The sequence below is a fragment of the Pelagibius marinus genome (assembly GCF_014925385.1).
GTDB lineage: Bacteria > Pseudomonadota > Alphaproteobacteria > Kiloniellales > Kiloniellaceae > Pelagibius > Pelagibius marinus.
In genome coordinates, this window is record NZ_JACSDK010000005.1 from 1 (window position 1) to 53,051 (window position 53,051).

Here is a 53,051-nt window from a genome sequence, read left to right on the forward strand (position 1 = left end):
CCCGGCTCCGGCGGCCAGGCGCGCTTCCTCGGCACCCTTGGCCTCCTCAGCGGCCTTGGCCTCGGCGGCCAGCCGTTCCTCTTCGGCGGCCTTGGCTTCGGCGGCCAGGCGCGCTTCCTCGGCGGCCTTCGCCTCTTCGACCGCCTGCTGTTGCGACACCTGCTGTTCCGGCACCTGCTCTTCTGCCGGGGCCGGGCCGGAGGCCGGGGCGACCTCGCCGCTGGCCAGTTCCTCTGCCGGGGCCGGCGCCTCGGCAACCGCCGTGGGCTCGGATTCCGCAGCCTGGGGGACCGCCTCCGCGGCCGGCTTCGCCGGCGCAGGCGACGGCGCCTGGGCCACCGGCGCCTGCGGCGCTTGACCGCTCTGGTGCCAGGCGAAATAGCCGCCGGCCGCGATCACCGCAATGCCCGCGGCCATCGCCGGCACCAGCCAGGTCTTCTTACCCTGCGACGCCGCCGCGGGGCGCGACGCCGGCTCGGCGGCCAGCGACGGCTGCGGCGCTGCGGCGGGCGCCGGCGCCGCCGCCGCGGCGGGCTTCTCCGCTTCGGCGGGTTTTCGCTCCCGGGGCTCCCCTTCCCCCGCCCCGCGCAGCTTCTGGTCCAGACCGACCACGTCGCGCATCGACTGCGGGCGGTCGGCGGGATCCGGTTCCAGCATGGAGCCGAGTTCGGGGCGCAGTTCCTCCGGCACCGAACTGAAGTCCGGAATGCGCTTGCGCGCCTCGATGACCGAAACCAGGGATTCGCTGATCTCGCCCATGTTGAGGGCCTTGCCGGTGGCAGAGGTGGCCAGCACCAGCCCCAGGCTGTAGATGTCCGAACGCGCATCGACCTGGCCGCCGTAGAGGCCGATCTGCTCCGGCGAGGCATAAGCGTAGCGCCCGGCGAAGTCGTCGCCGATGATGGTGGTGGCCGAAGAGTCGGCCAGCTTGGCGATGCCGAAGTCGATGATCTTGGCCTGCGCCAGATCGCCGTTGCCGAGGATGATGTTGTCCGGCGACATGTCGCGGTGGATGACGCCCTTGTCGTGGGCGGCGGCCAGGCCGCGCGCCAGGCGGTCACGCAGATGGCGCACCTCCTCCAGGGTCAGCACCCGGTCCTCGATGAAGGTAGTAAGCGACGGCCCGTCGACGTACTCCATGACCAGGTAGACCCGGCCTTCCTCGTCGCGCAGCACGCCGTCGTAGCCGACGATGGCGTCGTCGCGCACGGTGCGCAGAACCGAAGCCTCGCGGCGGAACAGCTCCATGATCTTGTCGTTGTTGGCCAAGTCCGGCCGGACGATCTTGATGGCGTGTTCGGTGCCGATCTCGGTATGGCGGGTGCGGTAGACCTCGCCCATGCCGCCGCGGGCCAGCAGCGATTCGACCTCGTAGGTGAAGCTGATCAGACTGCCGGGCTCGAAGATGCCGCCCTGACCGTTGTCGCCCGTCGAGCCAGACCCGAACCGGCTGGTCGATCCGCCACGGCTGTTTGGCTCATCACTCATCTTTGCTGTCCTACACGGCGCGGATCGCTTTCCGTCGCCTCGTCAACTCGCGCCTCCCGGGCGCGGGAAATCGCCCCTGGAGCAGTCTTTATCACCTTCGCCCGCCCCCCGGCCAGCGCCACTTGCCACGGCCTGCCGCCAGGGCCGATGGAGCCCCCGGCAACCGACCTGGTCAATGCCCGCCTCCGGCCCGGGGGAACCCGACCAGGACCACGGTCACATTGTCGTTCCCGCCGTGCTCCAGGGCCAGCGAAACCAGCTGATCGACGGCCGCCTGGCCCTGGCCGTTCCCCGGGTCGTTCGTGCTCAGATGGCCGGACAGAACCTCGGCGATCTCCTCGTCGCAGACCTCGGAGGTCAGGCCGTCACTGCACAGCAGCAGGCCCTGGCCCGGTTCGAGGGAGCCGGAGACCTGCTCGGAGTCGGCGGCGGTGCCGTCCGGGCCGCCCAGGACCCGGGTGATGACACTGCGATGGGGATGGTTGCGTGCCTCACTCTCGTCGATCATGCCCGCATCCAGCAGTTCCTGGATCCGGGAGTGATCGCGCGAGACGCGTCGCAGCCCATCCCCCCAGACATAGGCCCGGGCGTCGCCGACCCAGGCAATGGTGTAGTCGCGCCCGTTGAACTGCGCGGCGACCACCGTCGAGCCCATGCCCGGCTTGCCGCGCCCGGAGGCGGCGGCGTCCAGGATAGAGCGGTTCGCCTCGGCAATTGCCTGCGGCAGATCGGCGCCCTGTTCGACGGCGCGGGGGACCACTTCGACGACGATGGCACTGGCCACCTCGCCCGCGGCGGCGCCGCCCATGCCGTCGGCGACGATCCAGAGGCCGAGGTCCTCGCGCGCGGCGAAGCTGTCCTCGTTGTGGCGGCGGACCCGTCCGACATTGCTCTGCAAGCCAAGGGTCGCGGCAGCATTCGAGGCCGCTGCCGAATCGGCATTTTCCTGGCCATTGCCGTTTTGCAGCATCAGCTCCCCGCTTCACTTCTTCGGCCGCGGCGATTCTTTGCGTCGCCGCCGGCGGCCTTCGCCCTTCTCCACATCGCTGCCCGCCGGGCCTGAACCCCGGGAAGCGACACAATCAACACGTCTACGGCAACTTGAAGGCTATGCCGTCTTCCTCTGCAAGCTCCGGCTCGCGACCGAGAAAGATGGTCCCCTTGCCGATGAGCTGCACCATTTCGCGCTTCACAAAGACCACCTCTCCCTCCGCATTGCGGACATAGGTGCCGTTGGTGCTGTGGTCCTTCAGGAAGACCTTGCCGCGAACCGCCTGAATGGTGGCGTGACGCCGCGAGGCGTAGGTGCTCTCGGTCACCAGGTCGCAGATGTCCTGGCGCCCGATCACGAACTCGGGCATCGGCTCTTCCAGGGTGAAGCTCTTGTCGCGATAGCGCAGGTCGAGGCGCAGCACCTCGCTTTCCGCCGACACCAGCGGAGAGCGGATCACGGTGACGTTCTCGTCCTCGGAAATGATCATGTAGACGCCGACCGGCTCCTTCTTGCCCTTCATCGAGGCCTTGTCCAGCCAGCGCGTCGCCGCGCGCAGCGCCGGCGAGAGGCGAACCACCGTGTCCTCGGTAACCAGGATCTCGCCGGCCTTGGCCAGGTCGGTGACGCGGGCGGCAACGTTGACGGTATCGCCGTAGAAGTCGCCGGCGTGCTCGATGACCGGCCCGAAGTGGAACCCGGCATGGATCGAGACCTCGGTGCGCTTCTGCGCGTCTCGCATCAGGGTTGCGGCACGGAAGGCCTCGTCCGGGGTGGCGAAGACGCACATCACCCCGTCGCCGGAGGTCTTCACCGTCCGCCCGCCGGCAAGGCCGGCCTGGGCATCGAGAACCGTCAGGCACTCGGCGGTCAGCCGGTGCGCCGTCTCGTCGCCGTGAACCTCGTACAGCTTGGTGCTGCCGTCGATGTCGGCAAAAAGAACGGCTAGGTTCTGGCTGTCCTTGGCGTCCTTATCAAAGGGGCCTTCGCTCATGGCGTCATTTTCACCGGAAATAGTCCGACCTGCTTGGGGCCGCTGTCCACGTCACTATCTATCAAATCGAACGGGCGCTGTGGACATTTTTTCACGTCCCCGCAAGGCTTTGCCGGAACCTTGGCTCACCTAAAACGGCTACCAGCCGCCTCTTTGCAACCACAAATCAACCTGTTCCAGTCGGTCATGCCCCCAGAACGGCTCGCCATCAACGACGATTAGGGGGGACCCGAAAACGCCTTTGGAGATGGCGGCGTCTACTTCTTTCCTCAGGCGCTCTTTTACCGCCGAGTCGTTGAGTGCGGCGGTGAGTTTTTCGCCATCAACGCCCAGGGAACCGGCCAGCGCCACCACCGAAGCGGCGGAATCGACCGCCCGCCCTTCGGCGAAGGCCTCCCGGTAGAGCGCCTTGGCCAGGGCCACCGCCTTCTCCGGGTCCTGGTCCTGGTCCTGCAACCAATAGAAGGCCCGGCAGGCGGCCACCGACATGAAGGGAAACTTTTCCGGCACCTGAAAGGAAATGCCCAGCAGACGGGCCGAGCGCTCCATGTCGCGCCGCGCGTAGTCGCCCTTCAGCGGGATGTTCAGCAACGGCTGGCTGCCTGTCTGGGGGAAGACCGCGCCCAGCAGGATCGGCCGCCAAGCCACCTCGCGGCCATGCTTGGCGGCCAGGTCCTCGATCTGCTCGGCGGCGAGATAGCCGTAGGGACTGGAGAAGTCGAAATAGAAATCGATGGCAGCGCTCATGCGAATCCGAGCCTCGTTGTCAGGTCAGCTTGAAATGAAAGGCGGACAAATCGGCTGTGCACTATCAACCGCTGCAACCGCCGCCACAACCTCCCCCGTCGCCGCCACCGCCATCACCACCTCCGCCGCCGTCATTGGAGCCGTTACAGGCACCGCCGCCGCAGCCGACCGAGCTGCAACCGCCCCCCAGGGCCGCCGCACTTCGGCTCATCGACTGCCCGGCCTCCAGCCGCGCCATGGACTTGACGTGGCGCGCCTTGAGGTCGGCCGCCGAGGAAGGCAGCTTGACTTTCGACACCTGCGGCAAAGGCCAGAGATCGTCCGGCGGCGCTTCGCCGAAGACCACCTTGTAGTCGATGAGAAACTGCAAATAGCGGGCCCGCCAACCCGCGCCCTGCCGTGTCCGCCCCGGATGGTGATGCAGGAACTTGCCGGCATGCCGTTCGCAGAAATCCTGATAAAGCTGGGTGTGGAGCACGAAGTGGTGCCACAGTTCGTCGACCGGGCCGTACATCCCGTAGTCGCCACGCCCGCTGTGCGCCACCATCATGAGAAAGCGGGCAAGTTCCCGCCACACGCGCCGGGACTCGATCGGCCCCAACCGCTGTTCCGCGTCGAAGCGGTCGAGGACCGGCTGAATCTTGAAATCAACAGCGGCTGTCGCCGCCGACACCACAGTGTCGCGCGCGCCGACGATCTCGTTTTGATTTCCCGAGAACAGGCTCAGCATCGCTCCCTCCAACTGCGGAAAACGAAGCAGAACACACGCAGCGCGTCAATCTCAAGAATACAATTCGCGTTGACCGCTTCTGCTGATCGCCCGCTTCAGTCGGCAGTGATCTGCCGGGCGATGACGAGACGCTGAATGTCGGAGGTGCCTTCGTAGATCTGGCAGACGCGGACATCGCGGTAGATGCGCTCCACCGGGAAGTCGCTCAGATAGCCGTAGCCGCCGTGGATCTGGATGGCGTCGGAACAGACCTTCTCCGCCATCTCGGAAGCCTGAAGCTTGGCCATGGCCGCTTCCTTGAGGCAGGGCCTGCCGGCATCCCGCAGCGCGGCCGCGTGCAGGACCATCAGCTCGGCGCCTTGAATCTGCGTCGCCATGTCGGCGAGGCGGAAGGCGACGGCCTGGTGCTCGAGGATCGGCTTGCCGAAGCTCCGGCGCTCGCGCGCATAGGCCAGCGCCGCTTCGAAGGCGGCGCGCGCCATGCCCACCGACTGCGCTGCGATGCCGATGCGCCCGCCTTCCAGGTTGGAGAGCGCGATCTTGTAACCCTGCCCCTCCTCGCCCAGCAGCAGGTCCGGGGTCAGGCGCAGGTCATCGAAAACGATCTGGCAGGTGTCGGACGAGCGCTGGCCGAGTTTCTTCTCCACCGAGGCGACGCGATAGCCGGGCGTATCCGTCGGCACGATGAAGGCGCTGATGCCGTGCTTGCCCTTGTCGGGGTCGGTCACCGCGAAGACGATGGCGACGTCGCCGTTCTGGCCGGAGGTGATGAACTGCTTCACCCCGTTCAGCACATAGTGATTACCGTCGCGTTCGGCCCGCGTCTTGATCGCGGCGGCGTCGGATCCGGCCTGCGGCTCGGTCAGGCAGAAGGCGCCCAGCATCTCGCCGCGCGCCATGGGCTTCAGGAAGCGCTCCTTCTGTTCCGCCGAGCCGAACTTCTGGACCGGCATGCAGCCGACGGAGTTGTGCACCGACATGATGGTCGAGCAGGCGCCGTCACCCGCCGCCACCTCGATCAAGGACAGCGCATAGGACACGTGGTCCGCGCCGGCGCCGTCGAATTCAGGCGCCACCAGCATGCCGAGGAAACCGAGCTCGCCCATGGCCGCGACGGCTTCCTTGGGAAAGCGCGACTCACGGTCCCACTCCGCCGCCTTGGGCGCCAGCTGTTCCTGCGCAAACTGGCGGGCGGTCTCGCGGATCAGGCTCTGTTCTTCGGTCAGCAGCATGGCTCGGCCCTTCCCCGCTTCAGGCGCAGGGCTCCACCTGGCGCACCAGGGCGCCTCGGTCGATCGGCTGTCCCGCCGCGTCGAAGGGAGCTTTGAAGGTGAAGGCTTCCGACGTCGGCCCCTTGTGGTCCAGGATCGCCAGGCGGCGCATTCCCTCCGCCGCGCTCGGCAGTTCGCCGGCAGGCAGCCACCACAACGCCATGAAGGCGCCGGTCGGCTTCTCGAACCACTGGCGGCGCTGCGCCATGACCTGCAGATGGTCGGAACGGTAGACATAGGCGAAGAGCGCTTCGAGGTCTTCCCAGACCGACATGTTGACGATCAGCTTCGGATCGTCGGAGACCTGGATGTCAGTGGCGTTGCCGCTGTCGCTCTGCAGGCGCCAGACGAAACCCGGGCTGCCGTCGGCAAGGGCGTTGATGTCGTCGAGACGCTCGACGAAGCCCGCGAGCCTGGGGTCGTCCAGCGGCGCCAGCGCCCGCGCCACATTGATCTGCGCCAAATGAAACCGGCTCATCGCGCCGTCTCCTCTTTGTTTGCTTTCTTGCCTCGATGCGATGGCCTTCTACCACGGCAACGCGGTGCCGTCATAGTTGTAGAACTTGCCGTTGTCGGCAGTGGAAAGGCCGGCGATGACCTTCCGCATGCCGGCGACCGCCTCCACCGGCGCGATGTCGGCGCCCTCGCCGCCCATGTCGGTCTGCACCCAGCCGGGGTGGAAGGAGACGACCGTGAAGCCGCGTTCGCCCAGGTCGTTCGACAGCGTCTTGGTGACCATGTTCAGCGCAGCTTTGGAGCTGCGGTAGATGTAGGAGCCGCCGGAACTGTTGTTGCCGATCGAGCCCATGACGCTGGAGATGTTGACGACGGTCTTGCCTTCGCCCTGTTCGAGCAGGCCGACGAAACGTTCCACCATGCGCAGCGGCGCCAGGGTGTTCACCTGCAGGACGTTCAGCCATTCTTCGTAGTCGGTTTCACCGAAACCGGTGCGCGGACCATAGACGCCGGCGTTGTTGATCAGCAGGTCGATCGGCTGCTCCGCCAGCTCGCGCGCCAGGCTGGCCACCTTCAGCCCGTTGGTGACATCCAGCTTGTGGCAGATCACATTGCCATCAAGGGCGCGCAATTTTTTCGATTTTTCGGCGTTGCGCGCGCAGGCGTGGACGCGCCAGCCGTCCGCCGCAAATGTCTTCACAAACTCAAACCCGATGCCGCGGTTGGCGCCGGTAATCAGAACTGTCGGCAATACTTTCTCCCTAACAGGCACCGCCGCCTTGCCGGAGCATCAGCGGCGGCCAAAGAAGAGTCCGAAGTGGCGCGACGGACCCTGGATATCGACCTCAGGCGACAGCGGGCGGCGCCGCGCGCCGCGGCCGGGCGACCAGTTCGCCGCCGCAGTTGGGACAGCGGCGCGCCATCGCCTCGGCGCAGGTTGCGCAGAAGGTACATTCGAAACTGCAGATCCAAGCTTCCCCGTCCAGGGCGAGACCGATCTCGCATCGCTCGCAGGCGGGTTTCATCTGCAAGGCCATCCGCTCTCCCTTGGGCCGTACCTTTGCGGCATAGAGAACATCACTTGACCCGCCGAGACAACACCCCAGGGCGCCTCTCTGCAACAGACTGAAATCTCTACGTAATACGCGACAAGGGCGGGTAGTCGGCGGGGACTCCGCTTGCAGGCTCAATCCCCTGGCCTCCCGGCCGGCGGGAACAATAATGAACCGCAAGTCTTGCGCCGCTACTTTGTTTCGTTGAACAGCTCGCGGCCGATCAGCATGCGGCGGATCTCGCTGGTGCCGGCGCCGATCTCGTACAGCTTCGCGTCGCGCAGCAGGCGCCCGGCGGGGTACTCGTTGATGTAGCCGTTGCCGCCCAGGGTCTGGATGGTTTCCAGCGCCATCCAGGTCGCCTTCTCCGCGGCGTAGAGGATCGCTCCGGCCGCGTCCTTGCGCGTCGTCTCGCCGCGATCACAGGCCTTGGCCACGGCGTAGACGTAGGCCTTGCAGGCGTTCATCGTCGTGTACATGTCGGCGATCTTGCCCTGGATGAGCTGGAACTCGCCGATCGGCTGGCCGAATTGTTTGCGCTCGTGGATATAGGGCACCGCCAGGTCCATGCAGGCCTGCATGATGCCCAGCGGACCGGCGGCCAGCACCAGGCGCTCGTAGTCGAGGCCGGACATCAGCACCTTGATGCCTCTGTTCAACTCACCGAGCAGGTTTTCCTCCGGCACCTCGCAGTCCTCGAAGACCAGCTCGCCGGTGGGCGAGCCGCGCATGCCCAGCTTGTCCAGCTTCTGGGCGACGGAGAATCCCTTGAAGTCCTTCTCGACGATGAAGGCGGTGATGCCGCGCGACCCGGCCTCCGGATCGGTCTTGGCATAGACCACCAGGGTGTCGGCCTCCGTGCAGTTGGTGATCCACATCTTGGAACCGTTCAAGACAAAGCGGTCGCCCTTCTTGTCGGCGCGGGTGCGCATGCCGACCACGTCGGAGCCGGCGCCCGGCTCGCTCATCGCCAGGGCACCGACCTGCTCGCCGGAAATCAGCCCCGGCAGGTAGCGGCGCTTCTGCTCGTCACTGCCGTTGCGGCGGATCTGGTTGACACAGAGATTGGAATGCGCGCCGTAGCTGAGCCCGATGCTGGCCGAGGCGCGGCTCACCTCCTCCATGGCCACGCAGTGTTCCAGATAACCCATGCCGGCGCCGCCGTAGTCCTCCTCCACGGTCAGGCCGTGCAGACCCAGCGCGCCCATCTTCGGCCAGAGCTGGCGCGGGAAAGCATCCGTGCGGTCGATCTCTTCGGCGAGCGGCGCGATCTCCTCCGAGGCGAAGCTCATCACCGAGTCGCGCAGCATGTCGGCGGTCTCGCCCAGGTCGAAGTTCAGACTGGGCATCTGGTTGAGGCTCATGTCCTGACGACTCTCCCTTGGTCTTCCTTTGCGCCGCACTCTAGGCCGCCGGGCGCAGACCTGCCAGAGGCAAAACGCCCCATGTGACCAGCGGTGGAGCGGGAGCATCCGGAGTAGCGCCGTGGCGCAAAGGAAGCAGTCCGTACCCCTGGCCCGCGAAGGAGGCTATACTTGCAGCCGAAAAATCACAGCTGTCTTGCAAGGTGCGGGCGAAGCATCATCGCCCTGGGGAGGGAAAGATGGCCAAACCGCTAGACGAAGACCTTTCTGCAACCGCGACGTCAAGCGATGCCGGCTCCGGCACGAACACGGCTCAGCATCCGCTTCACGGATCGGACGCGCTGGACTGGGCAACGAAGTCCTTTGGCTTCGACCTCAACAGGACGGGCACGCAGCCTGGAGTCGAAGACCTCCAAAAATGGCTGCTCAGCAACGACAAGTCCGTCACCCCGGACGGCGTCTGGGGACCGCAGACGCTACGGGCCATGGAAGAGGCTTACAGCGAAGGTCTCTCCGCCGAGCGAGTCGAGGTAGGGAGCGAAGCCCCGAGCTCCGGCTTCGACAAGGCGCCGCCGGGTTCCTTCGCGCAGCAGGCAAGAGTCGACGAGCCGGAACCGACCCCCACGCCAGCGCCCGCCGATGAAGACGTCTCCGCCCAACCGGTCGCGTTGAGCGACAGCGCCATCGAGGACATCAGCCAGGACCGTCTCGGCTTCCGTCCCTACGTCGAAGCCGTCGCCGAGTTCATTCTCGCCAAGCAGACGCGCCCGCCCCTGGCCGTCGCCATCAACGCGCGCTGGGGCCAGGGCAAGACATCCTTCATGAAACTGCTGGAAAAGCAGCTGAAGAGCGAGGCCGAAGGAACGAAGACACGCATCGGCACAACCTGGTTCAACCCCTGGAAATACAGCGAGCCGGCCCAGGTCTGGGCCGCCTTCGTCGCCAACGTTACCCGCTGCCTGCAGGACAACCTGACGCCCGAGCAAAGCCGGCAGTTCAAGTGGGGTCGCTTCAAGCAGAAATGGCATCGCCACGCGGACCTCGCTTTCGTGCTCCGCCTCCTGGTCGCGGCCGCCTTCCTCATCCTGGTCATCGGCATCGCCTTCACCATGAAGTGGACGGAGTTCACCGCCTGGTCGTCACAAGGCAACTCCTTTCTCAGCGCCGCCTACAAGGCCCTCTCCGCTTCGCTTGCGACCGGCTGGGGCTACCTGCTGATCGGGCCCTTCGCCCTGCTGGCCCTGATCTACGGCTACGTGACCTTCGCCAAGAAGCTGGGGCTGAACCTCTTGGAGTACGTCGAGAAGACAGATTTCAAGGACAAGATCGGCACGCTTTCCCAATTCGAGGACGAAATGCAGCGCCTCGCCAAGGCGGTGCCGGAGGACCTCAAAGTCGTTGTCTTCATCGACGACCTCGACCGCTGCAAGGGCCGCGTGCTCGGCGAGATCATCGAAGCTCTGCAACTCGCGGAAGTCTCGCATACCTGCGTCTTCGTCATGGGCATGGACATGCACATCGTCGCCAATGCCATCGAGACGGAACGCGCCGAACTGGCGCAGTCGGCCGGGAGCGCGGCCCAGATGGAACACAGCGTCGGCTACAAGTTCCTGGAGAAGATCATCCAGGCGCGGCTCACCCTGCCCGCGCACGACAAGGGCCAGATGGAGAATCTCGTTACGGCGGCCATGGCGACGTCCGAGCCTCCGGGGGATCGGGCCTCCGAGAGCACGCCTCCGAGAGAGCAAAGCGGCGGGGATCGCCCGCCCAACCTGGCCGCCCGGGTGCGCAAGGGCCTGGGCATGGATGCACCCGAGGAGCGCGAGCCGCCCAGTGATTCCGAAGTGGTGATCTCAACCGCCAAGCACTACGGCAGCGGTCACTTCAACAATCCACGCCGCCTGAAGCGTTTTATCAACGGCTTTCGTCTGCAGTCCTACCTGACCGAAGCGGTGCGCCCCGGAAAGACCTCGGTGGACCGCCTGGCGCGATTCCTGGTGCTGGCCGAGAAATGGCCCGCGGTCGTCAACTACATGCTGGAACATGAGCTTGGTTCTCTTGGCCTCATGGCGGACGAGGCCGATCTCTCGACGAATTCAATAAAAACCGACATCGCCTCGCTGCCAAAGGAAGACAAGGAGCAGCTTTTCGAGTTGCTCGACGGGCGAAACGGCAAAGACCATCTGACGGCAGACGAGTTGAAGGACCTCGCCGACTGGTACGGCTTCGACTATTACCGCAGTGCCAGGGCCGCCGCCGCGCCGGCCTAGCCCGCCTGGGGCATGTCCGGGCGGCCGGCCAGGCACATCAACGTCTGGGCCATGCGCGCGCAGGTCTTCTCCCGGCCGTCCTTGACCACCAGGACTTCGGCTTCCGTCACCGTCAGGGTGCGCCCCGGCTTCACCACGCGGCCCACGGCGCGCAGCAGCTCGCCATCGGCCGGGGCCAGCAGGTTGATCTTGAATTCCACCGTCAGCACCGAGGCATCGGCGGGGAAAAGGCTGAAGGCCGCGTAGCCGCCGGCGGAGTCGGCGATGGTGCTGGTGACCCCGGCGTGAAAGAAGCCGTGCTGCTGGCAGAGGTCCGCGCGATAGGGCAGCTCGATCTCGGCCTCGCCGGGCTCGACCCGCGTCATGCGGGCGCCGATCAGGCCCATGATCGTCTGGCGGTCGAAGCTGTCGCGGACCCGCCGCGCGAATTCGGGGTCCTGAGCCTGGAAGTCAGGGGCTTGGAAAACCGGCATCTCGGGAGCTCTCTAGCGGAAATAGGAACAAGGGCGCCAGCATATCGCCGCCTCGTGACTTGCACAGCCCCCCTGGAACGCGCCATATTGCCCGGCGTCGGCGGGGGGCGCCCCGCCGGGAATGTCTGCGCCAAGGAAGTGAGCATGTTTGACGCCAAGAATAGCCGGCTGATTCTCGTCGCGACAGTGCTGGCCCTCGCCGGCCTGACGGCGGCCTGCGAGTCCGCCGTCGAGCGCGAGATGCGCCTGGAGCGCGAAGCCCTGAAGGAATCCGGCGAACTGGAAGAGCTGGAAAAGCAGGTCGAGACCGTGAACCCGGACCCCTACGACCCGAAGACCACGGGCACCAAGAACATCGGGCGCTTCAAGAACAACTGATCCGCCCGCCCCGGTCCGCTTGTGGCCCGGCCCTCAATCACAGCAGGAAGACGGTCGCCAGGCCCAAGAAGGCGAAGAAACCGATGATGTCGGTCACCGTGGTCAGCACCACGCTGGAGGCCACGGCGGGATCGACCCCCACCTTTTCCAGCCCCAGCGGCACCAGGGCGCCCGACAGCGCCGCCACCACCAGATTGATCACCATGGCCGCGGCGATAATGAAACCGATCGCGGGGGTGTCGAACCAGGCCCAGGCGACCCCGCCGGCCACCACCGCGAACATCAGCCCATTGGCCAGGCCGACCAGCAGCTCCTTGCCGACGAAACGCAAGGCGTTGCCGGAACTGAGGTCGCGCATGGCGATGGCGCGCACCGCCACCGTCAGGGTCTGGGTGCCGGCATTGCCGCCCATGGAGGCGACGATGGGCATGAGCACCGCCAGGGCGACGATGCGCTGCAGCGTGTCTTCAAAGAGGGCAATGACCACCGAGGCGGCAACGGCCGTGAAGAGGTTGACCAGCAGCCAGGTGAAGCGGGCCTTGGTGGTGTCCAGCACGGCGCTGTAGAGGTCGGTCTCCTGCACGCCGGCCAGTTTCAGCAGGTCTTCCTCGGCCTCTTCGTCGATGATGTGGACCACGTCGTCCACGGTGACCACGCCGACCAGCCGCCCGGCGTCGTCGACGACCGGGGCCGAGACCAGGCCGTACTGGCGGAACAGGTAGGCCACCTCTTCCTGGTCCATTTGGATCGGGATGGTGCGCATGTCCTCGTTCATGATGTCGGTCAGCAGCACCGGGCGCCGGGTGCGCATCGCCCGGCTCAACGGCACGTAGCCGATGGGCTGGTGCTTGGGGTCGACGATGTAGAGGTCGTAGAAGTCGTCAGGCAGGTCCTTGGAGGCGCGCATGTAGTCGATGGTCTCGCCCACCGTCCAGCTTGACGGCACCGCCAGCAGCTCTCGCTGCATGATACGGCCGGCGGAATCTTCAGGGAAGCTGAGGCTCTCCTCCAGCACCACCCGCTCGGCATGCGGCAGGGCGGCCAGGACGCGCTGCTGCGCCTCTTCGTCCAGGTCCTCGATGATGTCGACGGCGTCGTCACTGTTCAGGTCCGACAGCGAGGAGGCGATGTGCTTCGGCTCCAGCGCCTCGACGACTTCCTCGCGCACCGAGTCATCGAGGTAAGTCAGAACCTCCAGGTCGAAGTCGCCACCCAGCGCCTCGATGAGTTGCGGGCGCTCGTCGCGGTCCAGGTTCTCCAGCAGGTCGGCGAGGTCTGCTTCGTGCAGCTCGGCGGTGAGGTCACGGGCCTCCGCCGTCTTGCCCTCTTCCAGGGCCTCGGCCACCGAGCGCACAAGCTCGGGAGAGATGCCGTAGGTCTCCGGCTGCACCTCGGGCAACCAGGCGTCTGCGTCGTCTCGCTCGGGCGGGGTCTGAGACATGGCCTGACGCTTTTCCTTGCTAGCCTTCGGGGCGAGGCCCCTCGGGGATCAGTCTTCGATGGCGCGATCCTGCGCGTCGGCTACGGCGACGGCGCTCATGTTCACGATACCACGGGCGGTAACGGAAGGCGTCAGGATATGCGCCGGCGCCGCCATGCCCAGCAGGATCGGCCCGACCGACAGCCCCTCGCCCAGCGCCTTCACCAGATTGAAGGAAATGTTCGCCGCATCCAGTGTCGGCATGACCAGCAGGTTGGCCGTTCCCTTCAGCTTGGAGTTCGGGAAGATGTTCTCGCGGATCGTCTCGTTCAGCGCCGCGTCGGCGTGCATCTCGCCCTCGACCTCCAGGTCGGGCGCGCGCCGGTGCAGTATGGCCAGGGCCTCGCGCATCTTGCGCGCCGAGGGCGTCAGCGCCGAGCCGAAGTTGGAGTGCGACAGCAGGGCTACCTTCGGCTGCAGGCCGAAGCGCCGCACGTGCCTGGCGGCCAGCAGCGTCATCTCGGCGATCTCGTCGGCGGTCGGGTCCGGCGTCACATAGGTGTCGACGATGAAGAACGAGCCGGTCGGCAGGATCACCAGGCTGATCGCCGAGCAGTCGAGGATGCCCTCCGCCTTGCCGACCACGTCGGTGACGTGGTCGAGATGGCGCTTGTAGCGGCCGGTCGTGCCGCAGATCATCGCGTCGGCGTCGCCCAGGTGCACCGCCAGGGCGGCGATCACGGTGCCGCGCGTGCGCACGATCTCCCGCGCCGCCTCGGGCGCCACGCCGTTGCGCTGCATCAGCTCATGGTAGGTCTGCCAGTAGGTGCGGAAGCGCGGGTCATCCTGCGGATTGATGAGCGGCACATCCTCGCCCGGCCGGATGCGCAGGCCGAGGCGCTCCACCCGTGTCGCCACCACCTCGGGACGGCCCACCAGAATCGGTTTGGCCAGACCTTCGTCGACCACCACCTGAACGGCGCGCAGCACCCTTTCGTCCTCACCCTCGGCGTAGATCACCCGCTTGGGGTCTTCCTTGGCTCGCTGGAACAACGGCTTCATGATCAGGCCGGAGCGGAACACGAAGCGCTGCAGGTCGTTGCGGTAGGCCTCGAAATCCTCAATCGGGCGCGTGGCGACGCCGCTGTCCATGGCCGCCTTGGCGACGGCCGGCGCGATCTCGAGCACCAGGCGCGGATCGAAGGGGCTGGGGATCAGATAGTCCGGACCGAAGCTGCGGCCCTCCCCGCCCATGGCCTTTTGCACCACATCGCTCTGCTCCTTCATCGCCAGGTCGGCGATGGCCTTCAGGCAGGCCAGCTTCATCTCCTCGTTGATCGCCGTGGCGCCGCAGTCCAGCGCGCCGCGGAAGATGTAGGGGAAGCAGAGGACGTTGTTCACCTGGTTGGGGTAGTCGGAGCGGCCGGAGGCGATGATGGCGTCGGCGCGCGCTTCCTTGGCGTCCTCGGGCATGATCTCCGGCACCGGGTTGGCCAGCGCCATGATGATCGGTTGGTCGGACATCGCCTGCACCATCTCCGGCTTCAGCACGCCCGGCGCCGAGAGCCCCAGGAAAACGTCGGCGCCCTCGATCACCTCGGCCAGCTTGCGCTTGTCGGTCGGCTGCGCATAGCGTGCCTTCCAGCGGTCCATCAGCTCCTCGCGGCCCTCGTAGACCACGCCGGCGATGTCGGTGACCCAGATGTTCTCCTGCTTGACGCCGAGGGAGACCAGCAGGTCGAGGCAAGCCAGCGCCGCCGCGCCGGCCCCGGAGGTCACCAGCTTGACGTCGCCGATCTCCTTGCCGACCAGACGCAGGCCGTTGTAGATCGCCGCGCCGACGATGATCGCCGTGCCGTGCTGGTCGTCGTGGAACACCGGGATGTTCATGCGCTCACGCAGCGCGGCCTCGATCTCGAAGCACTCCGGCGCCTTGATGTCTTCCAGGTTGATGCCGCCGAAGGTCGGCTCCAGCGCCGCCACCACCTCGATCAGGTGCTCGGAGCTTTTGGCGTCGAGCTCGATATCGAAGACGTCGACCCCGGCGAATTTCTTGAAGAGGACAGCCTTGCCTTCCATGACCGGCTTGGCGGCCAGGGGGCCGATGGCGCCCAGGCCCAGAACCGCCGTGCCGTTGGTGACCACGGCGACCAGGTTGCCGCGCGCCGTCAGCGTGGAGGCCTCGGCCGGATCGGCCGCGATGGCGTCACAGGCCGCCGCCACGCCGGGCGAATAGGCCAAAGCCAGATCGCGCTGGTTGGCCAACGGCTTGGTGGCGCTGATCTCCAGCTTGCCGGGTTTCGGCAGGCGGTGATACGCCAGGGCGGCCTCGCGAAGATCCTTTGCCATCCCGTCCCTCGTCACTCTTTCTTCTTGTCCCTACCCATAATCCGGCTTCGGCCGGAGAAGCTGCCGATGCCCGGCGGCGCTCAGAAAATGACCCGCACCGTGCCCCAGCGCAAGTGCCTAAGCAAATGAAAGAGATAGCAATCTTCGGTATAGGAGCTATCTTCCCTGGTCATGGAGCCGCACGCAGCCCTTCAGGAAGCCCAGCCCGTCGAATGGCGGATCGAAGCGGGCCTCACCCCCTATCCCGCCGCGGTTGCGGCGATGGAGGCGCGGGTGGCGGCGATCCGCGCCGGCGAGGCGCCGGAACTGGTGTGGCTGGTCGAGCATCCCTCGCTCTATACCGCCGGCACCTCCGCCGACCAGGCGGACCTGCTGCAGCCCGACCGCTTCCCGGTCTACCGCAGCGGGCGCGGCGGCGAGTTCACCTACCACGGCCCCGGCCAGCGGGTCGTCTACGTGATGCTGGACCTGAAGCGCCGCGGCCCCGACGTGCGCCGCTTCGTCCAGGACCTGGAGGAATGGATCATCAGGGCGCTGGCGAGCTTCGCCGTCACAGGGGAGCGGCGCGACGGCCGGGTCGGTATCTGGGTGGAAAGAAAAGATCCGCTGCTGGGCGCCCGCGAGGACAAGATCGCCGCCATCGGCGTGCGCGTGCGGCGCTGGGTCACCTACCACGGCATCGCCATCAACGTGGAGCCGGAGCTGGAGCACTTCAGCGGCATCGTCCCCTGCGGCATCAGCGAGCACGGCGTCACCTCGCTGGTCGACCTGGGCCTGCCGGTCGGTCTGGCCGACCTCGACGCCGCCCTGCGCGCCAGCTTCCCCGGCGTCTTCGGCGCCACCGAGTGGCTGGAGGCTGAAGAAGCGCCAGAGGATCAGCCGGCCAGCGCCAGGACCGCCTGAAGCGTAAAGCCCGCCAGCAGAGACCCGGTCAGGGCCACTGCCAGATACCAGAAGAACACCGACCGGCGCACCAGCGCATGGACGGCCATGGCCGCCGGCAGGCTGGTGACGCCGCCGGCGATGAGGAAGGCCAGGGCGGCGCCCGGGGCCATGCCGAGGTCCATCAGCTCGCCGACCAGCGGAATGGCGGCGAAGCCGTTCAGGTAGGCCGGCACGCCGACGGCGACGGCCAGGGGGATCGCCTGCCAGGACTCGCCGCCCAGCGCGCCGGCGACGACTTCGGCGGGCAGCCAAGCCGACATGAGGCTCTCGATGGCGAAGGCGAGCAGCAGCCACTTGGAGAGGAAGAAGGCCGTCGAACGGGCTTCGCCGGCGAAAGCCTGGCGCCGCTCCGCCTCATGCCAAAAGGCCCAGCGCAGGGGCACGGCCTCGACCTTGGGGCGGCAGCCGCCGCAGCCGCCGACGCCGGCGCGCAGCGGCTGGCCGAACCAGCCGGCGCGCTGCAGGGCCAGGGTCGCCCCGCCGGCCAGCAGGCCGAGGCCGATCGCCGCCAGGGTCTTGGCGAGGGTGAAGGGCAGCCCCAGGGTCGCGGCCATGAGCACGAACTGCTCCGGGTCCATCAGCGGCGAGGCGACGCAGAAGGCCAGCACCGGCGCCAGCGGCACCCCGGCCGCCAGCAGGGCGGCCATGAGCGGCACCACGCCGCAGGAGCAGAAGGGCGAGAGCGCGCCGGCCGCCGCGGCGATCACCAGCGCCGACAGCGGCGCCCGGTCGACCATCCCGGCCACCAGGCTGTCCGCCCCGGCCGCCTTCAGCCAGGCCGCCAGGATCACCGACAGCGCCAGGAAGGGCAGCAGCCGCAGGAAGGCGTCGAGGGTGAAGACCAGGCTGTCGCCCGCCTGGGCGGGCACCGCGAGGGCGAGCCCGGCGAACAGCAGGCCGAGGGTCAGCCAGACGCGATCGACGGATCGCAGGAAACTTCCGGCGGAGGTCGCGGCAGTCGTCAGAACGGTCATCTTCGGGATCTCGCTTGATTCTATTATTCTAGGATTATCGAACTAATGGGTCAAAAAAAGGGGCCGCTACCCGGCGTCACGCTGCGTCTCGGGCTTGCCGGTCAGCATGCAGCACTCCGCGGTCAGGAAGTCGATCAGCCCGTCCATCAGGGCGAAGTCCGGCTTGCAGATGAGCTGGCGCCCCTCGCGCTGCTGCGCCACCAGGCCGGCGTTCACCAGGTGGCCGATGTGGTGCGACAGGGTCGAGGCCGGGATGCCCAGGTGGTCCTGGATCTCCCCCACCGACAGGCCCTCGTGGCCCGCCCGCACCAGCAGGCGGAAGACCTCCAGGCGGGTCGGGTTGCCGAGCTTTTCGAGGCAGCGGGCTGCTTGGTTCAGATTCATGGCGGCAAGCCTACGCCTCCGCGCTCAGATATGCAACGATAATTCTAGGATTGTCGAAATATAGGGCCAACTCGAGATCGTTTTTTGCATCAAGACAATCCATTAAGCCGTTGGTTTCACGCCGAAACCAGGTTCAACAGGCGCGCCGTGCTCGAAGCGGTCGATGGCGGTCACCTGGGCCAGTGGCGGGCCCTCCCAGAGCGCCTGGATCATGTTCTCGACGACCTCGGCCTCGCCCGCCAGCACTGCCTCGACGGTGCCGTCGCGGCGGTTGCGCACCCAGCCGTCGAGGCCCAGCGCCCGCGCCTGCTGCTCGGTCCAGGCGCGGTACCACACGCCCTGGACCCGCCCCGAGACGACGACCCGCACGGTCATGCTCATGCCTTATCTCCGGCCTCCGACGCCCTCTCGCCGGCGGCAGGATAGAGCGCGGAAAAGGCGATGACCACCGCGCGGCGCGCACGCTCCTCCCAGAGGTCGCGGCGCAGCCACTGGTCCTCTACCGTCAACTCCGGGTCGTTGCGGTTCTCATGGCTGAGGCGGTTGCGCAGGGCGCGCAGCCAGCGATAGTCGCGGTCGGCAACGCCCGGCAGGGTCTCCCTCTTGGACCCGCCTTGGGCCTCGGTAACGGCGCAGGCCAGCATCACCGTGGCCGCCCAGGCGCCGGCGCAGAACACCGACTGCAGGTCGATCATCAGGGCGCAGGCCTGCTCGCTGGGGGCCGCGGCGCCGGCGCGGGCATGGCGCGCCTGGGTCTCCTCGAACCAGAGGCGCCGCTCGTCCCAGACCTCCCCGGACGGTCGTTCGAGGTGTTCCATGGTTGGACTTGTAGCAGAGCTCTACCCCCGCCACAGCCACCGTTGTCGTCCCGGGACTTGATCCCGGGACCCATTGACCTAGCCGTTCAAACGGTCGTAGAGGTCTTCCCACTCCGGATTGTCGCGCTTGATCAATTGGATCTTCCAGGCCCGTTGCCACTCTTTCAGGGTCTTCTCGCGCTGGATTGCCTGCTCGATCTCCTCGTGAGCCTCGACAAATACCAGATGTGTGACACGGTATCTCTGAACAAACTTCGAACCGCGCCCCTGCCGATGCTCCCAGACCCGGCGGACAACGTCGTTGGTGACGCCGATGTACAGTGTTCCGTGCTTACGGCTGGCAAGGATATAAACGTAGTAGGCCATTGCCTCACGCCAACGCCATTGGGTCCCGGGGTCAAGCCCCGGGACGACAGTGGAGTACTTATTGAGCCACTGAAAAGCCGACCACACCGACCTTCTAGCAGGCAGACAGGAGCAATTTGCCCAACTTCTTTGAAATCTCCTCTCTGCCCTTCTTCTTCAGAAAGTGGCTGGGAATGTGGAGGAGAAAAGCCTTCCATTTGCCGTCGCGCTGTCGGGTTTCCGAGCGCACATAGTCCAGCAGCACCGTCGCCGACTCCCGGTCAAAGGCCCACAGCACCTTGCCCTTGTAGTCGATCTGAAAGTAGGCCTCGTCTGGCCACTTGAGGGTGTGCATCCTGCGACAGCCGCAGGCGTGACACGTCACAGATCCGGCGCTGAGCCCATGGCTGTGGTGCCAATCTTCCGCCCGGCATCCTTCGGGCAGATCGCTGACCTCGCCCAAGGTAATCCCGCCGAGGCCGTGATAGAACACGGCGCCATGCCAACGACTGCCACTGCTGTCTTCAAAGAGGTGGTATTCGAAGGAGCCGCTTTTCTGGAAATATTCTATGTCCGCTTTCCGCTTAATCCTGGCGACCGCAGCGAACTCGTACTCGGCCGGCGAGCCGCAATTGGGACACCGGATGCTGACCCGATGAGGCATGCGATACCAATCGTAAGCTTCGGTCATCGCTACTCCTCCGGCATGTTGAACGGCCGCTGTTCTGGCCCTTATTCGAACTCCAGGATCGCCTGGTCGACGGCCAGGCTCTCGCCCGGCCCGGCGTGGACCTTCACGACCGTGCCGTCGCGCTCGGCGCGCAGTACGTTCTCCATCTTCATGGCCTCGACCACCGCCAGTTCCTCGCCGGCCTTGACCGCCTGGCCCTCCTCGACCTTCAGCGACATCAGCAGGCCCGGCATGGGCGACAGCAGGAAGCGCGAGAGATCGGGCGGCTCCTTCACCGGCATGCGCTGGGCCAGCTTGGCGGCCAGCGGGGTCAGTACCAGGGCCTCGATGTCCGCCCCGTTATAGCCGAGGCGCAGCGCCGGGCCGCGGCGGTCGACCTGCACCGTGACCGGGCGGCTGTCGATGAAGCAGGGCAGCACGATGTCGCCCAGCTGCGCGCTGGTCTCGATCAGCAGGCCCTTCGCCCCGCCGGTGACGCGGAAGGCGCCATCCTCCGGCGTGACCGTTCGCGGGTGCGCCTCCTGGCCCGCCAGCATGACCACCCAGTCCGCCGGCTTGGTCGGGTCGAAAACCACGCCGCCGTCCATCTGGCCGGAAATCAACGCCGCGCGGGCGGAGCGCTGCTGCTCCAGGATGGCCGCCACTGCGATGAGGATGTCCAGTGTCTCCCCGGTCACCTCGGAGCCTTGGAAGCCGTCGGGGAACTCCTCGGCGATGAAGTTGGTCGACATGTTGCCCTCGCGGAAGCGCGGGTTGGCCATGACCGCGTTCAGGAAGGCGATGTTGTGGTTGATGCCGCGGATGCAGTAGGCGTCGAGCGCCGCCTGCATGGCAGCGATGGCTTTCTCCCGGTCCGGGGCGTGGGTCACCAGCTTGGCGATCATGGGGTCGTAGAACATGGAGATCTCCGAGCCCTCCTCGACGCCGCTGTCGATGCGCACCGTGGCGGAGGCGTCCTCCGGGCTGCCCGGCGTGCGGTAGCGCACCAGGCGGCCGATCGACGGCATGAAGTCGCGCAGGGGGTCCTCGGCGTAGACGCGGGTCTCGACGGCCCAGCCGTCGAGCTTCACGTCCTTCTGCCCGAAGCTCAGCTTCTCGCCGGCGGCGATGCGGATCATCCATTCGATGAGGTCGAGGCCGGTGATCATCTCGGTCACCGGATGCTCGACCTGGATGCGCGTGTTCATCTCCAGGAAGTAGAAGTTCTTGTCCTTGTCGACGATGAACTCCACGGTGCCGGCCGAGACGTAGTCCACAGCCTCGGCCAGGGCGACGGCCTGGGCGCCCATGGCCGCGCGCGTCTCGGCGTCCAGGAAGGGCGACGGCGCCTCCTCCACCACCTTCTGGTGGCGGCGCTGGATCGAGCATTCGCGCTCGTGCAGATAGAGCGTATTGCCGTGGGTGTCGGCCAGCACCTGGATCTCGATGTGGCGCGGCTCCTCGATGAACTTCTCGATGAAGACCCGCTCGTCGCCGAAGCTGGAGCGCGCCTCGTTGCGCGCCGAGCGCAGGCCGTCCTTCACCTCGGCCTCGCTGCGGGCGATCCTCATGCCCTTGCCGCCGCCGCCGGCGGAGGCCTTGATCATCACCGGGTAGCCGATCTCGCCGGCGACTTTCACCGCCTCCGCCTCGTCGTCGATGGCGTCGGGGTGGCCGGGCACGGTGGAGACCTTGGCCTCGGCGGCCAGCTTCTTGGAGGTGATCTTGTCGCCCATGGCGCCGATGGCCTTCACCGGCGGGCCGATGAAGACCAGACCGGCGGCGTCCAGCGCCTCGACGAACCTGGCGTTCTCCGACAGGAAGCCGAAGCCGGGATGGATCGCCTCGGCGCCGGTCTCTTTGGCCGCGGCGATGATCTTGTCCATCACCAGGTAGCTCTCGGCCGCCGCGGCCGGGCCGATGGCCACCGCCTCGTCGGCCTGCTGCACGTGCAGCGCCGCGGCGTCGGCGTCGGAGTAGACCGCCACCGTCTGGATGCCCAGGCGCTTGCAGGTCTTGATGATGCGGCAGGCGATCTCGCCCCGGTTCGCGATGAGGATTTTCTTGAACATCCGTCCCTAAAGCCTTGTTTCTAAGCCTTGTTCGTTTAGGCCACCCCTACCGCTGGCCGGCAAGCACTCACCACACTATCCCCGTCACGCCTTGCGGTCATCGTGTGCCTTCAGGCGGCCGGCGAAGGGCACGTAGCCCGGCAGCCCCGGAAAGCGCTCGATCCAGGCGCGCAGCGCCGGATAGGCGGAGAGATCGAAGCCGCCCTGGTCGGCCACGTGGGTATAGGCGTAAAGCGAGATATCGGCGATCGAGGGCTGTGCGCCCAGCAGCCAGTCCTGACCCGCCAGCGTCTTCTCCATGACCCCAAGGGCGTCGTAGCCCCGCTGCTCGCGCTCGGCCCACTGCGGCTCGCTCTCGCGCGTCTTGTCGGTGTGGCGCGTCCAGTACCGCAGCACGGCGATGTAGGGCTCGTGGCTGTACTGCTCGAAGAACATCCACTGCAGCGCGCGGGCCCGGCCCAGCCGGTCGTCCGGCAGGTAGGGCGTGCCTTCGGCCAGATAGAACATGATGGCATTGGATTCCGGCAGCAGCGTCCCGTCGTCCAATTCCAGGAGGGGAATGCGCCCGTTGGGGTTCTTCGCCAGGAAGGCTTCCTTGCGCGTCTCGCCCTGGATGGCGTTCACCTCGACCAGATCGTAAGGAATGTCCAGAAGCGCCAGCGTCAACAGCACCTTGTAGCCGTTGCCTGAATCGGGATCGTCGTAGAGCTTCAGCATGGGGGCCCCTAGAGCGGCAGGTTGTCGTGCTTCTTCCAGGGGTTCTCCAGCTGCTTGTCGCGCAGCATGTTGAGCGCCTTGCAGACCCGGCGGCGGGTGCCGTGCGGCTTGATCACGTCGTCGATGAAACCGCGCGAGGCGGCGACGAAGGGGTTGGCGAACTTCTGGCGGTACTCCTCGGTGCGCGCGGCGATCTTCTCCGCGTCGCCGATGTCGCCGCGGAAGATGATCTCCACCGCCCCCTTGGGGCCCATGACCGCGATCTCCGCCGTCGGCCAGGCGTAGTTCACGTCGCCTCGCAGGTGCTTGGAGGCCATGACGTCGTAGGCCCCGCCGTAGGCCTTGCGGGTGATCACCGTGACCTTCGGCACCGTCGCCTCGGCGTAGGCGAAGAGCAGCTTGGCGCCGTGCTTGATGATGCCGTTGAACTCCTGCGAGGTCCCCGGCAGGAAGCCCGGCACGTCGACGAAGGTGACGATGGGGATGTTGAAGCAGTCACAGAAGCGCACGAAGCGCGCCGCCTTGATGGAGGAGGCGATGTCCAGGCAGCCGGCCAGGACCATGGGCTGGTTGGCGACGAAGCCGACGGTGTTGCCCTCCATGCGCCCGAAGCCGGTGATGATGTTGCCGGCGTAGGCGGGCTGGATCTCGAAGAAGTCGCCGTCGTCGACCACCTTCTCGATCAGCTCCTTCATGTCGTAGGGCTTGGTGGCGTCGGGCGGCACCAGGGTGTCGAGCGACAGGTCCTCGCGGGTCGCCGGATCGTCGGTCGGCCGCCAGGGCGGCGCCTCGCGGTTGGAGGCCGGCAGGAAGTCGACGAAGCGGCGCAGCTCCAGCAGGGCCTCGACGTCGTTCTCGAAGGCCAGGTCGGCGACGCCGGACTTGGTGGTGTGGGTGATGGCCCCGCCCAGGGCCTCGGCGGTCACCGTCTCGTGGGTCACGGTCTTCACCACGTCCGGGCCGGTCACGAACATGTAGGAGCTGTCCTTGACCATGAAGATGTAGTCGGTCATGGCCGGGGAATAGACCGCGCCGCCGGCGCAGGGACCCATGATCATGGAGATCTGGGGCACGACGCCGGAGGCCAGGACGTTGCGCTGGAACACCTCGGCGTAGCCGGCCAGCGAGGCCACGCCCTCCTGGATGCGGGCGCCGCCTGAGTCGTTGAGGCCGATGACCGGGGCGCCGACCTGGATGGCCTTGTCCATGATCTTGCAGATCTTCTCGGCATGGGCCTCGGAGAGCGAGCCGCCGAAGACGGTGAAGTCCTGGCTGAAGACGAAGACCAGGCGGCCGTTGATGGTGCCGTGGCCGGTGACCACGCCGTCGCCCGAGACCTTCTGCTGCTCCATGCCGAAGTCGATGCAGCGGTGCTCGACGAACATGTCCCACTCCTCGAAGGAGCCCTCGTCGAGCAGGATCTGCAGGCGCTCGCGGGCGGTCAGCTTGCCCTTGGCGTGCTGGGCCTCGATCCGCCGCTGGCCACCCCCGATGGCCGCCTGATCCCGCATTTCCTCAAGTCGTTGGAGGATGTCCTGCATGGCACCGCTTTCCCTGCTTTGTCGCCGCCGGGCTTCAGCCCCGCCCCTGTCGTTGGGCTTGCTGATAGCATGAGCGAACCGGCTATACCAGCGGCCGGGCGGCCTCCGGCGCCTTCAGGGCAACCTTTAGAATTAGCCAGTCGTTAACGGCGTTTCCTTACAAAGGCTCAAGAAATCTCGCAAGATCCGTCAGCGAACTCCCGGTCAAAGCAGGAACAACCGCCCATGCCCGCCGATCCCGCCCGCGCAGCCGCCCCGCAATCCGCCCCCGAAAGCCTTGAAGACGAAGGCATCGCGGCGCAGATCCAGGCCCTGCGCAGCGAGGTCGAGAACGTCGCCGCCATGGCCGGGCAGATCGAGGCCATCGCCAAGCAGACCAACCTGCTGGCCCTCAACGCCACCATCGAGGCCGCCCGGGCCGGTGAAGCCGGCCGCGGCTTCGCGGTGGTGGCCGGCGAGGTCAAGCAACTCGCCGGGCAGACCGCCAAGACCACGGGCGAGATCGGCGAGATCGCCGACAGCCTGACCCACCGCATCGAGCGCCTGGCGGAGCTGACGGAGAAGGGCCTGCCCGCCGCCGCCCCCGAAGCGCCTTCCCGGCCGTCTGCCGACCAGACGGCTGCCGGCCAGCCCGCCGAAACCGGGGGCCCGGCGGAGACCTTCCAGCCGCCGGCCTTGTCCACCAAGGAAATAGAGCTGGTGCAGGAAAGCTTCGCCCTTGTCGATCCCATCGCCGACGACGCCGCCGGCCTGTTCTACAAGCGGTTGTTCGAGATCGACCCCAGCACCCAGGCGTTGTTCAAGGGCGACATGGCCGATCAGGGCCGCAAGCTGATGAGCGTGCTGAAGACCGCCATCGCCGGCCTGGACAGGTTCGAGCAGTTGGTGCCGGTGCTGAAGATCATGGGCCAGCGCCACCTCACCTACGGGGTCGAGTTCAAGCACTACGAGAGCGTCGCCAAGGCCCTGCTGTGGACCCTGAAGGAAGGCCTCAAGGAGGCCTTCACCCCGGAGATGGAGCAGGCCTGGGCCAAGGTCTACAGCGCCCTGGCCGAGGTCATGATGCGGGGCTCGCAGGAGCCGCCGGCGACCCGGGCATTTTCCTGATTTTCAGAGTCTTACCGTAACCGGCTAGCGAATGATCTCAAGTAGCCGGGCGGCGCTTTCCAGGTCCCGGCCCAGGCCCGCGCGGCGCTCCACTGCCTCGGCGTCCTCCCCCCACCGCTCCGCCTGATAGAGCTCGTCGAGCTGTGACAGGGCCACCGCCTCGCTGGCATCGATGCGGCCCTTGGAGAGGGCAAGGCCGATGAGCAGCGAGCCCGCCGCCTTCGCCGCGGCGGCCAGCCCCGTCAGTTCCAGATCGCTGTGCTCCTCCACCGCCAGCTTCAGGGCCGCGAGACTGTCCGGCGACTGGTCCTGCGGAGTGATGCCGCAGGTCTTCTTCAACGGTGCGCGCAGCTCCTCCGCCGCCCAGTCCAGCAGCGGCTGCCAGAGCTGCTGCTGGCGGCGCAGCAGCTCGCCGGTCTCGTCGGTCCAGTAGCACAGCAGGTCATGGCTGCCGTAGTCGGCCAGCTCGGCGACAATCGCGGGACGGTGCGGCGCGACGATGTCGATGGCCGTGCAGACCAGGCTGTTGAGCGCCATCCCCCGGGGGTCCACCTCCTCGCCCTGGCTCTGCCATTCCGCGGCGACCGCCTCGGCGAGGGTCTGGGAGGGCACCACCAGCGGGGCCTTGGCCGGGGTGCGCACCTGCCGCCCGTCCAGTTCCACGGTGTAGCCGCCTTCCGCCGGCGCGGCAGCGGCCTGCTTGTAGAAGCGCTTGATCTTCTGCTGCATGGATTTCTTACCGACCTAGTTGCCGAAGAGACTCTTCAAGCCTTCCTCGATCCCCTCGCCCACATCCTTCAGGGCCTTGCCGGCGTCGTCGATGATGCCGCCCGAGGAGGAGGACGACTGGCCGCTCTCCGGGGCGGTCCCGGCCTCCCCGCCCCGGCCGATGGCCGCCAGGGCCTCGCTGCAGAGGGAGGCCGTGGCGCCGCCGCTCTGGCCGATCAGCGGCCCGGTGCCGATCAGGCCGCCGACGCTGTCGACCGCGCCGCCGACGATATTGCCGCCGCTCTCCGCCACGTCGCCGACGGTGCCCACCGCGCCGGCCACCGCGCCGATCGGGTCGGGCACGAAGCTGGGGTTGTTCAGCGGGCCGGTGACTTTGAACGGGACGGCGAGGCTGGCCAGGCTGGGCTCGCTGGTCTCGGTGTCGAAAGCCAAATTCACCCGCTCGGCATCCAGGTCGATGCCGCCCCGCCCGGCGACCGCGAAGGCGCCGCTGTCCAGCACCAGGGCGCGGCTCCTGGCCTGGCCCTGCGCCACGTCGAAGCGGGTGACGAAGCACTCCAGGCGGGTCTGGTTCGACTGCCCGAACAGCGGCCCTGTGATGTCGCTCAAACCGGCGCTGAGAACACTCAGCATGGCGTTGTCGATGGTGCCGTCTTCCGAGACCGCCTGGACGTAGCCATCCAGGCCTGCGGCGATGGCATGCGGACTGGCGCCGCGGCCCTTCAAATCGACGTCGAGTTCCAGCTTGCCGCCGACGCCCTCGTTGACCTCCGCCCGCTTCAACAGTTCGCCGAAGTCGATGTCGCGCCCGGTGAGGGCCAGCGCCAGGTCCGGCTCCGCCTTGGCCCCGTCGAGGGCGAGGCGGCCGTCCAGGGTGCCGCCGGCCAGCAGTGCCGCCAGCGGTTCCACGGTCAGGGCCCCGCCCTTGAGGACCAGCGTCAGCTTGACCTCGTTGAGTTCCAGGCCCGGCGAGAGGCGCAGCAGCTCCGCGTCCAGCTTCACCTCGGCGTCGAGGGCGCGCAGGCCCTCCAGCGGCAGGGGCGTCTCAGAGAAGATCCGGTCACCCCCGCCTGCCGAGCCGCCGCCCGCCGAGCCGCCACCCGCGCTTCCTGGGGCCGCGCCTTCGCCGCCGCTGAAATCCCCCAGGTCGAGCAGTTTGGAGAGCAGCGCCGCCTTCAGCGCGGGGCGCGCAGCGGCCAAGTCCAGTGTGGCGTTGCCGCCCAGGTCGCTGCCGCCCACCGTCAGCCGCAGTCCATCAAATTCAATGGTTTGATTGGCTGCCTTCACGTCACTGGACAACTTGAAGGGACCCAGCGCCGGCAACTCCGCGCCGACGAAGGGCGACAACCCGGCGAGGCTTTCGCCCTCGGCGGTGACGGCCACCTCGGCGGTCATGTCCCCGGTCAGATCGCCGGCCCGGCCCGTCACCGCCAGCGTCACGCCCCCGGCGGCCAGGGTCATGTCCAGCGGCCCCTCGGCGCCGGAGAGCAGCGCCGGCAGGCCCGGATAGCTGCCCTCCAGGGTGAAGGGGTTGCCGTTGTAGGCGCCCACGAGACGCAGGCTGCGCGCACCGCCGCCGGCGGGCACCGCGCCCACCGCCTCTGTCACCTCCAGGCTCAGGGTCTCGCCGGAGCCGGCCTCCGTCATGGTGAGCTGGCCGCCCTCGATGCGGAAGTCCTGCACGTCGGGCAGGGAAACGGCCCCCGCCTCGCCCGCCGGCTCGGGCGCCTGCTCATCCGGGGCCTCCGCGGCCGCTTCCTCAAACTCCCAGTTGCCGCGGCCCTCGGCATCGGTCTCCAGCAGGATATCCGGCGCCACCGCGACCAGGCGGGTCACCACCACCTCGCCGAACAGCAGGGGCAGCAGCTCGACCTCGATCTCCAGGCGCCTGAAGGTCACCATATCGGGGCGGCTGCCCCAGGGCGCGTTGGCGAAGCGCACGTCCTGCAGGTCGATGGAGGGCACCAGGGAGACCCGCAGCGCCACCGGGCCATCGATCGCCAGGTCGCGGCCCGTGGCGGCCTTGACCTCCGTCCTTGCGAAGTCGGCGACCTGCTGCACATCCAGCGAGGCGATGATGGCGTAGCCCGCAACCAGCACCGCCACGGTGAGGGCCACCAGGGCGGCAAAGATCCGCCGCAGCCTGCCGCGTCGCTTCTTCATACACGTTCTCCGCTCATCCGAACAAGCTGTTGCTCCAGCTCGGAAAAATGATCAATTACACAGTCGGCCCCGGCGCGCAGCAGCTGCTCCGGGGCGTGGTTGCCCCAGCTTACCCCGACTGCGGCGCAACCGGCGGCGCGGGCCATTTCCACGTCGAAGGTCGTGTCGCCGATCATAACGGTTTGACCGGGTTCCGCGCCAACCTCCGCCATGGCCGTCTCCAGCAGGTGCGGGTGCGGCTTGCCGGGACCGTCGTCGGCGGTCTTCAGGTTATGGAAGCGCGGCTCCAGCCGGTGACGCTCCAATACCCGGCGCAGCCCGCGACGGTTCTTGCCGGTGGCGATGCCCAGGAAGACCTCCGGGTGGTCCAGGGCGTCCAGCAGCTCCAGGGTGCCGGGGAACAGCGGTTCCTCGTGCTTCGGATCGTCGAGCAGCGTGAAGAAGGCGCGGCGGTAGCCCTCGACCAGCTGCCAGGCCCGGGCCTCGTCGGGCTCCGGCAGCAGGCTGTTGATGGCCACCTCCAGCTTCAGGCCGATGGTACCGCGAATGGCCGCGGGCTCGGGCACCGGCAGGCCGTCCCCGGCGAAGGCCAGGCCCATGCAGTGGACGACCGTGTGCTGGCTGTCGACCAGGGTGCCGTCGACGTCGAAGACGATGAAGCGGTGGGAAAAAGGCGGTGCCGTCATTGGGCGTTGTCTCTATCACGTCGGGCCCGCATGCTTAAGACGATTCGTACGTCCGGGCCAGCCGTCAGCAGGGAGCCTCCGTCACGATGCCGCCCTATCGCCGTCTCCCCCGTCTCGCCGGGCCCCTGCTGGCCGCCGCCCTCCTCGGCCCCGCCGCCTGCGACCAGGGCCCCTCCACGGTGACCCTCTTTATGCACCCCACCGGGGCCTTCGATTTTCTGGTGGCCGCGACCAAGAACGAGGGCCCGCTCTACCTGGAGATCGACGGCATGCCCTTCGGCGAGAGCGACGGCCTGGAAGACCAGGTGGCCGCGGTCATGAAGCAGGCCGTGCAGAGCCGCGTCCTGCGCCTGACCACCGACCAGACCGCCGCAGAGGACCCCCGCTTTCGCCTGGTGCTGGTCTTCAACCCGGCTGAGGGCGGCGGCGACCTCTTTGCCTTCTGCCGGGAACAGCCCGGCGGCGGTTCCCCGGAGAGCGGCGGCCGCATCAAGCTGCGCGCCGGGTTCTGCCGCGGCGACGACCTGCTGGCCGCCGTGGACGGCTGGGCCGAGGAAGTCGAGGCGCTGGACGATCCGAAGATCGAGCAGCTGATGCGTCAGGTGGCCCGGGACCTCTTCTCGCGCAAGCGCCGCGACGATTGACGGACGGCGGTCGGGCGCCACCTGCGCTATGATGGCCGGCAAAAACAACAAGCGGGAGGGAACATGCCGGACGCCCCGGGCGCCAGCGCCCCGATCGCGGTCGCGCCCGTCGCCGGCGCCATCGGCGCCGAGATCTCCGGTGTCGACCTGTCGGCGGAGCTGTCCGACGACACGGTGGGCGCGATCCGCCAAGCGCTCCTCGACCACCTGGTGGTGTTCTTCCGCGACCAGGAACTGACGCCGCAGCAATTCATGGCCTTCGCGGCGCGCTTTGGCCGGCCGGTGCCCTACCCCTTCGTGAAGGGCCTGGACGAACATCCTGAGATCACGCCGATCCTCAAGCGCGAGGAGGACCGCATCAATTTCGGCGGGCTCTGGCACAGCGACACCGCCTACCTGCGGACCCCTCCCATGGGGACGATCCTCTACGGCATCGAGATCCCGCCCTACGGCGGCGACACCGAGTTCGCCAACCAGTACCTGGCCTACGAGACCCTCTCGGCGCCGCTGCGCCGCTTCCTCGACGGGCTGACAGCGGTGCACGCCTCAGGCAAGGGGGCGGTTCAGAAGACGCGCAGCGGAATGATGGAACAGGCCTCGGCCGGCCTGAAGGGCGACGAGCTGACCGCGCGCCACCCGGCGGTGCGCACCCACCCGGAGACCGGGCGCAAGGCGCTCTATGTGAACGTCGCCCACACCACGCACTTCGAGGGGATGACCGAGGAGGAAAGCCAGCCGATCCTGGACTTCCTGTTCCGCCACCAGGTGAAGGCCGATTTCACCTGCCGCTTCCGCTGGTCCCCGGGCGCCGTGGCGTTCTGGGACAACCGCTGCGCCCAGCACAACCCGATCAACGACTACCACGGCTTCCGCCGGCTGATGCACCGGGTGACGCTGGCCGGCAAGGTGCCCGCCTGACGGCCATTCCGGCCTTCCCGCACTGCCGCACTTTTTTGCCAGCCTCCTCCACGTCCGGCCGAACTAAGGCCGGGCAAGAAGCGGAATAATTTCGGGCAACCCAAATCCACAGGAATAACCATCTGATTCTAAAGAGCACTCCAGAAAGGAGTCATATTCTCTGCACATTTGCCAAATTATTACCAAAATATTATCTAACTCCTAACAACTCCTTTACTTGTAAGTGTGTGACAATTATGGATTTTATTACGTGCTTCCTGAGGATTTAAGGAAATAAAAAGTGAGGACATAGAGACTACTCCCTAGACACGCATTGAAGCTGAATGCTCACCAAAAGGGGTAGGCACTATGTTTTCCAAGCTTTCCATGACCTGCGCTGCGGCGGCGATCGTCATTTCCGCTGCTTGCTCCATCCAAGCCGGGGCTGCCGAGGCAAAGGACTGGCTGCGCACCATGGAGCGCCACGACACCGCGGCGCAGGCTGCCAAGTACACACCCAAGGGCGACAACCCCCAGTGGGACTTCGATCTGAACACGGTGGTCAACGACATGGCCTGGCGCAACCGCACGGCTTCGATGCTGCGCAACCTGCCGCGCCCGGGCGCCTCGCTGCGCAAGGACGCACCGGACCAGGTGGCCGATCGCGAGGAGTCCCCGCGCCTGCAGTTCCGCTTCTGAGCTGACGGGACTACAGCGGCCGCTGGCCCTTGGCCGGCGAGTGGCTGAGTCCTTCGGCATAGGCAAGGAGCGCCTGGAGCGCCCCCTCGCCCTTCGCTTCCGTAAAGCCCAAGGCCTGCCAGGTCTCCGCCATGTGCGGCGGCAAGGGCGCCGTCACCCGCAGCGTGGTGCCGACTTCCGGGTCCGGCAGGGCAAGCTCGTGGGCCACCAGGTGCAGCGTCTTGGCGTTCGCCAGCGCCTCCGGGAAGGCGCCACGGCCGCCATACTTGCCATCGCCGACGATGGGTGTGCCCAGGGCCGCGCAGTGGACGCGCAGCTGGTGGGTGCGCCCGGTCAGCGGCAGCAGCACCAGCCAGCTCACCGTCTCGCCGCTGCGCCTGTCCCGGTGGCTCTCCACCACCTGGAACAGGGTGCGCGCGGATTTGCCTTCGGCCTCGTCCGGGGACACCGCCTCGCCGCGGCGTCCGCCCCCCAGGGCCTGCTTGGCGAGCGGCAGGTCGATGAGGCCGCGGCGCTCGGGCGGCTCTCCGGCGACCAGCGCCCAATAAATCTTCTGGGTGTCCTTGCCGCGGAAGGCCGCGGTCAGGCTGCGCGCGGCCGGCGCGTTGCGGGCCAGCAGCAGAACGCCCGCCGTGTCGCGATCCAGGCGATGCACCAGGCGTGGCCGTTCCACGGCGCCGAAGCGCAAGGCGTCCAGCATGCCGTCCAGGTGGCGGCGCTGGCCGCTGCCGCCCTGCACCGCCAGGCCGGCCGGCTTGTTGATCGCGATGACGTTCTCGTCCCTGTAGAGCACCGCCGCCTGCAGGGCCTCCGCCTCCGCGGCGGAGACCGTCAGGGCCTTGGAATCCGCACCAGGCACCGCCTCGGGCGCCGCCGCGGGCAGTGGCGGCACGCGCACGACCTGGCCGCTCTCCAGGCGCGCCGAGGCCTTGACCCGGCGGCCGTCGACGCGGATCTCGCCCTTGCGCAGCATCTTCTCCAGGCGGCCGTGGGTGACCTGCGGAAAGTGCTGCTTGAACCAGCGGTCCAGGCGTTGACCCTCGGCCGCCGCCTCGACCGGCACCTGCTGAACGCCGCTCACGCTGTTCTCCTCACGTCACGGCCGCGCGGACGAGGCCCAGCGCCAGGAAGAAGGCGCCGACCGAAAGCACCACCGAGGCGACGATATATCCCGCGCACTGCCAGATCGCGCCGCGCTCGTAGAGCAGGACGGTGTCCATGGAAAAAGTCGAGAAGGTGGTGAAGGCGCCCAGAAAGCCAACCGCGAGGAAGGCCCGCAACTCCGGCGAGGGCGACCAGACCAGAGCGCCCAGTTCGATGAGCAGCCCCATGGCGAAGGAGCCCAGGACATTCGCCGTCAGCACGCCCAGGGGAAACCCGTTGCCCGCCCAGTGGGTCACCTGGGCCACCACGAAATGGCGTCCCACGGCCCCCAGCGCGCCCCCGGCGGCGACAGCGGCGATGATCTGAAGCTGCATGCCCTTTGTCCTCTCCCCCGGCCACTCTTGCCGGCCCCCCATTCGCTGGCTGGGGTCCCCTGCCACAATACGGCGGCGCGGCCCCGGCAGGCCGCCTGCCGCATCTAGCTAGCAAAGCGCGGGAGCAGGTGCAAACGGCGGATGCGGCGCTCAGGCGGCCTCGACGGAGCCCGAGGACCCGTTGGACATCCAGGACAGGCAGTTGGCGGTGTCCATCAGGTAGATGCCGATCCGCCCCAGTTCCTGGACCGCCTCTTCGGTGGCGTTGCACAGGGCATCGGGCACCAGGACGATGCGGAAGTCGCGGGCGCTGGCCTCGTAGACCGAGGCGCGGCCGCCGGTGGAGAAGCTGAAGCCGCAGATCACCAGCGTGGTGATCTGCTGATCGCGCAGGCGCTGCTCCAGCCCGGTATTGTGGAAGGCGCCCCAGCGCGGCCGGTAGTGGACGAACTCGTTGGCGCCGATCTCCTGGAAGTCACCGGCGAAGAGCAGTTCCGGGTCCAGGCGCACGTCCCTGGCGGGCTTCAACTCGTCGATCAGCTCGGCGCCCAGCGTACCCGGCATGAAGTACCGCTGGCCCTCTTCCACCGCCTGGCGGCGGCAGGCATCGACGTTGGAGCCGTCGGGCTTGTAGAGGCGGACGGAATGGTAAATGGGCGCCCCGTGGCTGCGGAAGCAATCCACCAGCGCGCCGATGTTCGGCAGCGCCGTGTGGCTTCCGCAGGCCCGCACGGGCGAGCCGGAGGCGACGAAGTCGCGCTGCGCGGAGATGCAGAGGAGAGCTGCTTTACCCTTTTCGGGCACGCAGTAGTTCGCCATTTAGACCCTCGTATACCTGCCAGCCGGCGCTCTTTGGCGACCGGCGATTATTGTATGGGTGACAAATTACGAGCTTTGCGGCCAGGCACAACCGGCAAGGATGAATGGCAGATTCGCACTGCACGCAAAGCTAACCGCCCGCCGGGTCCTTGCCGGCCCGGGCCGCCTGGGATCGCAGCTTTTCCCAGTACTCCAATCGTTTGCGTACATCCCTTTCAAAGCCGCGCTCGACCGGGCGGTAGAAGGATTGGCGCGGCAGTCCCTCGGGAAAATAGTCCTGACCGGAGAAGCCCTCGGGCGTGTCGTGGTCGTAGGCGTAGCCCTTGCCGTAGCCCAGCTCGCTCATCAGCTTGGTCGGCGCGTTGAGGATATGGGCCGGCGGCGCCAGGGAGCCGCTGTCGCGGGCGGCGCGCTGGGCCGCCCCGAAGGCCTTGTAGGCGGCATTCGACTTGGGGGCCGTCGCCAGATAGACCACCGCCTGGGCCAGGGCCAGCTCGCCCTCCGGGCTGCCGATGCGCTCGAAGGCCTGCCAGGCCGCCACCGACTGGGTGAGTGCGACCGGGTCGGCCAGACCAATGTCCTCCACCGCGAAGCGCACCAGGCGCCGGGCGATGTAGTGCGGATCCTCGCCCCCGGCCAGCATGCGCGCGAACCAGTAGAGCGCCGCATCGCAATCGGAGCCGCGCAGTGACTTGTGCAGGGCGCTGATCAGGTTGTAGTGGCTCTCCTGCCCCTTGTCGTAGACCGGCGCGCGCTTCTGCACCACCTGGGCCAGGGCGGCGGTGTCCAGCTTGTCGCCGGCTTTCCAGGTCCCTTCCCCCCCGGGCCCGCTGCCCAGCGCGAAGACCTCCTCGGCCAGGTTCAGCAGGTAGCGCCCGTCGCCGTCGGCCATGGCCATGAGCGCCTGGCGTGCCTCGGGGGTCAACGGCAAGTCGCGGCCCTCCGCCGCCTCCGCCCGGGCCAGCAGTTCGCGCAGGGCCGTCTCGTCCAGGCGCTTCAGCACCATGACCTGGGCGCGCGACAGCAGAGCGGGATTGAGCTCGAAGGAAGGGTTCTCCGTGGTCGCGCCGACCAGCACCACCGTGCCGTCTTCCACGAAGGGCAGGAAGCCGTCCTGCTGGGCGCGGTTAAAGCGGTGGATCTCGTCGACGAACAGCAGGGTGCCGCGCCCGGCCAGGCGGCGCTGCTTGGCTCGCTCGAAGACCTTGCGCAGGTCGGCGACGCCGGAGAAGACCGCCGACAGCGGCTCGAACTCCAGGTCGGTCTCCGCCGCCAGCAGGCGGGCGATGGTGGTCTTGCCGCAGCCCGGCGGCCCCCAGAGGATCAGCGAGGCCAGCCGCCCGGAGCGCACCATGCGCCCGATGGGCCCTTCCGGCGCCAGCAGATGGCCCTGGCCGACGACCTCGTCCAGCGCCTGGGGGCGCAGGCGGTCGGCCAGCGGCCGCGGTGCCTGGCTTTCGAAGAGTCCGGTCATGGCCGCCGCCGCATCCAGGGCCTCAGGAGTTGAACTCGACCCGGCGGACCTTGCCGTCGCGTTTGAAGGTGATCTGCCACTTGCCGCTGATGCGGTCGAGGGCGTTCGCGAGATTGCCGGAGTTCTGATAGCTCTCGCCGTTCAGGGAGAGAATGATATCGCGGGCGCGGAAGCCGACCCGGTCGGCGGGCGTGCCGCGCTGCACCTTGGTGATCACCACCCCGGCCCAGTTGTCCGGCATGTCGAGTTCCTCGGCCAGGGCCGGCGACAGGCTGGCCACGTAGGCCCCGCCAAGGGGGTGATGGCCCAGCAGGCGCACCTCGTTGCGCGGCGGGCTTTCCGGGGGCGGCTCGAGCGGCAGTTCGGCGTTGAGCGTCTGGCCCTGGCGTACCATCTCGACCTCCAGGCTGTCGCCCAGCGCGCCGGTGGCCACGCGGTAGCGCAGCGACTGCAGGTCGTTCACCGGCTGGTCGTTGACGGCGACGATGACGTCGCCCGGGTCGATGCCGGCGCGGTCGGCCGGGCCACCGTCGTAGACGTCGCTGATGACAACGCCGCCCGGCCGCTCCAGGCGCAGCCCCTCGGCCAGGTCCGAGGTCAGGTCCTGGCCGATCAACCCGGTCCAGGCGCGCACCAGGGCGCGGCCGTCGCGGGCGCTGTCGACGACGGTGCGCACCATGTTGGCGGGAATAGCGAAACCGATGCCGACGGAGCCGCCGCTGCGCGAATAGATCGCCGTGTTGATGCCGATCAGGCGGCCGTCCAGAGTCACCAGGGCGCCGCCCGAGTTGCCGGGGTTGATGGCCGCGTCGGTCTGGATGAAAAAGCTGAAATCGGTGATGCCGACCTGGGTGCGCGCCAGGGCCGAGACGATGCCGCTGGTCACCGTCTGGCCGACGCCGAAGGGATTGCCCAGCGCCAGCACCAGGTCGCCGACTTCCACGTCGTCGGAATCGCGCATCTCGATGGTCGGCAGCTTCTCGCCGCCCGGATCGACCCGCAGCACCGCCAGATCGGTCCGCTCGTCGGTCAGCACCAGTTCGGCCTCGAACTCGCGGCGGTCGGTCAGCACCACCTTGATCTCGGTGGCGCCCTTGATGACGTGCTCGTTGGTGACGATGAAGCCCTCTTCGGCAACGATGACGCCGGAGCCCAGCGACGACTGCTCGCGCTTGCGGCGCTTCTGGTCGTCGAGGCCGTCGCCGAAGAAGCGCCGGAAAAAGGGATCGTCCAGCAGGGAGGAAACCGCGCTGCGCTGCTCGACCTGGCGCTTGGCGAAGATGTTCACCACCGCCGGGGCCGCCTTCTTCACCACCGGCGCGAAGGACAGCATGACCTCTTCGCGGCTCTGCGGCACTTCACGCTGCTGTGCGGCGGCGGGCACGACGGTCAGCACGACAGCGACACAGAGCGCCGCCGGAACCGCCCTTGCGGTCCGGCGCAGCTTGACCAGCTTTGCGCGCAGTTCGGTCACCGGTTCTCTTCCCACTTCATACGCCCGTCGGGGCCTGCCCCATATTTGGGTGCGCGGACGGGAGCGTCAAACAAGAAAGGCAGCCCAAAGGGCTGCCTTTCGAAATCGTCCTGCCGTGCCGGCCGGAGAGGAGCAAACTCAGTCCTCGTCCGCTTCCTCGACGGCTTCCTGGCTCGGACCGGAGTCCTGGCCCTTGGCGTCGGGATCGCGGTCGACGAGCTCGATGACCGCCATGGGCGCCATGTCGCCGTAGCGGTAGCCGGCCTTCAGCACGCGGCTGTAGCCGCCGTTACGCTCCTTGTAGCGCTCTGCCAGGTTGTCGAAGAGCTTTGCGGTGATCTCGGTGTCGCGCAGCACGGAGAGCGCCTGACGGCGGGCGTGCAGGTCGCCGCGCTTGCCCAGGGTGATGAGACGATCGACGACGCGCCGCAGATCCTTGGCCTTCGGCAGGGTGGTCTTGATCTGCTCGTGCTTGATCAAGGAAGCCGCCATGTTGGCGAACATCGCTTTGCGGTGGCTGGCCGTCCGGTTGAAACGGCGGCCGTGGAGACCGTGACGCATCTTTCTATCCCTTCATCCCTGGCCTCGCGCACGAGACCGATCCTGTTGCCGTCCGCCAGAGCCGCCCTTCGGGCCGATGATCTGTACAAACGGGGGGAGCCGATTGCTCCAGTACTTTGAATACCCCGACGGGGCCCTTAGTAGGGCTCCTCCAGGCGCTTGGCCAGTTCCTCGATGTTCTCGGGCGGCCAATTCGGAATTTCCATACCCAGGTGCAGCCCCATGGTGGCCAGCACCTCCTTGATCTCGTTCAAGGACTTGCGGCCGAAGTTCGGGGTGCGAAGCATCTCGCCCTCGGTCTTCTGCACCAGATCGCCGATGTAGACGATGTTGTCGTTCTTCAGGCAGTTGGCCGAACGCACGGAGAGCTCCAGTTCGTCCACCTTGCGCAGCAGATTGCGGTTGAACGGCGGCTCGGAAGCGGCCTCTTCCTCGTGGCGCGCCTGCGGCTCCTCGAAGTTGATGAAGAGCTGCAGCTGGTCCTGCAGGATGCGCGCCGCCAGGGCGACCGCGTCCTCCGGCGTCACCGCGCCGTTGGTCTCCAGTTCCATGGTGAGCTTGTCGTAGTCGGTGACCTGACCGACACGGGTGTTCTCCACCTTGTAGGAGACCTTGCGCACCGGCGAGAAGATCGAGTCGACCGGCACCAGGCCGATCGGCGCATCCTCGGGACGGTTCTGGCTGGCGGCCACGTAACCCTTACCGGTGTCGACGGTCAGCTCCATGTCGATGCTGGCGCCGTCGTCCAGGGTGCAGAGCACCAGGTTCGGGTTCATGATCTCGATGTCATGGCCGGTGTCGATCTGTCCGGCCGTGATTTCGCCCGGGCCCTCGGCGCGCAGACGCATCCGCTTGGGTCCCTCGCCGCCCATGCGCAGGGCGATGGCCTTCACGTTCAGCACCACGTCGGTCACGTCCTCGCGGACGCCCGGAATGGAGGAGAACTCGTGCAGGACGCCATCAACCTGGATGGAGGTCACCGCCGCACCCTGCAGCGACGACAGCAGCACGCGACGCAGGGCATTGCCCAGCGTCAGGCCGAATCCGCGTTCCAGCGGCTCGGCGACGACCTTGGCGACGCGATGGGCGTCCGGTCCGGGCTGGATGTCCAGCTTCGTCGGCTTGATCAGTTCGGTCCAGTTCTTTTGCAGCACGCTCGTGCCCTCACGACTTCTAGGCTGTTCCGATTCCACATCCGGCGGCGCGGGGTGTCCCTGCGACGCCAAAAGGCCAGGTGGCGGGCAGCCTCCGCCATGGCCTCTCAACTGCCCGGGAACCAACGCCCCGGGAAGAACCACGTGTTAGACGCGGCGGCGCTTCGGCGGACGGCAGCCGTTGTGCGGGATCGGGGTCACGTCACGGATCGCCGTGATGGTGAAACCGACCGCCTGCAGAGCCCGCAGCGCAGATTCACGGCCCGAACCCGGGCCCTTCACGTTGACTTCAAGCGTACGCATGCCGTGCTCCTGCGCCTTCTTGCCGGCGTCCTCGGCGGCAATCTGAGCTGCATAGGGAGTCGACTTACGCGAACCCTTGAAACCCTGACCACCGGCCGAAGACCAGGAGATGGTGTTCCCCTGCACGTCGGTGATGGTGATCATGGTGTTGTTGAAAGTAGCGTTCACATGCGCGATGCCGGAGCTGATGTTCTTCTTCTCGCGGCGGCGCAGACGCGCTTGAGGTTTGGCCATGGCCTGTTGCCCGTTTCCTGGTGCTTAAATCGTTTCTGGCGTCTTTACCTGGCGGCTTTCTTCTTGCCGGCAATCGGTCGCGCCGGGCCCTTGCGGGTCCGTGCGTTGGTGCTGGTGCGCTGACCGCGCACCGGCAGGCCCTTGCGGTGACGCAGGCCGCGGTAGCAGCCAAGGTCCATCAGGCGCTTGATGTTCATTGCGACTTCGCGGCGCAGGTCGCCCTCAACCACGTAGTCACGGTCGATGGCCTCGCGGATGCGCGCGACCTCGTCGTCGGTCAGCTCGTTGACCCGACGCTCCCGGGGGATACCGACCTGCTGGCAGATACTGGTCGCCTTGGTCCGGCCGATCCCGTGGATGTAGGTCAGAGCAATCTCGACCCGTTTCTGCGTCGGAATGTTGACGCCAGCAATACGTGCCACTTCGCGAACTCCTTAAACGCCGCGGACCCGGGCCTGCGAGAGCCCGAAAGTCATGTCTAGACAAGCAGAAGCGTCCGGTCGCGGGAAGCGCCGGAAACGCTGGATTATATTAACAGAAAGCGGCGAGTCAACCGTCATGCCGCCCCCAGTGCATTTTCGATCTGGGCGGTCACCTGGTCGATCCCGGCCATGCCGTCGACCGCCTTGAGGACGCCCTTGTCGCCGTAGTAGGGCAGGATCGGCGCGGTCTGGGCGTGATAGGCCTCCAGACGGGTGCGCACGGTCTCCTCGTTGTCGTCGGCGCGGCGCTTGAACTCGGTGCCGCCGCAGTTGTCGCAGACCCCGGCCACCTTGGGCTTCTGGAAGGTATCGTGGTAGCCGGCGCCACACTTCGCGCAGGTGTAGCGCCCGGTGATGCGCTCGACCAGGATCTCGTCGTTAACCTTCATCTCGATGACCGAGTTCAGCTTCAGGCCCTTTTCGGCCAGCATCTCGTCCAGCGCCTCGGCCTGGGCCGTGGTCCGCGGAAAGCCGTCCAGGATGAAGCCCTGGGCGCAGTCGGGCTGGTCGATCCGGTCGGAGATCATGGCGATCATCAGGTCGTCCGGCACCAGGTGCCCGGCATCCATCAGCGCTTTGGCCTTCTGGCCCAGCTCGCTGCCCGAGGCCACGGCCTCGCGCAGCATGTCGCCCGTCGAGAGCTGCACCAGGTTATGGCTCTTTTCCAGGCGCTTGGCCTGGGTTCCCTTCCCCGCCCCCGGCGGGCCTAACAGAATCACGTTCATCCACGGCGCCCCTTAAGCTTGGACTTCTTGATGAGCCCTTCGTATTGGTGTGCGAGCAGATGTGCGTGGATCTGCCCGACGGTATCCATCGTCACGGTGACCACGATCAGCAGCGAGGTGCCGCCGAAGTAGAACGGGAGTTCCGGGTACTGGGCGCGCAGGGCCTCCGGCAGCAGCGCCACCGCCGCCAGATAGAGTGCGCCCACGGCGCCCAGGCGGGTCAGGATACGGCGCAGGAACTCGGCCGTGTTCTTGCCGGGGCGGATGCCGGGGACAAAGCCGCCGTGCTTCTTCAGGTTATCGGCCGTGTCGTCGGGATTGAAAACGATGCCGGTGTAGAAGAAGGCGAAAAAGATGATGAGGGCGGCATAGAGCGCCATAAACAGCGGCGTGCCGTGGGCCAGATAGATGCTCACCCAGCTCAGCCAATCCGGCCCGCCGGCGCCGGAGAAGCCGGAGACGGTCGCCGGCAGCAGCAGCAGCGAAGAGGCGAAGATCACCGGGATGACGCCCGAGGGGTTAAGCTTCATCGGCAGGTGCGAGGCCTCGCCGCCGAACATCTTGTTGCCGACCTGGCGCTTCGGGTACTGCACCACGATGCGGCGCTGGGCCCGCTCGATGAAGACGATGAAGGCCACCACGCCGGCGGCGCCGAGCAGCAGCAGGGCGATGAGAATCGGCGAGATCTGCCCAACCCGGCCCAATTCCAGCACCTCGACCAGGGCCAGCGGCAGGTTGGCGACGATGCCGGCGAAAATGATCAGCGAAATGCCGTTGCCGACCCCGCGCTGGGTGATCTGCTCGCCCAGCCACATCAGGAAGACTGTCCCACCGGTCAGGGTGATGACCGTGGTGATGCGGAAGAACAGGCCGGGGTCGATCACCGCCGAGCCCGCCGTGCCCTGGGTGCTCTCCAGCCCCACGGCGATCCCGTAGGACTGGAACATGGCCAGCAGCACGGTGCCGTAGCGGGTGTACTGATTGATCTTCTTGCGGCCCGCCTCGCCCTCTTTCTTCAGCGCTTCCAGGTTCGGCGAGACCGCCGTCAGGAGCTGCATGATGATCGAGGCCGAGATGTACGGCATGATGTTGAGGGCGAAGATCGTCATGCGGCTGAGGGCGCCGCCGGCGAACATGTCGAAAACGCCGATGATGCCGCCCGCCTGCTGCGAGAAGACGTCCTGCAGGATCTGCGGATCCACGCCGGGAATGGGGATCCAGGTGCCGAGCCGATAGATGATCAGGGCGCCGAGCGTGAACCAGAGTCGCTTCTTCAGTTCCGGCGCCTTGCCGAAGGCGCTGAAATTGATGTTGGCGGCGAGTTGCTCGGCGGCAGAAGCCATAGGGATCTATCTCACAGCTGCGGGTTGGCGGATCGCGCCCGTTTATTCGGAAGCGGGCGCGCTTTCACCGGCCGGAGCTTTGACAACCACGGTCACCGAACCACCGGCCTTCTCAACCGCCTCGACCGCGGCCTTGGACGCGCCCGCAACGGTTATATTGATCTTGGCCTTCAACTCGCCCTTTGCAAGGAGGCGAATGCCGTCCGGCGCCGACTTGATGAGGCCGGCTTCCTTCAGCGCCGCCGCATCGACCGGCTTGCCCGCGTCCAGACGGCCGGCGTCGATCGCGCCCTGCAGGCGGCCGGTGTTCACCACCTTGTAGTCCTTGGCGAAGATGTTGTTGAAGCCACGCTTCGGCAGGCGGCGGTGCAGCGGCATCTGGCCGCCCTCGAAGCCCTTGATGGCCACGCCGGAGCGCGCCTTCTGGCCCTTGTGTCCCTGGCCGGAAGTCTTGCCTTTGCCCGAGCCAATGCCGCGGCCGATGCGCTTGCGGCCTTTGGTGGCTCCCTGATTGTCGCTCAACTCATTGAGTTTCATTGCACTTTATCCTTCACCGGAGCGTCGCCCTGGACGCCTTTTCCCGGTCTTTCCCGTGGATGTCCCGGCGGCCTCAGGCCTCGCCCTCGACGCGCACCAGGTGCTTCACCTTGTTGATCATGCCGCGCACCGCGGGCGTGTCTTCCAGCTCGCGCGAGCGGTTCATCTTGTTGAGGCCGAGCCCGACCAGGGTCGCCCGCTGGTCCTTGGTGCGGCCGATCGGGCTGCCGATCTGGGTGACCTTAAGGGTCTTCTTCGCTGCAGACATGGATCGTTACTCCCGCGCCTCGGCGGCCGCGGTGTCGCGCTTGCCGAGGATGTCGGAGACCTTCTTGCCGCGGCGCTGGGCCACCATGCGGGGGCTGGCGCTGCGCCCCAGGGCTTCGAAGGTCGCCCGGATCATGTTGTGGGGGTTGGAGGAGCCGACCGACTTGGCGACCACGTCCTGAACGCCGAGCGCCTCGAAGACGGCGCGCATCGGGCCGCCGGCGATGATGCCGGTACCGGCCTCGGCGGCGCGCAGCAGCACACGGCCGGCGCCGAAGCGGCCCCTGATGTCGTGGTGCAGGGTGCGGCCCTCGCGCAGCGGCACACGGACCATCTGCTTCTTGGCCTGCTCGGTCGCCTTGCGAATCGCCTCAGGCACCTCGCGCGCCTTGCCGTGGCCGTGGCCGACGCGGCCGCGGCCGTCGCCGACGATCACCAGAGCGGCGAAGCCGAAGCGGCGGCCGCCCTTGACCACCTTGGCCACGCGGTTGATGCCGACCAGCTTCTCAATCAGTTCCGGCTCGTCGTTGTCACGCTGCCGGCGATCATCGCGGGACCGCCCTTCGCGGGGAGCTCGTGCCATGGATCTATCTTCCCTTAAAACGTCAAACCGCCTTCACGAGCCGCGTCGGCCAAGGCCTTCACGCGCCCATGAAAGAGGTAACCACCGCGGTCAAAGAGGACTTCCTTGATGCCGGCCGCCACGGCCCGCTCGGCCAGCAGCTTGCCGACCTCGGCCGCCGCCGCCTTGTCCGAGCCGTTCTTCAGCTTCGCCTTCAGCGTGCTGTCGACGCTGGACGCCGCGGCAATGGTGCGGCCCTGGTTGTCGTCGATGACCTGGGCATAGATGTGCTTGCCGGAGCGGAAAACCGACAGACGCGGCCGCCCGCTGCCCTTGCGCGCGAGCGTGCTGCGCACGCGCATCTTGCGCCGATCGTGGAGTTGCTTTGAAGTCTTCATGGCTCTTACTTCTTCTTGCCTTCCTTGCGCAGGATGACCTCGTCCGCGTACTTCACGCCCTTGCCCTTGTAGGGCTCGGGCGGGCGGTAGCTGCGGATCTCAGCGGCAACCTGGCCGACCTTCTGCTTGTCCGCGCCGGAAATAGAAATCGACGTCGGCTTCTCGCACTTGATGGTGATGCCCTCGGGGATCGGATAGGAGACATCGTGGCTGAAGCCGAGCTGCAGGTTCAGCGCCTGGCCCTGAACCGCGGCACGATAGCCGACACCGTTAATCTCCAGCTCCTTGGTGAATCCCTCGGAGACGCCCTGCACCATGTTCTGGATGCGCGAACGGGCCGTGCCCCACATGGCGCGGGCCTTCTTGGTCTCGTTGACCGGCTTCACCCAGACCTTGTTGTCTTCCTGGGTGATCTGCACGTCGTCGGTCGCCTGGAAATCCAGGGTACCCAACTTGCCCTTCGCCGAGACGAGGCCTCCCTTGATGGCGACCTCGACCCCCGCGGGTACCTCGACGGGGTTCTTTCCTACACGCGACATCAGTCAGTTCCTCAACACATCAGCGTCATTAGTAGACGCGGCAGAGCACTTCACCACCCACGTTCGCAGCACGCGCTTCCTGGTCGGACATGACCCCGCGCGGCGTGGACAGGATGCTGATGCCGAGGCCATTGTAGACCCGCGGCAGCTCCTTGATCTTCGAATAGACCCGGCGACCCGGACGCGAAACCCGCGAGATCTCCTGGATCACCGGTGCGCCCTCGTTGTACTTCAGCTCGATCTCGACTTCACTCAGTCCCCGATCGTCCGCTTCAGTACGATAGTCGCGGATGTAACCCTCTCGCTTCAGCACCTCAAGGACATTGGCACGCAGCTTCGAAGCCGGCGCGCGGACCTTCGACTTACCGGTCCGCTGTCCGTTGCGGATACGCGTCAGCATATCACCGAGGGGATCGCTCATAGCCATCGCCCGACTTCCTCCTACCAGCTCGACTTAACCATGCCAGGGATCTGACCGACCGAAGCCAGCTCACGCAGGGTAATGCGCGACAGCTGGAACTTACGGTAGACGCCACGCGGGCGCCCGGTCACCTGGCAGCGGTTGCGCACACGACCCTTCGTCGAATTGCGCGGCAGCTCTGCAAGCTTCAGATAGGCCTGGAAGCGCTCTTCCGGCGGCAGCGTGCGGTCACGCGCAACCTGCTTGAGCGCAGCCCGCTTCGCCGAAAAGCGGTCCACCATCTTCTTGCGGGCCTTGTTCTTCTCTACGGCACTCTTCTTCGCCATTACTTTTTCCTTCCGCCCCTCTTAGGCCCGAAACGGCATGTCGAAACCCTTGAGCAGGGCATGGGCTTCTTTGTCCGTCTTCGCGGTGGTGCAGATGATGATGTCCATGCCGCGGATCTCGTCGACGCTGTCGTAATCGATTTCCGGGAAGACGATCTGCTCCTTCAGGCCCATGGCGTAGTTGCCACGGCCGTCGAAGCTCTTGCCCGACACGCCACGGAAGTCACGCACGCGCGGCAGCGCGATGGTGATCAGGCGGTCGAGAAACTCATACATCCGCTCGCGGCGCAGGGTCACTTTGCAGCCTACCGGCATACCCTCGCGCAGCTTAAAGGTCGCGACCGACTTCTTGGCCTTGGTGACCACCGGCTGCTGGCCGGAGATCAGCGCCATTTCGTTGACGGCGGACTTGATCTTCTTGGAATCCGCCACGGCCTCACCGACACCCATGTTGATGACGATTTTCTCGAGGCGCGGCACTTCCATCGCATTCTTGTAGCCGAACTCTTCCATCATGGAAGCCTTCAACTCAGTATCATAGTGCTCTTTCAAGCGCGGTTTCATATCGCTGACCTTCGCTTAGAGATCGATTGTCTCACCGGAGCGCTTCGCGACCCGGGTCTTCTGTCCGTCCTTGTCGAACTTGTAACCGACGCGGGTCGGCTTGCTCGACTTCGGATCGATGAGGGCCACATTGGAAATGTGGACCGAAGCTTCCTTCTCGACGATGCCGCCAGGCGACATCTGGGAGGGCGCGGTGTGGCGCTTGACCATGTTGACGCCTTGGACCAGGACGCGGTCGTCTTCGCGCAGCACGCGCAGGACCTCGCCTTCCTTGCCCTTGTCGCGGCCGGTGGTCACGACCACCTTGTCGCCCTTCTTGATCTTGAACTTCTTGGCCATCACAGCACCTCAGGGGCCAGAGAGATGATCTTCATGAAATTCTTGGCACGAAGCTCACGCGTCACCGGGCCGAAGATACGGGTGCCGATCGGCTCACCCTGCTTGTTGATCAGCACCGCCGCGTTGTTATCGAAGCGGATGGTGCTGCCGTCGTTGCGGTGAATTTCCTTCGCCGTACGAACGATCACAGCCTGGTGGACGTCGCCCTTCTTCACGCGACCGCGCGGAATGGCTTCTTTCACCGAGACGACGATCACGTCACCGACGCCCGCCGTCTTGCGCTTCGAGCCGCCAAGCACCTTGATGCACTGCACGCGGCGCGCACCCGAATTGTCGGCGACGTCGAGCTGGGTCTGCATCTGGATCATCGGTCCTGCCCTTTCCTAGCTCTGCTAAGCCGCCTGTTCGCCGGTCACCACTTCCCAAGTCTTGGACTTGGAAATGGGACGGCACTCGCGAATCCGCACCGTGTCGCCGACGTGGCAGCTATTGCCCTCGTCGTGGGCACGGTACTTCTTCGACAGCTTGATGAATTTCTTGTAGACCGGGTGCATGACGCGACGCTCGACCAAGACGGTAATCGTCTTGTCGCCCTTATCGCTCACCACCACACCTTGCAAGATCCGACGCGGCATAGCCGTTACTCCTAAGACGCCGCCTGCTGCTTATCGCGCAGGATCGTTTTGATTCGCGCGATATCGCGGCGAACCTGCCGCACGCGCGCCGTATTTTCCAGCTGACCGCTCGCCTGCTGGAAGCGCAGGTTGAACTGCTCCTTCCGCAAGCCGACCAGCGACTCCTTCAACTCGTCAGCGGACTTGGTCCGCAGATCTTCTGCCTTCATGACTTAGTGCTCCTCACCGCCGAGGCGGGTGATGAACTTGGTGTTAACCGGCAGCTTCGCGGCGGCCAGCGTAAAGGCCTCGCGTGCCAGATCCTGGGGAACGCCCTCGAGCTCGAAGAGAACCCGGCCGGGCTTCACCCGCGCGGCCCACCATTCCGGCGAGCCTTTACCCTTACCCTGGCGGACTTCCGCCGGCTTGGAGGAGACCGGGACGTCCGGGAAGACGCGGATCCACAGCTTGCCGACGCGCTTCATGTGGCGCGTGATCGTGCGGCGGGCGGCCTCGATCTGCCGCGCCGAGACGCGGCCCGGGCTGGTCGCCTTCAAACCGTAGGCGCCAAAGTTCAGCTGCGTGCCGCCCTTGGCCTTGCCGTGGATACGGCCCTTGTGGGCCTTCCGGTACTTAGTTCGTTTCGGCTGCAACATAACCGTCGTTCCTCAAAACTTCTCGTCGCCCAAGCGGCCCTAGCGCGCCGCCCCTTACCTCGCGGTTTGGGCTTCCTGCGCCCGCTTGTCCTGCGCCATCGGGTCGTGGGCCAGGATCTCGCCCTTGAAAACCCAGACCTTGACGCCGCAGGCGCCGTAGGTGGTCTTCGCCGTCGCCTCGCCGTAGTCGACGTCGGCGCGCAGCGTGTGCAGGGGCACGCGGCCTTCGCGGTACCACTCGGTCCGCGCGATTTCCGCACCGCCCAGACGGCCGCCGCAGTTGATGCGGATGCCGTTGGCGCCCAGACGCATGGCCGACTGCACGGCCCGCTTCATGGCGCGGCGGAAAGCGACACGGCGCTCAAGCTGGTTGGCGATATTCTCGGCCACCAGCGTGGCGTCGATCTCCGGCTTGCGGATCTCGACGATGTTCAGGTGCACCTCGCTGCCGGTCATGGCCTGCAGCGCCGAGCGCAGCTTCTCGATGTCCGCGCCCTTCTTGCCGATGACGACGCCGGGACGCGCGGTGTGGATCGTGATGCGTGCCTTCTTGGCCGGCCGCTCGATGACGATGCGCGACACGCCCGCCTGCTGCAGACGCTTGCGCAGGTACTTGCGGATGCGCAGGTCCTCGTGCAGCAGGTCCGCGTAGTTGTCGTCCGCGAACCAGCGGGAATCCCAGGTGCGGTTGATGCCCAGCCGAAGGCCGATCGGATTAACTTTTTGACCCATTACGCCGTTTCCTCGCGCTCACGGACCACCACGGTGAGGCGGCTCCAGGGCTTCTCGATTCTTCCAGCGCGGCCGCGCGCCCGTGCGCGGAAACGCTTCATGACAAAGCTCTTGCCGGCAGTCGCCTCGGCCACATAGAGCCGGTCGACGTCGAGCTGATGATTGTTCTCCGCGTTGGCGATGGCCGACTGCAGAGCCTTCTTCACGTCGTTGGCGATGCGGCGCTTCGAAAAGGTCAGCTCCGCCAGGGCCTGCTCGGCGCTCTTGCCGCGGATCGACTGCGCCACCAGGTTCAGCTTCTGCGCGCTGGTGCGCAGGTTGCGGACCACGGCGCGCGCTTCGTTCTCGGCCAGCTGACCGGGATGTTTCGGCTTACCCATGGACTTAGCCCCTCTTGGCCTTCTTATCCGCCGCGTGCCCGAAGAAGGTGCGCGTCGGCGCGAACTCGCCGAACTTGTGGCCCACCATGTTTTCGGTCACCAGGACCGGCAGGAACTTCTTGCCGTTGTACACACCGAACGTCAGACCGACGAACTGCGGCATGATGGTCGAGCGACGGGACCAGGTTTTGATGATCTCGTTGCGACCCGAACCGCGCGATGCCTCTGCCTTTTTCAGCAGATAGCTGTCGACGAACGGACCCTTCCAAACAGAGCGTGACACTGCCTTCGCTCCCTTAGCGCTTCTTGTGACGACGACGCACGATCAGCGCGTTCGTCTTCTTGTTACGACGGGTCTTGGCACCCTTGGTCGGCTTGCCCCAGGGGGTCACCGGGTGACGGCCGCCCGAGGTCCGGCCCTCACCACCACCGTGCGGGTGATCGACCGGGTTCATGGCCACGCCGCGCACCGCCGGCCGCTTGCCGGTCCAGCGCTTGCGGCCCGCCTTGCCCAGCTTGGCGTTGGCCTGGTCCGGATTGGACACCGCGCCGATGGAGGCCATGCACTCGGCCCGCACCATGCGCACTTCGCCGGAGCCGAGGCGCAGCAGGGCGTAGCCGGCGTCGCGCCCGACCAGCTGCACATAAGTGCCCGCCGAGCGCGCGATCTGGCCGCCCTTGCCCGGCTTCATCTCCACGTTGTGGACGATGGTGCCGACCGGAATGGAGGCCAGCGGCATGGCGTTGCCCGGCTTGATGTCCGCCTTCTCGCCGGAGATCACCTGGTCGCCGATCGCCAGGCGCTGCGGCGCCAGGATGTAGCTCTGCTCACCATCCTCGTACTTCACCAGGGCGATGAAGGCGCTGCGGTTCGGATCGTACTCCAGGCGCTCGACCGTGGCCGGCACGTCGAACTTGCGGCGCTTGAAATCGACAATGCGATACAGCCGCTTGTGGCCGCCGCCGCGACGCCGCGCCGTGATGCGGCCGGTGTTGTTGCGGCCGCCCTTCTTGGTCAGGCCCTCGGTCAGCTTCTTGACCGGCGCGCCCTTCCAGAGGTCACCACGGTCCACCAGCACGAGGTTGCGGCGGCCCGGAGTCGTCGGATTGAAATTCTTAAGCGCCATCGCTTAGATCCCCGTGGTCACGTCGATGCTGTGACCTTCGTCCAGAGTCACAAATGCCTTCTTCACGTCGGAGCGCTTGCCCTTCAGGCCGCGGAAACGCTTCACCTTGCCCTTGTTGCGCAGGGTGTTCACCGCCTTGACCTTGACCTTGAAGATCTCCTCGATCGCGGCCTTGATCTCCGGCTTGGTGGCGTCCAGCGGCACCACGAAGGTGATCTGGTTGTGCTCCGAGCCCAGGGTGGACTTTTCCGTCACCACCGGGTGGCGGATCACTTCGTACATCCGCTCCGACGATACCTTGGTCGTCTCATTCTTGAATGCGCGTGCCCGGCTCATTTCAGTCGCGCCTCCAACGCTTCCACCGCGCCCTTGGTCAGCACCAGGGTGTCGCGGCGCAGAATGTCGTACACATTGGCGCCCTGCTGCGGCAGCACGTCGACCAGCGGCAGGTTGCGCGCCGCCTTGGCGAAACCGCCGTCGACCTGGGCGCCGTCGATGATCAGCACCGAGGACCAGCCCAGCGCGGCGAACTTCTTCGCCAGCTCACTGGTCTTGGGCTCCTTCACCGCCGCGTCTTCCAGCACCACCAGCTTGCCTTCGGCAGCCTTGGTGGAGAGCGCGGTCTTGAGGCCCAGTTGGCGAACCTTCTTGGTCAGCTCGTGGCTGTGGTCGCGCACCACCGGGCCGAAGACGGTGCCACCGCCGCGACGCTGGGTGGTGCGAGCCGAGCCCATGCGCGCGTTGCCGGTGCCCTTCTGGCGAAAGAGCTTACGGGTCGAGCCCGCGACTTCACCGCGGGTTTTCACCTTGTGCGTGCCGGCGCGGCGCTTCGCGAGCTGCCACTTCACCACGCGCGCAAGGATGTCCTGACGCGGCGAAAGCCCGAAGACGGAATCGTCGAGATCGATCTCGCCCGCCTTCTTATTGTCGAGTGTCGTAACCGGACACTTCATGGCTACTGATCCTTCTTATCCTCAGCCGGCGCGTCGGCAGACGCCTCGGCCGCCACTTCCGGCGCCTCTTCGGGGGCCGCTTCCGGCTGCTCCGCTTCCGGCTGGCTCTTCAGGCCGGCCGGATAGGGGACTTCCTCGGGACGGCTGCGCTTCACGGCGTCACGCACCATGACCCAGCTGCCCTCGGCGCCCGGCACCGCACCACGCACCAGAATCAGGCCCCGGTCCTCGTCGATCGAGACCACTTCCAGGTTCTGGGTGGTAACCCGACGGTCGCCCATGTGGCCGGCCATCTTCTTACCCTTGAACACGCGGCCCGGGTCCTGGCTGTTACCGGTCGAACCGTGCGAACGGTGCGAAATCGACACGCCGTGGCTGGCACGCAGGCCGCTGAAGTTGTGCCGCTTCATGGCACCGGCGAAACCCTTACCGATCGAAGTGCCGGTCACGTCAACGCGCTGGCCGGCAACGAAATGGGCCGCCGACAGCTCCTGCCCGACCTCGAGCAGCGCGTCGTTGGAGACGCGGAACTCGGCCAGCCGGCGCTTCGGTTCCACCTTCGCCTTGGCGTAGTGGCCGCGCATCGGCTTGGAAACGCGATTCGCCTTGGCCTTGGCCGCACCCAGCTGCACGGCGTCATAGCCGTCCTTCTCAGCGGTGCGGACCGCCACCACCTGGCAATCCTTCATCTGCAGAACGGTGACCGGCACGTTCTCGCCTTCCGGCGTGAAAACGCGGGTCATGCCCATCTTCTGCGCAATCAGACCAGTCCGCATTACCCTAGCCCTTCAGCTTGATCTCGACGTCGACGCCGGCGGCGAGGTCGAGCTTCATCAGCGCGTCCACCGTCTGCGGGGTCGGATCGACGATGTCGAGCAGCCGCTTGTGCGTCCGGATCTCGAACTGCTCGCGGCTCTTCTTGTCGATGTGCGGCGAGCGCAGCACCGTGAACTTCTCGATCCGGGTCGGAAGCGGAATCGGGCCGCGCACCTGCGCACCGGTTCTCTTCGCCGTGCCCACGATCTCCGAGGTCGACTGGTCGAGCACACGGTGATCGAAAGCCTTCAGGCGAATGCGAATATCTTGGCTGTCCATTTTCAGCGCCATCCAAAATTCAACGCCGGCCCGGAATTGGGCCGGCGTTTCTCAAGTTACTTACTTTTCGATACCGGCGACGACGCCCGCGCCGACGGTACGGCCGCCTTCGCGGATGGCGAAGCGCAGGCCCTCGTCCATGGCGATCGGCGCGATCAGCTCGACGCTCATCGTCACGTTGTCGCCCGGCATCACCATCTCCGTGCCTTCCGGCAGCGTCACAACGCCCGTCACGTCCGTCGTGCGGAAGTAGAACTGCGGGCGGTAGTTGGTGAAGAACGGGGTATGACGGCCACCCTCTTCCTTCGTCAGGATGTAGGCTTCCGCCTTGAAGTTCGTGTGCGGGGTGATCGAGCCCGGCTTGGCCAGAACCTGGCCGCGCTCAACGTCCTCACGGCCAACGCCGCGCAGCAGCGCGCCGATGTTGTCGCCCGCCTCGCCCGAGTCCAGCAGCTTGCGGAACATCTCGACGCCCGTGCAGGTCGTCTTCTGCGTGTCGCGGATGCCGACAATCTCGATCTCGTCGCCGACCTTCACGATGCCGCTCTCAACGCGGCCCGTCACAACCGTGCCACGGCCCGAAATCGAGAAAACGTCCTCGATCGGCATCAGGAACGGCTTGTCCTTCGGACGGTCCGGCTGCGGGATGTAGGCGTCAACCTCTTCCATCAGCTTCAGGATCGCCTGCTTGCCGATCTCCTCGTTGGTGCCCTCCAGCGCCGCCAGCGCCGAACCCTTCACAATCGGAATGTCGTCGCCCGGGAAGTCGTAGGACGACAGAAGCTCGCGGATCTCAAGCTCGACAAGCTCCAGCAGCTCCTCGTCGTCGACCTGGTCCACCTTGTTCATGAACACAACGATCGCCGGAACGCCAACCTGGCGCGCCAGCAGAATGTGCTCGCGCGTCTGCGGCATCGGACCGTCAGCCGCCGAAACCACCAGGATCGCACCGTCCATCTGCGCCGCGCCCGTGATCATGTTCTTCACGTAGTCGGCGTGGCCCGGGCAGTCGACGTGCGCGTAGTGACGGTTCGCCGTCTCGTACTCAACGTGCGCCGTCGAAATCGTGATCCCGCGCGCCTTCTCCTCCGGCGCCTTGTCGATCTGGTCGTAAGCCGAGAACGTGGCACCGCCACTCTCCGCCAAAACCTTCGTAATCGCCGCCGTCAGCGTCGTCTTACCGTGGTCAACGTGGCCAATCGTACCTACGTTGCAGTGCGGCTTTGTCCGCTCAAACTTTTCCTTCGCCATCGGTCTTACTTCTCCGTAACTCGGCTTTGACTGCTCGTTCTGGCTTAAACTCGGGCCTAACTCAGGCCAACTTGGAGACCACTTCGTCGGCCACCGCCTGCGGGACCTTCTCGTAGTGGTCGAAAACCATCGTGTACTGGGCGCGGCCCTGACTCATGGAGCGCAGGTTGTTCACGTAGCCGAACATATTGGCCAGCGGCACCATGGCGTTGATCACCTGGGCGTTGCCGCGGCTGTCCATGCCCTGAACCATGCCGCGCCGGCTGTTCAGGTCGCCGATGATGTCGCCCATGTACTCTTCCGGGGTCACCACCTCGACCTTCATCATCGGCTCCAGCAGCACCGGGCCCGACTTCGGCACGCCCTCGCGGAAAGCGGCGCGCGACGCGATTTCGAAGGCCAGGACGCTGGAGTCGACGTCGTGGCTCGCGCCGTCGGTCAGCGTCACCTTGAAGTCGATCATCGGGAAGCCGGCCAGGACGCCCGTCTCCATCGCGGAGTTGAGGCCCTTTTCGACGCCCGGGATGAACTCCCTCGGCACCGCGCCACCGGTGATGGCGTTCTCGAAGACGAAACCCTCGCCCGGCTCCAGCGGCTCGAAGACCAGCTTGATGCGGGCGAACTGACCGGAACCACCGGTCTGCTTCTTATGGGTGTAGTCGATCTCGGACTGGCGGGTGATGGTCTCGCGGTAGGCCACCTGCGGGGCGCCCACGTTGGCGTCGACCTTGAACTCGCGGCGCATGCGATCGACGATGATGTCGAGGTGCAGTTCGCCCATGCCCTTGATGACGGTCTGGCCGCTCTCGGCGTCGGTCGAGACGCGGAAGGAGGGATCCTCCTGGGCCAGACGGCTCAGGGCCACACCC

The 53,051-nt window shown here is 66.5% G+C and carries 66 protein-coding genes and 1 pseudogene (1 of these 67 running past the window's edge); 8 read left to right on the top strand and 59 right to left on the bottom strand.

The features are described 5' to 3' along the window. The 10 genes from H7X47_RS07610 to H7X47_RS07655 all read right to left on the bottom strand — a co-directional run. Positions 1–1,488: serine/threonine-protein kinase (locus H7X47_RS07610; RefSeq protein ID WP_193368062.1), on the bottom strand; the 1,488-nt coding region annotated here is incomplete at its 3' end. 172 nt (positions 1,489–1,660) lie between these two features. Further along, on the bottom strand, positions 1,661–2,386 hold the full coding sequence (locus tag H7X47_RS07615; RefSeq protein WP_227010298.1) for a PP2C family protein-serine/threonine phosphatase: 726 nt from the start codon (positions 2,384–2,386) through the stop codon (positions 1,661–1,663). Positions 2,387–2,579: 193 nt separating this feature from the next. After that, entirely contained in the window at positions 2,580–3,473 is an 894-nt protein-coding gene (locus tag H7X47_RS07620; RefSeq protein WP_193368064.1) for an adenylate/guanylate cyclase domain-containing protein, read from the bottom strand. Between the two features lie 138 nt (positions 3,474–3,611). Continuing rightward, on the bottom strand, positions 3,612–4,220 hold the full coding sequence (locus H7X47_RS07625) for a 2-hydroxychromene-2-carboxylate isomerase (RefSeq protein WP_193368065.1): 609 nt from the start codon (positions 4,218–4,220) through the stop codon (positions 3,612–3,614). Between the two features lie 64 nt (positions 4,221–4,284). Next, entirely contained in the window at positions 4,285–4,950 is a 666-nt protein-coding gene (locus H7X47_RS07630; RefSeq protein ID WP_193368066.1) for a glycine-rich domain-containing protein, read from the bottom strand. A 95-nt stretch (positions 4,951–5,045) separates the two neighbouring features. Then, on the bottom strand, positions 5,046–6,182 hold the full coding sequence (locus H7X47_RS07635) for an acyl-CoA dehydrogenase family protein (RefSeq protein ID WP_193368067.1): 1,137 nt from the start codon (positions 6,180–6,182) through the stop codon (positions 5,046–5,048). A gap of 19 nt (positions 6,183–6,201) precedes the next feature. After that, on the bottom strand, positions 6,202–6,699 hold the full coding sequence (locus tag H7X47_RS07640; RefSeq protein WP_193368068.1) for a DUF3291 domain-containing protein: 498 nt from the start codon (positions 6,697–6,699) through the stop codon (positions 6,202–6,204). Between the two features lie 48 nt (positions 6,700–6,747). Continuing rightward, complete coding sequence (locus tag H7X47_RS07645; RefSeq protein ID WP_193368069.1) at positions 6,748–7,428, bottom strand: SDR family oxidoreductase; 681 nt, start codon at positions 7,426–7,428, stop codon at positions 6,748–6,750. Positions 7,429–7,522: 94 nt separating this feature from the next. After that, positions 7,523–7,714 carry a DUF1272 domain-containing protein gene (locus H7X47_RS07650; RefSeq protein WP_193368070.1) on the bottom strand — a complete coding sequence of 64 codons (192 nt, stop codon included), beginning with the start codon at positions 7,712–7,714 and terminating at the stop codon, positions 7,523–7,525. Between the two features lie 206 nt (positions 7,715–7,920). Then, a complete protein-coding gene (locus H7X47_RS07655; RefSeq protein ID WP_193368071.1) occupies positions 7,921–9,093 on the bottom strand; it encodes an isovaleryl-CoA dehydrogenase in 1,173 nt (390 codons plus the stop codon). A 239-nt stretch (positions 9,094–9,332) separates the two neighbouring features. On the opposite strand from H7X47_RS07655, the gene H7X47_RS07660 reads away from it, so the two are divergent. Beyond that, positions 9,333–11,363, top strand: a complete 2,031-nt coding sequence (locus tag H7X47_RS07660; protein WP_193368072.1) for a KAP family P-loop NTPase fold protein — start codon at positions 9,333–9,335, stop codon at positions 11,361–11,363. On the opposite strand, the gene H7X47_RS07665 is transcribed toward H7X47_RS07660, so the two are convergent. Continuing rightward, the gene (locus H7X47_RS07665; RefSeq protein ID WP_193368073.1) at positions 11,360–11,836 is read right to left on the bottom strand and encodes a PaaI family thioesterase; all 477 of its coding nucleotides are present in this window, start codon (positions 11,834–11,836) and stop codon (positions 11,360–11,362) included. The two genes, H7X47_RS07660 and H7X47_RS07665, sit on opposite strands and share 4 nt — an antisense overlap. Positions 11,837–11,980: 144 nt before the next feature. Here H7X47_RS07665 and H7X47_RS07670 point away from each other — a divergent pair, with 144 nt between their 5' ends. Continuing rightward, positions 11,981–12,214 carry a hypothetical protein gene (locus tag H7X47_RS07670; protein ID WP_193368074.1) on the top strand — a complete coding sequence of 78 codons (234 nt, stop codon included), beginning with the start codon at positions 11,981–11,983 and terminating at the stop codon, positions 12,212–12,214. A gap of 37 nt (positions 12,215–12,251) precedes the next feature. Here the strand turns inward: H7X47_RS07670 and mgtE are convergent, their stop codons facing one another. Next, a complete protein-coding gene (mgtE, locus tag H7X47_RS07675; protein WP_193368075.1) occupies positions 12,252–13,655 on the bottom strand; it encodes a magnesium transporter in 1,404 nt (467 codons plus the stop codon). Positions 13,656–13,703: 48 nt separating this feature from the next. Beyond that, complete coding sequence (locus H7X47_RS07680; protein ID WP_193368076.1) at positions 13,704–15,983, bottom strand: NADP-dependent malic enzyme; 2,280 nt, start codon at positions 15,981–15,983, stop codon at positions 13,704–13,706. A gap of 171 nt (positions 15,984–16,154) precedes the next feature. On the opposite strand from H7X47_RS07680, the gene lipB reads away from it, so the two are divergent. Next, on the top strand, positions 16,155–16,886 hold the full coding sequence (gene lipB / locus H7X47_RS07685; RefSeq protein ID WP_193368077.1) for a lipoyl(octanoyl) transferase LipB: 732 nt from the start codon (positions 16,155–16,157) through the stop codon (positions 16,884–16,886). Here lipB and H7X47_RS07690 read toward each other — a convergent pair. The 9 genes from H7X47_RS07690 to H7X47_RS07730 form a co-directional block, all read right to left on the bottom strand. Further along, positions 16,859–17,902: a permease gene (locus H7X47_RS07690; protein ID WP_227010299.1), complete on the bottom strand. Its 1,044-nt coding sequence runs from the start codon at positions 17,900–17,902 to the stop codon at positions 16,859–16,861. The two genes, lipB and H7X47_RS07690, sit on opposite strands and share 28 nt — an antisense overlap. 66 nt (positions 17,903–17,968) lie before the next feature. Then, positions 17,969–18,286: an ArsR/SmtB family transcription factor gene (locus H7X47_RS07695; protein WP_193368078.1), complete on the bottom strand. Its 318-nt coding sequence runs from the start codon at positions 18,284–18,286 to the stop codon at positions 17,969–17,971. Between the two features lie 102 nt (positions 18,287–18,388). After that, positions 18,389–18,667, bottom strand: a complete 279-nt coding sequence (locus tag H7X47_RS07700; protein ID WP_193368079.1) for an acylphosphatase — start codon at positions 18,665–18,667, stop codon at positions 18,389–18,391. After that, positions 18,664–19,104 (bottom strand): hypothetical protein, encoded by a 441-nt coding sequence (locus H7X47_RS07705; RefSeq protein WP_193368080.1) that lies wholly within the window; start codon positions 19,102–19,104, stop codon positions 18,664–18,666. The genes H7X47_RS07700 and H7X47_RS07705 overlap by 4 nt, the downstream gene beginning before the upstream one ends. A gap of 78 nt (positions 19,105–19,182) precedes the next feature. Then, the gene (locus H7X47_RS07710; protein WP_193368081.1) at positions 19,183–19,470 is read right to left on the bottom strand and encodes a GIY-YIG nuclease family protein; all 288 of its coding nucleotides are present in this window, start codon (positions 19,468–19,470) and stop codon (positions 19,183–19,185) included. 94 nt (positions 19,471–19,564) lie between these two features. Further along, positions 19,565–20,140 carry a sarcosine oxidase subunit delta gene (locus tag H7X47_RS07715; RefSeq protein WP_193368082.1) on the bottom strand — a complete coding sequence of 192 codons (576 nt, stop codon included), beginning with the start codon at positions 20,138–20,140 and terminating at the stop codon, positions 19,565–19,567. Positions 20,141–20,181: 41 nt separating this feature from the next. After that, entirely contained in the window at positions 20,182–22,191 is a 2,010-nt protein-coding gene (locus tag H7X47_RS07720) for an acetyl-CoA carboxylase biotin carboxylase subunit (protein WP_193368083.1), read from the bottom strand. A gap of 84 nt (positions 22,192–22,275) precedes the next feature. Then, on the bottom strand, positions 22,276–22,908 hold the full coding sequence (locus tag H7X47_RS07725) for a glutathione S-transferase family protein (protein ID WP_193368084.1): 633 nt from the start codon (positions 22,906–22,908) through the stop codon (positions 22,276–22,278). 8 nt (positions 22,909–22,916) lie between these two features. After that, complete coding sequence (locus tag H7X47_RS07730) at positions 22,917–24,449, bottom strand: acyl-CoA carboxylase subunit beta (RefSeq protein WP_193368085.1); 1,533 nt, start codon at positions 24,447–24,449, stop codon at positions 22,917–22,919. Positions 24,450–24,674: 225 nt separating this feature from the next. Between H7X47_RS07730 and H7X47_RS26445 the strand changes: the two are divergent. Beyond that, positions 24,675–24,953: pseudogene (locus H7X47_RS26445) on the top strand (methyl-accepting chemotaxis protein); the annotation flags it as partial. 63 nt (positions 24,954–25,016) lie between these two features. Beyond that, a complete protein-coding gene (locus H7X47_RS26450) occupies positions 25,017–25,556 on the top strand; it encodes a globin family protein (RefSeq protein ID WP_437126569.1) in 540 nt (179 codons plus the stop codon). Between the two features lie 24 nt (positions 25,557–25,580). Here the strand turns inward: H7X47_RS26450 and H7X47_RS07745 are convergent, their stop codons facing one another. From H7X47_RS07745 to H7X47_RS07755, 3 genes are read right to left on the bottom strand one after another with little or no spacing between them, the layout of a single operon-like run. Continuing rightward, a complete protein-coding gene (locus H7X47_RS07745; protein WP_227010300.1) occupies positions 25,581–26,285 on the bottom strand; it encodes an ATP12 family chaperone protein in 705 nt (234 codons plus the stop codon). A gap of 15 nt (positions 26,286–26,300) precedes the next feature. Continuing rightward, complete coding sequence (locus tag H7X47_RS07750; protein WP_193368086.1) at positions 26,301–28,448, bottom strand: AsmA family protein; 2,148 nt, start codon at positions 28,446–28,448, stop codon at positions 26,301–26,303. Beyond that, entirely contained in the window at positions 28,445–29,134 is a 690-nt protein-coding gene (locus H7X47_RS07755) for an HAD-IA family hydrolase (RefSeq protein ID WP_193368087.1), read from the bottom strand. Before H7X47_RS07755 ends, H7X47_RS07750 begins: the two co-directional genes overlap by 4 nt. An 86-nt stretch (positions 29,135–29,220) precedes the next feature. Here H7X47_RS07755 and H7X47_RS07760 point away from each other — a divergent pair, with 86 nt between their 5' ends. The 3 genes from H7X47_RS07760 to H7X47_RS07770 all read left to right on the top strand — a co-directional run bounded on the left by H7X47_RS07760 (position 29,221) and on the right by H7X47_RS07770 (position 31,374). Beyond that, positions 29,221–29,778 (top strand): hypothetical protein, encoded by a 558-nt coding sequence (locus H7X47_RS07760; RefSeq protein WP_193368088.1) that lies wholly within the window; start codon positions 29,221–29,223, stop codon positions 29,776–29,778. Positions 29,779–29,841: 63 nt separating this feature from the next. After that, a complete protein-coding gene (locus tag H7X47_RS07765) occupies positions 29,842–30,696 on the top strand; it encodes a TauD/TfdA dioxygenase family protein (protein WP_193368089.1) in 855 nt (284 codons plus the stop codon). 348 nt (positions 30,697–31,044) lie between these two features. Further along, positions 31,045–31,374 carry a hypothetical protein gene (locus H7X47_RS07770; protein WP_193368090.1) on the top strand — a complete coding sequence of 110 codons (330 nt, stop codon included), beginning with the start codon at positions 31,045–31,047 and terminating at the stop codon, positions 31,372–31,374. A gap of 10 nt (positions 31,375–31,384) precedes the next feature. On the opposite strand, the gene H7X47_RS07775 is transcribed toward H7X47_RS07770, so the two are convergent. The 34 genes from H7X47_RS07775 to fusA form a co-directional block, all read right to left on the bottom strand. Beyond that, positions 31,385–32,455, bottom strand: coding sequence for an RluA family pseudouridine synthase (locus tag H7X47_RS07775; protein ID WP_319633555.1), 1,071 nt, complete (start codon positions 32,453–32,455; stop codon positions 31,385–31,387). A 10-nt stretch (positions 32,456–32,465) separates the two neighbouring features. Next, positions 32,466–32,852, bottom strand: a complete 387-nt coding sequence (crcB, locus tag H7X47_RS07780) for a fluoride efflux transporter CrcB (RefSeq protein WP_193368091.1) — start codon at positions 32,850–32,852, stop codon at positions 32,466–32,468. A 150-nt stretch (positions 32,853–33,002) separates the two neighbouring features. Further along, positions 33,003–33,671 (bottom strand): cysteine hydrolase family protein, encoded by a 669-nt coding sequence (locus tag H7X47_RS07785; RefSeq protein ID WP_193368092.1) that lies wholly within the window; start codon positions 33,669–33,671, stop codon positions 33,003–33,005. Between the two features lie 130 nt (positions 33,672–33,801). Next, entirely contained in the window at positions 33,802–35,145 is a 1,344-nt protein-coding gene (locus H7X47_RS07790; protein ID WP_193368093.1) for a replication-associated recombination protein A, read from the bottom strand. Positions 35,146–35,167: 22 nt separating this feature from the next. Then, positions 35,168–36,619, bottom strand: coding sequence for a Do family serine endopeptidase (locus H7X47_RS07795; protein ID WP_319633556.1), 1,452 nt, complete (start codon positions 36,617–36,619; stop codon positions 35,168–35,170). Positions 36,620–36,757: 138 nt separating this feature from the next. After that, positions 36,758–37,180, bottom strand: a complete 423-nt coding sequence (gene rplQ / locus H7X47_RS07800) for a 50S ribosomal protein L17 (protein ID WP_193368094.1) — start codon at positions 37,178–37,180, stop codon at positions 36,758–36,760. Positions 37,181–37,317: 137 nt separating this feature from the next. Next, positions 37,318–38,334 (bottom strand): DNA-directed RNA polymerase subunit alpha, encoded by a 1,017-nt coding sequence (locus H7X47_RS07805; protein WP_193368095.1) that lies wholly within the window; start codon positions 38,332–38,334, stop codon positions 37,318–37,320. Between the two features lie 147 nt (positions 38,335–38,481). Then, positions 38,482–38,871: a 30S ribosomal protein S11 gene (gene rpsK / locus H7X47_RS07810; RefSeq protein WP_193368096.1), complete on the bottom strand. Its 390-nt coding sequence runs from the start codon at positions 38,869–38,871 to the stop codon at positions 38,482–38,484. 44 nt (positions 38,872–38,915) lie between these two features. Then, positions 38,916–39,293, bottom strand: coding sequence for a 30S ribosomal protein S13 (rpsM, locus tag H7X47_RS07815; RefSeq protein WP_193368097.1), 378 nt, complete (start codon positions 39,291–39,293; stop codon positions 38,916–38,918). A gap of 134 nt (positions 39,294–39,427) precedes the next feature. Then, positions 39,428–40,078, bottom strand: a complete 651-nt coding sequence (locus H7X47_RS07820; protein ID WP_193368098.1) for an adenylate kinase — start codon at positions 40,076–40,078, stop codon at positions 39,428–39,430. Further along, positions 40,075–41,421 carry a preprotein translocase subunit SecY gene (gene secY, locus H7X47_RS07825; protein WP_193368099.1) on the bottom strand — a complete coding sequence of 449 codons (1,347 nt, stop codon included), beginning with the start codon at positions 41,419–41,421 and terminating at the stop codon, positions 40,075–40,077. Before secY ends, H7X47_RS07820 begins: the two co-directional genes overlap by 4 nt. Positions 41,422–41,463: 42 nt before the next feature. Then, on the bottom strand, positions 41,464–41,958 hold the full coding sequence (gene rplO, locus H7X47_RS07830) for a 50S ribosomal protein L15 (protein ID WP_193368100.1): 495 nt from the start codon (positions 41,956–41,958) through the stop codon (positions 41,464–41,466). 73 nt (positions 41,959–42,031) lie between these two features. Continuing rightward, positions 42,032–42,226: a 50S ribosomal protein L30 gene (gene rpmD, locus H7X47_RS07835; RefSeq protein WP_193368101.1), complete on the bottom strand. Its 195-nt coding sequence runs from the start codon at positions 42,224–42,226 to the stop codon at positions 42,032–42,034. A 6-nt stretch (positions 42,227–42,232) separates the two neighbouring features. Beyond that, positions 42,233–42,808 (bottom strand): 30S ribosomal protein S5, encoded by a 576-nt coding sequence (gene rpsE, locus H7X47_RS07840; protein WP_193368102.1) that lies wholly within the window; start codon positions 42,806–42,808, stop codon positions 42,233–42,235. A 14-nt stretch (positions 42,809–42,822) separates the two neighbouring features. Continuing rightward, the gene (gene rplR / locus H7X47_RS07845) at positions 42,823–43,185 is read right to left on the bottom strand and encodes a 50S ribosomal protein L18 (protein ID WP_193368103.1); all 363 of its coding nucleotides are present in this window, start codon (positions 43,183–43,185) and stop codon (positions 42,823–42,825) included. A 5-nt stretch (positions 43,186–43,190) separates the two neighbouring features. Next, entirely contained in the window at positions 43,191–43,724 is a 534-nt protein-coding gene (gene rplF, locus H7X47_RS07850; RefSeq protein WP_193368104.1) for a 50S ribosomal protein L6, read from the bottom strand. A 28-nt stretch (positions 43,725–43,752) separates the two neighbouring features. Next, complete coding sequence (gene rpsH / locus H7X47_RS07855) at positions 43,753–44,151, bottom strand: 30S ribosomal protein S8 (protein WP_193368105.1); 399 nt, start codon at positions 44,149–44,151, stop codon at positions 43,753–43,755. Positions 44,152–44,165: 14 nt separating this feature from the next. Then, positions 44,166–44,471, bottom strand: coding sequence for a 30S ribosomal protein S14 (gene rpsN, locus H7X47_RS07860; RefSeq protein WP_193368106.1), 306 nt, complete (start codon positions 44,469–44,471; stop codon positions 44,166–44,168). A gap of 21 nt (positions 44,472–44,492) precedes the next feature. Continuing rightward, positions 44,493–45,035, bottom strand: a complete 543-nt coding sequence (gene rplE / locus H7X47_RS07865) for a 50S ribosomal protein L5 (protein WP_193368107.1) — start codon at positions 45,033–45,035, stop codon at positions 44,493–44,495. A gap of 15 nt (positions 45,036–45,050) precedes the next feature. Beyond that, the gene (gene rplX / locus H7X47_RS07870; protein WP_193368108.1) at positions 45,051–45,374 is read right to left on the bottom strand and encodes a 50S ribosomal protein L24; all 324 of its coding nucleotides are present in this window, start codon (positions 45,372–45,374) and stop codon (positions 45,051–45,053) included. After that, positions 45,374–45,742, bottom strand: coding sequence for a 50S ribosomal protein L14 (gene rplN, locus H7X47_RS07875; protein ID WP_193368109.1), 369 nt, complete (start codon positions 45,740–45,742; stop codon positions 45,374–45,376). The genes rplX and rplN overlap by 1 nt, the downstream gene beginning before the upstream one ends. Before the next feature lie 24 nt (positions 45,743–45,766). Beyond that, positions 45,767–46,009, bottom strand: coding sequence for a 30S ribosomal protein S17 (gene rpsQ / locus H7X47_RS07880; RefSeq protein ID WP_193368110.1), 243 nt, complete (start codon positions 46,007–46,009; stop codon positions 45,767–45,769). An 11-nt stretch (positions 46,010–46,020) separates the two neighbouring features. Continuing rightward, entirely contained in the window at positions 46,021–46,218 is a 198-nt protein-coding gene (gene rpmC, locus H7X47_RS07885; protein WP_193368111.1) for a 50S ribosomal protein L29, read from the bottom strand. Between the two features lie 3 nt (positions 46,219–46,221). Then, on the bottom strand, positions 46,222–46,644 hold the full coding sequence (gene rplP, locus H7X47_RS07890) for a 50S ribosomal protein L16 (protein WP_193368112.1): 423 nt from the start codon (positions 46,642–46,644) through the stop codon (positions 46,222–46,224). Between the two features lie 54 nt (positions 46,645–46,698). Continuing rightward, on the bottom strand, positions 46,699–47,376 hold the full coding sequence (gene rpsC, locus H7X47_RS07895) for a 30S ribosomal protein S3 (RefSeq protein ID WP_193368113.1): 678 nt from the start codon (positions 47,374–47,376) through the stop codon (positions 46,699–46,701). After that, positions 47,376–47,756 (bottom strand): 50S ribosomal protein L22, encoded by a 381-nt coding sequence (gene rplV / locus H7X47_RS07900; RefSeq protein WP_193368114.1) that lies wholly within the window; start codon positions 47,754–47,756, stop codon positions 47,376–47,378. Before rplV ends, rpsC begins: the two co-directional genes overlap by 1 nt. A gap of 4 nt (positions 47,757–47,760) precedes the next feature. Further along, a complete protein-coding gene (gene rpsS, locus H7X47_RS07905; protein WP_193368115.1) occupies positions 47,761–48,039 on the bottom strand; it encodes a 30S ribosomal protein S19 in 279 nt (92 codons plus the stop codon). Positions 48,040–48,052: 13 nt separating this feature from the next. Further along, positions 48,053–48,883 (bottom strand): 50S ribosomal protein L2, encoded by an 831-nt coding sequence (gene rplB, locus H7X47_RS07910; RefSeq protein ID WP_193368116.1) that lies wholly within the window; start codon positions 48,881–48,883, stop codon positions 48,053–48,055. Between the two features lie 3 nt (positions 48,884–48,886). Then, positions 48,887–49,219, bottom strand: coding sequence for a 50S ribosomal protein L23 (locus H7X47_RS07915; protein WP_193368117.1), 333 nt, complete (start codon positions 49,217–49,219; stop codon positions 48,887–48,889). Then, on the bottom strand, positions 49,216–49,836 hold the full coding sequence (gene rplD / locus H7X47_RS07920) for a 50S ribosomal protein L4 (RefSeq protein WP_193368118.1): 621 nt from the start codon (positions 49,834–49,836) through the stop codon (positions 49,216–49,218). Before rplD ends, H7X47_RS07915 begins: the two co-directional genes overlap by 4 nt. A gap of 2 nt (positions 49,837–49,838) precedes the next feature. Continuing rightward, entirely contained in the window at positions 49,839–50,612 is a 774-nt protein-coding gene (gene rplC, locus H7X47_RS07925) for a 50S ribosomal protein L3 (RefSeq protein ID WP_193368119.1), read from the bottom strand. A gap of 4 nt (positions 50,613–50,616) precedes the next feature. Further along, on the bottom strand, positions 50,617–50,931 hold the full coding sequence (rpsJ, locus tag H7X47_RS07930) for a 30S ribosomal protein S10 (protein ID WP_193368120.1): 315 nt from the start codon (positions 50,929–50,931) through the stop codon (positions 50,617–50,619). Between the two features lie 60 nt (positions 50,932–50,991). Continuing rightward, complete coding sequence (gene tuf, locus H7X47_RS07935) at positions 50,992–52,182, bottom strand: elongation factor Tu (RefSeq protein WP_193368121.1); 1,191 nt, start codon at positions 52,180–52,182, stop codon at positions 50,992–50,994. 61 nt (positions 52,183–52,243) lie between these two features. Then, positions 52,244–53,051, bottom strand: partial view of an elongation factor G gene (gene fusA / locus H7X47_RS07940; protein WP_193368122.1) — the final stretch only. It continues 1,268 nt past the right edge of the window; 808 of the gene's 2,076 nt are visible here — the last part of the coding sequence; its start codon lies beyond the right edge, outside the window — the gene reads right to left on this strand; it ends in the stop codon at positions 52,244–52,246.

Excerpts from the sequence above, each read along its gene's own strand:
- H7X47_RS07760 (WP_193368088.1), top strand. The coding sequence starts at position 29,221 with ATGCCGCCCTATCGCCGTCTCCCCCGTCTCGCCGGGCCCCTGCTGGCC.
- H7X47_RS07640 (WP_193368068.1), bottom strand. The coding sequence starts at position 6,699 with ATGAGCCGGTTTCATTTGGCGCAGATCAATGTGGCGCGGGCGCTGGCG.
- H7X47_RS07625 (WP_193368065.1), bottom strand. The coding sequence starts at position 4,220 with ATGAGCGCTGCCATCGATTTCTATTTCGACTTCTCCAGTCCCTACGGC.
- rplB (WP_193368116.1), bottom strand. The coding sequence starts at position 48,883 with ATGGCGCTTAAGAATTTCAATCCGACGACTCCGGGCCGCCGCAACCTC.
- H7X47_RS07765 (WP_193368089.1), top strand. The coding sequence starts at position 29,842 with ATGCCGGACGCCCCGGGCGCCAGCGCCCCGATCGCGGTCGCGCCCGTC.
- rpsE (WP_193368102.1), bottom strand. The coding sequence starts at position 42,808 with ATGGCACGAGCTCCCCGCGAAGGGCGGTCCCGCGATGATCGCCGGCAG.
- H7X47_RS07635 (WP_193368067.1), bottom strand. The coding sequence starts at position 6,182 with ATGCTGCTGACCGAAGAACAGAGCCTGATCCGCGAGACCGCCCGCCAG.
- mgtE (WP_193368075.1), bottom strand. The coding sequence starts at position 13,655 with ATGTCTCAGACCCCGCCCGAGCGAGACGACGCAGACGCCTGGTTGCCC.
- rplE (WP_193368107.1), bottom strand. The coding sequence starts at position 45,035 with ATGAAACCGCGCTTGAAAGAGCACTATGATACTGAGTTGAAGGCTTCC.
- rplX (WP_193368108.1), bottom strand. The coding sequence starts at position 45,374 with ATGGCCAAGAAGTTCAAGATCAAGAAGGGCGACAAGGTGGTCGTGACC.
- H7X47_RS07660 (WP_193368072.1), top strand. The coding sequence starts at position 9,333 with ATGGCCAAACCGCTAGACGAAGACCTTTCTGCAACCGCGACGTCAAGC.
- H7X47_RS07820 (WP_193368098.1), bottom strand. The coding sequence starts at position 40,078 with ATGAACGTGATTCTGTTAGGCCCGCCGGGGGCGGGGAAGGGAACCCAG.
- tuf (WP_193368121.1), bottom strand. The coding sequence starts at position 52,182 with ATGGCGAAGGAAAAGTTTGAGCGGACAAAGCCGCACTGCAACGTAGGT.
- H7X47_RS07720 (WP_193368083.1), bottom strand. The coding sequence starts at position 22,191 with ATGTTCAAGAAAATCCTCATCGCGAACCGGGGCGAGATCGCCTGCCGC.
- H7X47_RS07715 (WP_193368082.1), bottom strand. The coding sequence starts at position 20,140 with ATGACCGAAGCTTACGATTGGTATCGCATGCCTCATCGGGTCAGCATC.
- rplC (WP_193368119.1), bottom strand. The coding sequence starts at position 50,612 with ATGCGGACTGGTCTGATTGCGCAGAAGATGGGCATGACCCGCGTTTTC.
- H7X47_RS07745 (WP_227010300.1), bottom strand. The coding sequence starts at position 26,285 with ATGCAGCAGAAGATCAAGCGCTTCTACAAGCAGGCCGCTGCCGCGCCG.
- secY (WP_193368099.1), bottom strand. The coding sequence starts at position 41,421 with ATGGCTTCTGCCGCCGAGCAACTCGCCGCCAACATCAATTTCAGCGCC.
- H7X47_RS07650 (WP_193368070.1), bottom strand. The coding sequence starts at position 7,714 with ATGGCCTTGCAGATGAAACCCGCCTGCGAGCGATGCGAGATCGGTCTC.
- rpsJ (WP_193368120.1), bottom strand. The coding sequence starts at position 50,931 with ATGGACAGCCAAGATATTCGCATTCGCCTGAAGGCTTTCGATCACCGT.
- H7X47_RS07770 (WP_193368090.1), top strand. The coding sequence starts at position 31,045 with ATGTTTTCCAAGCTTTCCATGACCTGCGCTGCGGCGGCGATCGTCATT.
- rpsQ (WP_193368110.1), bottom strand. The coding sequence starts at position 46,009 with ATGCCGCGTCGGATCTTGCAAGGTGTGGTGGTGAGCGATAAGGGCGAC.
- rplV (WP_193368114.1), bottom strand. The coding sequence starts at position 47,756 with ATGGGTAAGCCGAAACATCCCGGTCAGCTGGCCGAGAACGAAGCGCGC.
- H7X47_RS07705 (WP_193368080.1), bottom strand. The coding sequence starts at position 19,104 with ATGGAACACCTCGAACGACCGTCCGGGGAGGTCTGGGACGAGCGGCGC.
- H7X47_RS07730 (WP_193368085.1), bottom strand. The coding sequence starts at position 24,449 with ATGCAGGACATCCTCCAACGACTTGAGGAAATGCGGGATCAGGCGGCC.
- H7X47_RS07620 (WP_193368064.1), bottom strand. The coding sequence starts at position 3,473 with ATGAGCGAAGGCCCCTTTGATAAGGACGCCAAGGACAGCCAGAACCTA.
- rpsC (WP_193368113.1), bottom strand. The coding sequence starts at position 47,376 with ATGGGTCAAAAAGTTAATCCGATCGGCCTTCGGCTGGGCATCAACCGC.
- H7X47_RS07700 (WP_193368079.1), bottom strand. The coding sequence starts at position 18,667 with ATGAGCATGACCGTGCGGGTCGTCGTCTCGGGGCGGGTCCAGGGCGTG.
- rpsN (WP_193368106.1), bottom strand. The coding sequence starts at position 44,471 with ATGGCGAAGAAGAGTGCCGTAGAGAAGAACAAGGCCCGCAAGAAGATG.
- H7X47_RS07655 (WP_193368071.1), bottom strand. The coding sequence starts at position 9,093 with ATGAGCCTCAACCAGATGCCCAGTCTGAACTTCGACCTGGGCGAGACC.
- rplF (WP_193368104.1), bottom strand. The coding sequence starts at position 43,724 with ATGTCGCGTGTAGGAAAGAACCCCGTCGAGGTACCCGCGGGGGTCGAG.
- rpmC (WP_193368111.1), bottom strand. The coding sequence starts at position 46,218 with ATGAAGGCAGAAGATCTGCGGACCAAGTCCGCTGACGAGTTGAAGGAG.
- H7X47_RS07785 (WP_193368092.1), bottom strand. The coding sequence starts at position 33,671 with ATGGCGAACTACTGCGTGCCCGAAAAGGGTAAAGCAGCTCTCCTCTGC.
- rpmD (WP_193368101.1), bottom strand. The coding sequence starts at position 42,226 with ATGTCTGCAGCGAAGAAGACCCTTAAGGTCACCCAGATCGGCAGCCCG.
- rplQ (WP_193368094.1), bottom strand. The coding sequence starts at position 37,180 with ATGCGTCACGGTCTCCACGGCCGCCGTTTCAACCGGACGGCCAGCCAC.
- H7X47_RS07725 (WP_193368084.1), bottom strand. The coding sequence starts at position 22,908 with ATGCTGAAGCTCTACGACGATCCCGATTCAGGCAACGGCTACAAGGTG.
- rplO (WP_193368100.1), bottom strand. The coding sequence starts at position 41,958 with ATGAAACTCAATGAGTTGAGCGACAATCAGGGAGCCACCAAAGGCCGC.
- rplN (WP_193368109.1), bottom strand. The coding sequence starts at position 45,742 with ATGATCCAGATGCAGACCCAGCTCGACGTCGCCGACAATTCGGGTGCG.
- H7X47_RS07710 (WP_193368081.1), bottom strand. The coding sequence starts at position 19,470 with ATGGCCTACTACGTTTATATCCTTGCCAGCCGTAAGCACGGAACACTG.
- rplR (WP_193368103.1), bottom strand. The coding sequence starts at position 43,185 with ATGAAGACTTCAAAGCAACTCCACGATCGGCGCAAGATGCGCGTGCGC.
- H7X47_RS07790 (WP_193368093.1), bottom strand. The coding sequence starts at position 35,145 with ATGACCGGACTCTTCGAAAGCCAGGCACCGCGGCCGCTGGCCGACCGC.
- H7X47_RS07690 (WP_227010299.1), bottom strand. The coding sequence starts at position 17,902 with ATGACCGTTCTGACGACTGCCGCGACCTCCGCCGGAAGTTTCCTGCGA.
- lipB (WP_193368077.1), top strand. The coding sequence starts at position 16,155 with ATGGAGCCGCACGCAGCCCTTCAGGAAGCCCAGCCCGTCGAATGGCGG.
- H7X47_RS07750 (WP_193368086.1), bottom strand. The coding sequence starts at position 28,448 with ATGAAGAAGCGACGCGGCAGGCTGCGGCGGATCTTTGCCGCCCTGGTG.
- rpsH (WP_193368105.1), bottom strand. The coding sequence starts at position 44,151 with ATGGCTATGAGCGATCCCCTCGGTGATATGCTGACGCGTATCCGCAAC.
- H7X47_RS07915 (WP_193368117.1), bottom strand. The coding sequence starts at position 49,219 with ATGAGCCGGGCACGCGCATTCAAGAATGAGACGACCAAGGTATCGTCG.
- H7X47_RS07695 (WP_193368078.1), bottom strand. The coding sequence starts at position 18,286 with ATGAATCTGAACCAAGCAGCCCGCTGCCTCGAAAAGCTCGGCAACCCG.
- H7X47_RS07755 (WP_193368087.1), bottom strand. The coding sequence starts at position 29,134 with ATGACGGCACCGCCTTTTTCCCACCGCTTCATCGTCTTCGACGTCGAC.
- H7X47_RS07630 (WP_193368066.1), bottom strand. The coding sequence starts at position 4,950 with ATGCTGAGCCTGTTCTCGGGAAATCAAAACGAGATCGTCGGCGCGCGC.
- crcB (WP_193368091.1), bottom strand. The coding sequence starts at position 32,852 with ATGCAGCTTCAGATCATCGCCGCTGTCGCCGCCGGGGGCGCGCTGGGG.
- H7X47_RS07670 (WP_193368074.1), top strand. The coding sequence starts at position 11,981 with ATGTTTGACGCCAAGAATAGCCGGCTGATTCTCGTCGCGACAGTGCTG.
- H7X47_RS07680 (WP_193368076.1), bottom strand. The coding sequence starts at position 15,983 with ATGGCAAAGGATCTTCGCGAGGCCGCCCTGGCGTATCACCGCCTGCCG.
- H7X47_RS07665 (WP_193368073.1), bottom strand. The coding sequence starts at position 11,836 with ATGCCGGTTTTCCAAGCCCCTGACTTCCAGGCTCAGGACCCCGAATTC.
- rplD (WP_193368118.1), bottom strand. The coding sequence starts at position 49,836 with ATGAAGTGTCCGGTTACGACACTCGACAATAAGAAGGCGGGCGAGATC.
- rplP (WP_193368112.1), bottom strand. The coding sequence starts at position 46,644 with ATGTTGCAGCCGAAACGAACTAAGTACCGGAAGGCCCACAAGGGCCGT.
- rpsK (WP_193368096.1), bottom strand. The coding sequence starts at position 38,871 with ATGGCCAAACCTCAAGCGCGTCTGCGCCGCCGCGAGAAGAAGAACATC.